Origin of the sequence: Mariniradius sediminis (genome assembly GCF_021491425.1) — a bacterium.
In the GTDB taxonomy this organism is placed as follows: Bacteria; Bacteroidota; Bacteroidia; order Cytophagales; family Cyclobacteriaceae; genus Mariniradius; species Mariniradius saccharolyticus.
In genome coordinates this window covers 115,343-173,013 of record NZ_JAKEVZ010000005.1, presented here as the reverse complement: position 1 = coordinate 173,013, position 57,671 = coordinate 115,343, and the positions used below count along the sequence as shown (strand labels likewise).

54 protein-coding genes and 1 tRNA gene (2 of these 55 running past the window's edge) are annotated in these 57,671 nt (G+C 46.4%); 15 read left to right on the top strand and 40 right to left on the bottom strand.

The genetic code is table 11. The features are described from left to right. Positions 1–1,217, bottom strand: the 5' portion of a protein-coding gene (locus L0U89_RS08185) for a hypothetical protein (RefSeq protein ID WP_234861084.1). Its footprint begins 358 nt before the window's first position; 1,217 of the gene's 1,575 nt are visible here — the first part of the coding sequence; it begins with the start codon at positions 1,215–1,217; its stop codon lies off the left edge, out of view. Between the two features lie 199 nt (positions 1,218–1,416). On the opposite strand from L0U89_RS08185, the gene L0U89_RS08180 reads away from it, so the two are divergent. Continuing rightward, positions 1,417–4,176 carry a M14 family zinc carboxypeptidase gene (locus L0U89_RS08180; RefSeq protein ID WP_234861083.1) on the top strand — a complete coding sequence of 920 codons (2,760 nt, stop codon included), beginning with the start codon at positions 1,417–1,419 and terminating at the stop codon, positions 4,174–4,176. Positions 4,177–4,350: 174 nt separating this feature from the next. Continuing rightward, positions 4,351–5,559 carry a GAF domain-containing sensor histidine kinase gene (locus tag L0U89_RS08175; protein ID WP_234861082.1) on the top strand — a complete coding sequence of 403 codons (1,209 nt, stop codon included), beginning with the start codon at positions 4,351–4,353 and terminating at the stop codon, positions 5,557–5,559. Between the two features lie 115 nt (positions 5,560–5,674). On the opposite strand, the gene L0U89_RS08170 is transcribed toward L0U89_RS08175, so the two are convergent. From L0U89_RS08170 to trhA, 3 genes are all read right to left on the bottom strand, one after another. Next, positions 5,675–6,826: a lysophospholipid acyltransferase family protein gene (locus tag L0U89_RS08170; protein ID WP_234861081.1), complete on the bottom strand. Its 1,152-nt coding sequence runs from the start codon at positions 6,824–6,826 to the stop codon at positions 5,675–5,677. Between the two features lie 104 nt (positions 6,827–6,930). After that, a tRNA-Gln gene (locus tag L0U89_RS08165) sits at positions 6,931–7,001 on the bottom strand. 226 nt (positions 7,002–7,227) lie between these two features. Next, positions 7,228–7,866 (bottom strand): PAQR family membrane homeostasis protein TrhA, encoded by a 639-nt coding sequence (trhA, locus tag L0U89_RS08160; protein WP_234861080.1) that lies wholly within the window; start codon positions 7,864–7,866, stop codon positions 7,228–7,230. Between the two features lie 189 nt (positions 7,867–8,055). On the opposite strand from trhA, the gene L0U89_RS08155 reads away from it, so the two are divergent. Continuing rightward, entirely contained in the window at positions 8,056–8,304 is a 249-nt protein-coding gene (locus L0U89_RS08155; protein ID WP_008625800.1) for a hypothetical protein, read from the top strand. A 58-nt stretch (positions 8,305–8,362) separates the two neighbouring features. Here the strand turns inward: L0U89_RS08155 and rplI are convergent, their stop codons facing one another. The 4 genes from rplI to L0U89_RS08135 form a co-directional block, all read right to left on the bottom strand. Continuing rightward, the gene (gene rplI / locus L0U89_RS08150; RefSeq protein WP_008625797.1) at positions 8,363–8,806 is read right to left on the bottom strand and encodes a 50S ribosomal protein L9; all 444 of its coding nucleotides are present in this window, start codon (positions 8,804–8,806) and stop codon (positions 8,363–8,365) included. Positions 8,807–8,836: 30 nt separating this feature from the next. Next, positions 8,837–9,088 (bottom strand): 30S ribosomal protein S18, encoded by a 252-nt coding sequence (rpsR, locus tag L0U89_RS08145; RefSeq protein ID WP_008625795.1) that lies wholly within the window; start codon positions 9,086–9,088, stop codon positions 8,837–8,839. Next, positions 9,085–9,456 (bottom strand): 30S ribosomal protein S6, encoded by a 372-nt coding sequence (gene rpsF / locus L0U89_RS08140; RefSeq protein ID WP_008625794.1) that lies wholly within the window; start codon positions 9,454–9,456, stop codon positions 9,085–9,087. Before rpsF ends, rpsR begins: the two co-directional genes overlap by 4 nt. Before the next feature lie 90 nt (positions 9,457–9,546). Beyond that, on the bottom strand, positions 9,547–10,461 hold the full coding sequence (locus L0U89_RS08135) for a DUF8428 domain-containing protein (RefSeq protein ID WP_008625793.1): 915 nt from the start codon (positions 10,459–10,461) through the stop codon (positions 9,547–9,549). A 43-nt stretch (positions 10,462–10,504) separates the two neighbouring features. Here L0U89_RS08135 and L0U89_RS08130 point away from each other — a divergent pair, with 43 nt between their 5' ends. Then, the gene (locus tag L0U89_RS08130) at positions 10,505–11,092 is read left to right on the top strand and encodes a class I SAM-dependent methyltransferase (protein WP_234861190.1); all 588 of its coding nucleotides are present in this window, start codon (positions 10,505–10,507) and stop codon (positions 11,090–11,092) included. 66 nt (positions 11,093–11,158) lie between these two features. Here the strand turns inward: L0U89_RS08130 and L0U89_RS08125 are convergent, their stop codons facing one another. Both L0U89_RS08125 and apaG read right to left on the bottom strand, forming a co-directional pair. Continuing rightward, the gene (locus L0U89_RS08125) at positions 11,159–11,938 is read right to left on the bottom strand and encodes an O-methyltransferase (protein ID WP_234861079.1); all 780 of its coding nucleotides are present in this window, start codon (positions 11,936–11,938) and stop codon (positions 11,159–11,161) included. A 1-nt stretch (position 11,939) separates the two neighbouring features. Next, positions 11,940–12,326 carry a Co2+/Mg2+ efflux facilitator ApaG/CorD gene (apaG, locus tag L0U89_RS08120; RefSeq protein ID WP_008625790.1) on the bottom strand — a complete coding sequence of 129 codons (387 nt, stop codon included), beginning with the start codon at positions 12,324–12,326 and terminating at the stop codon, positions 11,940–11,942. Between the two features lie 75 nt (positions 12,327–12,401). Here apaG and ung point away from each other — a divergent pair, with 75 nt between their 5' ends. The 3 genes from ung to L0U89_RS08105 all read left to right on the top strand — a co-directional run bounded on the left by ung (position 12,402) and on the right by L0U89_RS08105 (position 15,432). Beyond that, complete coding sequence (ung, locus tag L0U89_RS08115; RefSeq protein ID WP_234861078.1) at positions 12,402–13,064, top strand: uracil-DNA glycosylase; 663 nt, start codon at positions 12,402–12,404, stop codon at positions 13,062–13,064. 211 nt (positions 13,065–13,275) lie between these two features. After that, positions 13,276–14,394 (top strand): Gfo/Idh/MocA family protein, encoded by a 1,119-nt coding sequence (locus L0U89_RS08110; RefSeq protein WP_234861077.1) that lies wholly within the window; start codon positions 13,276–13,278, stop codon positions 14,392–14,394. A gap of 9 nt (positions 14,395–14,403) precedes the next feature. Beyond that, positions 14,404–15,432 (top strand): hypothetical protein, encoded by a 1,029-nt coding sequence (locus tag L0U89_RS08105; RefSeq protein WP_234861076.1) that lies wholly within the window; start codon positions 14,404–14,406, stop codon positions 15,430–15,432. Positions 15,433–15,500: 68 nt separating this feature from the next. Here the strand turns inward: L0U89_RS08105 and L0U89_RS08100 are convergent, their stop codons facing one another. From L0U89_RS08100 to L0U89_RS08085, 4 genes are all read right to left on the bottom strand, one after another. Further along, positions 15,501–15,872 (bottom strand): VOC family protein, encoded by a 372-nt coding sequence (locus L0U89_RS08100; RefSeq protein ID WP_234861075.1) that lies wholly within the window; start codon positions 15,870–15,872, stop codon positions 15,501–15,503. Positions 15,873–16,004: 132 nt separating this feature from the next. Further along, a complete protein-coding gene (locus tag L0U89_RS08095) occupies positions 16,005–16,604 on the bottom strand; it encodes a YdeI/OmpD-associated family protein (RefSeq protein WP_234861074.1) in 600 nt (199 codons plus the stop codon). A gap of 44 nt (positions 16,605–16,648) precedes the next feature. Beyond that, positions 16,649–17,836 (bottom strand): retropepsin-like aspartic protease, encoded by a 1,188-nt coding sequence (locus tag L0U89_RS08090; protein ID WP_234861073.1) that lies wholly within the window; start codon positions 17,834–17,836, stop codon positions 16,649–16,651. A gap of 3 nt (positions 17,837–17,839) precedes the next feature. Further along, positions 17,840–18,874, bottom strand: a complete 1,035-nt coding sequence (locus L0U89_RS08085; RefSeq protein WP_234861072.1) for an alpha/beta hydrolase — start codon at positions 18,872–18,874, stop codon at positions 17,840–17,842. A 206-nt stretch (positions 18,875–19,080) separates the two neighbouring features. On the opposite strand from L0U89_RS08085, the gene L0U89_RS08080 reads away from it, so the two are divergent. Next, positions 19,081–20,724, top strand: a complete 1,644-nt coding sequence (locus L0U89_RS08080) for a M28 family metallopeptidase (protein ID WP_234861071.1) — start codon at positions 19,081–19,083, stop codon at positions 20,722–20,724. A 57-nt stretch (positions 20,725–20,781) separates the two neighbouring features. On the opposite strand, the gene L0U89_RS08075 is transcribed toward L0U89_RS08080, so the two are convergent. The 9 genes from L0U89_RS08075 to L0U89_RS08035 all read right to left on the bottom strand — a co-directional run bounded on the left by L0U89_RS08075 (position 20,782) and on the right by L0U89_RS08035 (position 29,910). Further along, entirely contained in the window at positions 20,782–22,344 is a 1,563-nt protein-coding gene (locus L0U89_RS08075; protein WP_234861070.1) for a glycoside hydrolase family 99-like domain-containing protein, read from the bottom strand. Between the two features lie 128 nt (positions 22,345–22,472). Next, positions 22,473–22,721 (bottom strand): ribbon-helix-helix protein, CopG family, encoded by a 249-nt coding sequence (locus tag L0U89_RS08070; RefSeq protein WP_234861069.1) that lies wholly within the window; start codon positions 22,719–22,721, stop codon positions 22,473–22,475. Between the two features lie 140 nt (positions 22,722–22,861). Further along, the gene (locus L0U89_RS08065; RefSeq protein WP_234861068.1) at positions 22,862–23,830 is read right to left on the bottom strand and encodes a transketolase family protein; all 969 of its coding nucleotides are present in this window, start codon (positions 23,828–23,830) and stop codon (positions 22,862–22,864) included. A 1-nt stretch (position 23,831) separates the two neighbouring features. Then, positions 23,832–24,683, bottom strand: a complete 852-nt coding sequence (locus L0U89_RS08060) for a transketolase (protein ID WP_008625746.1) — start codon at positions 24,681–24,683, stop codon at positions 23,832–23,834. A gap of 10 nt (positions 24,684–24,693) precedes the next feature. Then, positions 24,694–25,143: a thioredoxin-dependent thiol peroxidase gene (bcp, locus tag L0U89_RS08055; RefSeq protein ID WP_234861067.1), complete on the bottom strand. Its 450-nt coding sequence runs from the start codon at positions 25,141–25,143 to the stop codon at positions 24,694–24,696. A 25-nt stretch (positions 25,144–25,168) separates the two neighbouring features. Beyond that, positions 25,169–27,031: a M23 family metallopeptidase gene (locus L0U89_RS08050; RefSeq protein WP_234861066.1), complete on the bottom strand. Its 1,863-nt coding sequence runs from the start codon at positions 27,029–27,031 to the stop codon at positions 25,169–25,171. Beyond that, the gene (locus L0U89_RS08045; protein ID WP_234861065.1) at positions 27,018–27,629 is read right to left on the bottom strand and encodes a fumarylacetoacetate hydrolase family protein; all 612 of its coding nucleotides are present in this window, start codon (positions 27,627–27,629) and stop codon (positions 27,018–27,020) included. The genes L0U89_RS08050 and L0U89_RS08045 overlap by 14 nt, the downstream gene beginning before the upstream one ends. A 140-nt stretch (positions 27,630–27,769) precedes the next feature. Then, complete coding sequence (locus L0U89_RS08040) at positions 27,770–28,450, bottom strand: response regulator transcription factor (protein WP_234861064.1); 681 nt, start codon at positions 28,448–28,450, stop codon at positions 27,770–27,772. Continuing rightward, positions 28,447–29,910, bottom strand: coding sequence for a sensor histidine kinase (locus L0U89_RS08035; protein ID WP_234861063.1), 1,464 nt, complete (start codon positions 29,908–29,910; stop codon positions 28,447–28,449). The genes L0U89_RS08040 and L0U89_RS08035 overlap by 4 nt, the downstream gene beginning before the upstream one ends. A gap of 129 nt (positions 29,911–30,039) precedes the next feature. Here L0U89_RS08035 and L0U89_RS08030 point away from each other — a divergent pair, with 129 nt between their 5' ends. From L0U89_RS08030 to L0U89_RS08020, 3 genes are all read left to right on the top strand, one after another. Next, positions 30,040–30,807, top strand: a complete 768-nt coding sequence (locus tag L0U89_RS08030) for a GLPGLI family protein (protein WP_234861062.1) — start codon at positions 30,040–30,042, stop codon at positions 30,805–30,807. 403 nt (positions 30,808–31,210) lie between these two features. Then, positions 31,211–34,015, top strand: a complete 2,805-nt coding sequence (locus L0U89_RS08025) for an outer membrane beta-barrel family protein (RefSeq protein ID WP_234861061.1) — start codon at positions 31,211–31,213, stop codon at positions 34,013–34,015. Between the two features lie 177 nt (positions 34,016–34,192). After that, positions 34,193–35,899 (top strand): amidohydrolase, encoded by a 1,707-nt coding sequence (locus tag L0U89_RS08020; protein WP_234861060.1) that lies wholly within the window; start codon positions 34,193–34,195, stop codon positions 35,897–35,899. A 103-nt stretch (positions 35,900–36,002) separates the two neighbouring features. Here L0U89_RS08020 and L0U89_RS08015 read toward each other — a convergent pair whose 3' ends face one another. Together L0U89_RS08015 and L0U89_RS08010 are read right to left on the bottom strand one after the other, a co-directional pair. After that, the gene (locus L0U89_RS08015) at positions 36,003–36,329 is read right to left on the bottom strand and encodes a hypothetical protein (protein ID WP_234861059.1); all 327 of its coding nucleotides are present in this window, start codon (positions 36,327–36,329) and stop codon (positions 36,003–36,005) included. Positions 36,330–36,362: 33 nt separating this feature from the next. After that, positions 36,363–37,196 carry a sulfurtransferase gene (locus L0U89_RS08010; RefSeq protein ID WP_234861058.1) on the bottom strand — a complete coding sequence of 278 codons (834 nt, stop codon included), beginning with the start codon at positions 37,194–37,196 and terminating at the stop codon, positions 36,363–36,365. Positions 37,197–37,451: 255 nt separating this feature from the next. Between L0U89_RS08010 and L0U89_RS08005 the strand changes: the two genes are divergently transcribed. After that, on the top strand, positions 37,452–38,318 hold the full coding sequence (locus tag L0U89_RS08005; protein WP_234861057.1) for an alpha/beta hydrolase: 867 nt from the start codon (positions 37,452–37,454) through the stop codon (positions 38,316–38,318). A gap of 246 nt (positions 38,319–38,564) precedes the next feature. Then, positions 38,565–41,318 (top strand): outer membrane beta-barrel protein, encoded by a 2,754-nt coding sequence (locus L0U89_RS08000; RefSeq protein ID WP_234861056.1) that lies wholly within the window; start codon positions 38,565–38,567, stop codon positions 41,316–41,318. Between the two features lie 96 nt (positions 41,319–41,414). Here L0U89_RS08000 and pfkA read toward each other — a convergent pair whose 3' ends face one another. Then, a complete protein-coding gene (gene pfkA, locus L0U89_RS07995) occupies positions 41,415–42,401 on the bottom strand; it encodes a 6-phosphofructokinase (protein ID WP_234861055.1) in 987 nt (328 codons plus the stop codon). Further along, positions 42,401–42,775: a methylglyoxal synthase gene (locus L0U89_RS07990; RefSeq protein ID WP_008629939.1), complete on the bottom strand. Its 375-nt coding sequence runs from the start codon at positions 42,773–42,775 to the stop codon at positions 42,401–42,403. The genes pfkA and L0U89_RS07990 overlap by 1 nt, the downstream gene beginning before the upstream one ends. A 224-nt stretch (positions 42,776–42,999) precedes the next feature. Between L0U89_RS07990 and mscL the strand changes: the two genes are divergently transcribed. Beyond that, positions 43,000–43,398: a large-conductance mechanosensitive channel protein MscL gene (gene mscL / locus L0U89_RS07985; RefSeq protein WP_234861054.1), complete on the top strand. Its 399-nt coding sequence runs from the start codon at positions 43,000–43,002 to the stop codon at positions 43,396–43,398. Positions 43,399–43,448: 50 nt separating this feature from the next. Here mscL and L0U89_RS07980 read toward each other — a convergent pair whose 3' ends face one another. The 8 genes from L0U89_RS07980 to L0U89_RS07945 form a co-directional block, all read right to left on the bottom strand. Continuing rightward, positions 43,449–43,913, bottom strand: coding sequence for a Spy/CpxP family protein refolding chaperone (locus L0U89_RS07980; RefSeq protein ID WP_234861053.1), 465 nt, complete (start codon positions 43,911–43,913; stop codon positions 43,449–43,451). A 10-nt stretch (positions 43,914–43,923) separates the two neighbouring features. Continuing rightward, the gene (locus tag L0U89_RS07975) at positions 43,924–44,295 is read right to left on the bottom strand and encodes a hypothetical protein (RefSeq protein ID WP_234861052.1); all 372 of its coding nucleotides are present in this window, start codon (positions 44,293–44,295) and stop codon (positions 43,924–43,926) included. 36 nt (positions 44,296–44,331) lie between these two features. Beyond that, positions 44,332–44,877: an RNA polymerase sigma factor gene (locus tag L0U89_RS07970; protein WP_234861051.1), complete on the bottom strand. Its 546-nt coding sequence runs from the start codon at positions 44,875–44,877 to the stop codon at positions 44,332–44,334. Between the two features lie 121 nt (positions 44,878–44,998). Then, a complete protein-coding gene (locus L0U89_RS07965) occupies positions 44,999–45,922 on the bottom strand; it encodes a universal stress protein (protein ID WP_234861189.1) in 924 nt (307 codons plus the stop codon). 528 nt (positions 45,923–46,450) lie between these two features. After that, positions 46,451–47,929 carry a lipopolysaccharide biosynthesis protein gene (locus L0U89_RS07960; protein ID WP_234861050.1) on the bottom strand — a complete coding sequence of 493 codons (1,479 nt, stop codon included), beginning with the start codon at positions 47,927–47,929 and terminating at the stop codon, positions 46,451–46,453. Then, positions 47,930–48,958 (bottom strand): glycosyltransferase family 4 protein, encoded by a 1,029-nt coding sequence (locus L0U89_RS07955; RefSeq protein ID WP_234861049.1) that lies wholly within the window; start codon positions 48,956–48,958, stop codon positions 47,930–47,932. It lies immediately after the preceding gene. A gap of 25 nt (positions 48,959–48,983) precedes the next feature. Then, complete coding sequence (locus tag L0U89_RS07950; protein ID WP_234861048.1) at positions 48,984–49,697, bottom strand: class I SAM-dependent methyltransferase; 714 nt, start codon at positions 49,695–49,697, stop codon at positions 48,984–48,986. Then, the gene (locus L0U89_RS07945) at positions 49,694–52,120 is read right to left on the bottom strand and encodes a YfhO family protein (protein ID WP_234861047.1); all 2,427 of its coding nucleotides are present in this window, start codon (positions 52,118–52,120) and stop codon (positions 49,694–49,696) included. Before L0U89_RS07945 ends, L0U89_RS07950 begins: the two co-directional genes overlap by 4 nt. Positions 52,121–52,331: 211 nt before the next feature. Here L0U89_RS07945 and ffh point away from each other — a divergent pair, with 211 nt between their 5' ends. Then, the gene (gene ffh, locus L0U89_RS07940; RefSeq protein WP_008629885.1) at positions 52,332–53,669 is read left to right on the top strand and encodes a signal recognition particle protein; all 1,338 of its coding nucleotides are present in this window, start codon (positions 52,332–52,334) and stop codon (positions 53,667–53,669) included. 60 nt (positions 53,670–53,729) lie between these two features. Here the strand turns inward: ffh and dprA are convergent, their stop codons facing one another. The 5 genes from dprA to L0U89_RS07915 all read right to left on the bottom strand — a co-directional run. Continuing rightward, positions 53,730–54,851: a DNA-processing protein DprA gene (gene dprA / locus L0U89_RS07935; protein WP_234861046.1), complete on the bottom strand. Its 1,122-nt coding sequence runs from the start codon at positions 54,849–54,851 to the stop codon at positions 53,730–53,732. Then, a complete protein-coding gene (locus tag L0U89_RS07930) occupies positions 54,832–55,185 on the bottom strand; it encodes a MerR family transcriptional regulator (protein WP_234861045.1) in 354 nt (117 codons plus the stop codon). The genes dprA and L0U89_RS07930 overlap by 20 nt, the downstream gene beginning before the upstream one ends. Positions 55,186–55,232: 47 nt before the next feature. Further along, positions 55,233–55,565 carry an L-rhamnose mutarotase gene (locus L0U89_RS07925; RefSeq protein WP_234861044.1) on the bottom strand — a complete coding sequence of 111 codons (333 nt, stop codon included), beginning with the start codon at positions 55,563–55,565 and terminating at the stop codon, positions 55,233–55,235. Between the two features lie 93 nt (positions 55,566–55,658). Beyond that, entirely contained in the window at positions 55,659–57,170 is a 1,512-nt protein-coding gene (locus L0U89_RS07920; RefSeq protein ID WP_008629881.1) for a flotillin family protein, read from the bottom strand. Positions 57,171–57,185: 15 nt separating this feature from the next. After that, positions 57,186–57,671 carry the 3' portion of a serine protease gene (locus L0U89_RS07915; RefSeq protein ID WP_234861043.1) on the bottom strand. The gene runs 81 nt beyond the window's last position, so the window shows 486 of its 567 coding nt (coding positions 82–567); its start codon lies beyond the right edge, outside the window; its stop codon occupies positions 57,186–57,188.

Genomic DNA, 57,671 nt, shown 5'->3' with positions numbered 1-57,671 from the left:
AATAATTGAAGTTGAGGATGAGTCTCTGCCAATTCAGCCAAGTCAAATGGTAAGGAATCACTGCGATAGAAGATTGACAACCACCTTAGTCTTTCTAGATTGCTGATATCTGAAACAATTAATGAATTATCGGTAGGGTCTGCTACCGCTAGATTTAGATTTAACAGCTTGGGATGCCTGAGATTAAAATTGTATCGAGGGAAAAAGCTCTGATCGGCTATCGTAAGTTTGGTAAGATTGCTTAGTGAATGAATTTCCGTTCCCACAGAATACAATCCAAGAAGTTTTTCCATTTGTTTATTTTGGGAATAAAAATCAAAATTCAACTTAAGGAAATCGTTTTGCGCCATCACCATCATTGATTTCACTTGTGGCATGGGAGGAAGTATTCGTTCTTGAATTGGAATTGGCATTTCCGTAAAACTGAGGAATTCCATGGATTGCATTGATTGGAGAATCCGAAAGTCAAGAGAATCAGGGCCATTTTCGATGCCAAGGTACCTGGGCTGAAAATTAACCGAAATCCATCTTAGGTCTTCGTTGAATACCCCGATACTGTCAAGATTTTTGATTTGAAAATCAATTTGTGGATTGTTGTCGCTGAGCGTTTTTAGAAAATCTTTCTCGCTGGAGTCCAAAGGAAGAACGAGGGTGACTGTCTTAAGATGCTGTAGATCAATATTTTTTGAATAAAATGAAAAATCTTCTCGAAATTTTAACGCGGACAAGTCAATCCCCCAAACCTTGTCATTGACCAGAAGAAGCGAATCTTCAAATTTGATTCGAAGATGGTCAGGAAAATCCTTTCCGACTATTAGATGAAATGATTCAAGTTTTTCTTCCCAACCCTTAATCTTTTCATCAACTGAATTGTAGGATTCTTTTTCAGCATTTGCAAATTCCGGTACAAATTTGACAGTATCATCCTTATAAATTTCGAAAGATCCTAGTGCTCCTACTTGAATCGTGAAATTGGATAATTCACGAATAATGATCAAGTCGCCATTTTGGACAGGAAGGTGTGTGGATCGGAAATTTTTGTCTAAAGAGATTACGTTAAACTCGGGATTGATAATCTCAAACTTTCTATGGTCCGTTGCCTCAAAGAAAATGAGTCGTATGGGCTCTTCTTCCATGGCAGTAATACTGGAAAGCAGTGCAAACAGCAAGGAAATTACCCCAAACAGTGTTGCGAATAAACCCTTCTGTGTCAGCATTTGATTCCTTATTTAGCTTAATGTAAGCTATTAAAAAAACGCCGATTTTTCAATAAAATTCCTCTTTTTACACATGGTTATAGACTTCATGGACGAGTCTTTATTCCGCTCATAATACTGTTGTGGATAGCTATCAAAGCCAGTTTCAATATCAGCTTGAAATTTGTACCTTTTTGACATCAAACACCATCCACCCTACATGAAAACCAGATACTTTACTTTGGCATTGGCTTTATCACTTGTTTGGATTTCCGCGAAATCCCAGCAAATCGACCAATCTTATAACCAGAAGATCAAGGAATTTACGACAGATACCAGGTTTTTGCCAAAGTTGGTATTGGATCTTCCCGACCATCCAACCGTACCATCCCCGCTGAAGCATTTTGGCCATATCATCGGTGCCGAAGGCCAGCTGCACCGCACCGAGCAGATATATGGCTACTACAAGAAATTAGCCGAGACCTCGCCCTCTGTCCATATCCAAAAAATGGGTCAGTCTGAAGAGGGGAGGCCATTTTTTCTGGTCGTGATCGCTGATCCGAATAGCATTGAAAAACTGGACCACTATAAGGCCCAAACTGCGCGCCTGGCGGATCCCCGAAAGACAAGTCCTGAACAAGCAGATGCGATATTGGCAGATGCCAAGCCGATCTACTACGTGTCGGGCGGGATGCATGCCACGGAAATGGGTTCACCGGAAATGCTGATGGAATTGGCCTATAGATTGGCGGTGTCCAACGCACCTGAGATCAAGCAAATCCGCGAAAATGTCATCACCGTCATCAACCCGGTCATGGAACCTGACGGTTGGGATAGGCAAGTGGATTGGTATTACCGGTATACCAAAGGAAGGCCGATTTTTGATGATGGTTTCCCAAGGTCAGCACCCTATTGGGCCAAGTACGTGTTTCATGACAACAATCGCGACGGCCTTCAGATTTCGCAGGAAATCACCAAGTCGATCTTCAAGGGCTTTTTTGAGTTCCATCCGACTGTTATGTTGGACTTGCATGAGTCGGTCCCCTTGCTGTATATCTCCACTGGAACCGGACCTTACAATCATTTTGTGGACCCGATCACACAGAGTGAATGGCAGATTATGGCCAACCACGATATCGCCGAAGTAGCTGCACAGGGTTTGCCGGGAGCGTTCACGTGGGCCTTCTATGATGGTTGGTGGCCAGGCTACGGCATTTGGGTCGCCAATAACCACAATTCAAACGGACGGTTTTACGAAACCTATGGCAACGCAGGCGCGGACACCTACCTCCGCGACTATTCAAATGCCCGATTTGCTGGGGACTTGGCTTCATCCAAGGAATGGTACAGGCCGGACCCCGCCACGCCCTTGGTGAATTGGTCTTTCAGAAACAACATCAATTATACCCAAACCGGGGTGATAGCATCTCTTTCCTATGCTGCCAACAACGGTGCCATGCTGCTGCGCAATTTTTATAAGAAAGGATTCAATAGCCTGGAGAAGGGCAGGGCAGAAGGTCCAAAAGCCTTCACCATTGCCAAGCAACAACGCGACCCAGCGATGGCGGCTTACCTCGCGGGCCAGCTCATGGCGCAGGGAATTGAGGTGCATGAAAATGACGATCATTTTGTGGTGCTGACCGAGCAGCCTTACCGGAACTTGGCGGTTTCATTATTGACACCACAAAGTTATCCCAAGGATGCGAAGTTTCCCCCTTATGATGCCATTGCATGGACCTTGCCTAACCTATATGGCGTCGAAGTGGCTTCAAAGGATAGTTTGGAGTTGGATGTCAACAGCCTGAGGTTGCTCCAAAACGCTCCCGTTTACCAAGGCAAAACCCTTGGACAAGGAAACCAATGGGTGTTGAAATACAATGCCCAAAACAGTGTCCTTTCGGCGCTTTTTGCCTTGAAGGCTAGCAACAAGAATGCGGAGATTTGGGTATTGCCTAGCCAGACTGTTGCGGGACAGGATACATTGACAGCTGGAACATTGGTGTTGAGAAAAACAAATGCAGACCAAGTAAGCGCGGTCGCAAAGGAGTTCGGTTTGGATTTTGAATCCAGCAACCACAACTTCCAAGCCTCAGAATTACAGTCCGTGAAGCTTCCGAGAGTTGCAATCTACCACACTTGGTTCAACACACAGGATGAGGGCTGGTCGCGGTTCACTTTTGACACCAGAAAAATTCCCTATACTTCGATCGACAAGGACGATCTAAAGGCAGGAAATCTCAGAGGCAAGTTTGATGTCATTTTGATCCCTCGTGTCAATGGTAATGCCAAGCGCTTCATTCACGGAGTCGACAAAAAGTATGGCCCAATGCCTTACAGCGAAACTGACCAGTTTCCATCCCATGGCTTTCCTGACAGCACGCCTGATATGACCGGTGGTCCCGGATTTATTGGTATAGATAATTTGCGGAAGTTTGTCGAAGAAGGTGGACTTCTGATTACCCTCGAAAACAGCTCTACGATCTTGGCCGAAGCAGGTCTGATTCCTGAATTGACGCCCGTGGCAACACCAACGCTGTTTCACCCCGGATCAATCGTCCGGGCGAAGGCGCGGAAATTGGATCATCCGGTATTGTTTGGCTTCCCCGAGCATTTTGATCTTTTCCGAGGAAATGGACCACTGCTGCAGACGGACAAATACAATCGCAACTTGATGCTGGTGCAGTACGGAGATAAGCCCCTGAAGGACGAAATTCCCTATGATGGCAAGATCATGGGCATGCCCGAACCCGCAAAGAAAAAAGAGGAAGCCAAGAAGGAGGAAAAATCCCAACCTTATGTGGTCGCAGGAATGGTCCGCAACGAGCAGGAAATCATTGGGCATGGGTCAGTATTCCATGTTCCCGTCGGGAATGGTTCGGTGTTGGCATTCACCTTTGATCCCCTGCACCGTTTTCTCAATCAGCACGAAGCCCCGATGGTTTGGAATGCACTGATGCATTGGGACCGCTTGAAGCGATGAGACTATGATTTCCAGGATCCTTTGGGGAGACAAACTTCAGCAAAGTATTCACTGTGCCGTTTCATTTCCCCAGGTTCTATGAGACGGAAGCCTATGGAAGGATATTTCCTACATCGACTTCCGACCTTCGTTCAAGATTTGTAAATTGGGCTTTGCAATTGGAATTATTCTCGGATGGAAGCAACACAAAAAGAACAGCGCGAGGAATTTGAAAGGTTGCTGCATTTGAGTGGCTACGACCTTGACTATCCGAGTTTGGAGCCCCAATTCAGTAACCTCGCGAAAATTGCCGCGAAAATTGCCGATACTGAAATTTCTCTTGTAAACATCATCGATCTGCATACACAATGGAGTGTCGGAACCTACGGTTTTCCTGCGATTCAAATTCCTAAACAGGATTCAATTTGTCAATACACCATTCTCGGAGATGCGCCATACGAGGTCAAAGACATGAGTAGCGACGTGCTATTTCGGGAAAGATTTTATGTGTTGGGCGATCCGTTCTTGAAGTACTATTGGGGAATTCCACTTCGGGACAAAGAGGGCGTCAATGTCGGTTCGTTGTGTGTGATGGATAAGAACATCAAGACTTTAAGCGACGAAAAGGTCGAGCTTCTCCGTCTAGTAGCAAACGAAGTCGTCCTTAAGATGGAGGCTTTGAAAATGCACGGACTTTTGGAGCAATTCCGCCAAAACATGGAGAGCGTATTTCGAAAGACTGCCCATGACGTAAGAAGTCCGATAGGCGGTATCGTTTCTGCGGCGGATATGCTGCTCGAGCAATGGGGACAAATCGAACGCGATCGCATCCTAGAGTATCTAACGCTTATCCAACAGACCGGGACTTCGGTGTTGGAACTCGCAGAAGAGATTCTTGAAGCGGGAAATTGCAATTCCACCTCCGCCTTTGCCCTGGGCGGCGAGACATTTACGACCCAAGTATTGAAGGAGAAAGTCCTCGCGATGTGCCAAATTCAGGCCCTTGCCAAGGATATTGAAATAAGAATAAATGCCCTCGACGATACCAATGGCGATTCATTTCCCAAGTACAAACTACTGCAAATCGTCGGCAACTTGGTTTCCAATGCAATCAAGTTTACACCATCGTTTGGACAAATCGATATCGTGCTTCATCTTCAGATCGATGGAAGCAGCAAGAAACTCGTCATCAAGATTGTTGATTCTGGCGTCGGAATGACCCGTCAAAAACTCGAGCAGGTGCGCAAAGGAAACGCGGTTTCTCACCACGGCACCAAAGGGGAGAGGGGTTTTGCCTTTGGCTTGGCGTTGGTCCGGGAAATGGTCAAGAGTTTGGGTGGGAGTTTTTCCATTACCTCCCAACCCCTAGAAGGCACAACCGTCTTGGTGGAAATACACTATTAAAAATTTTTACTCAATCGAGAATTTCAGGCAAGCCAGCCAAGGCTATTTTTTCAAAAAAATCGAGGGCCTAGTTGAATTGGCGTATTTTTCATCTGATCTACCAGGTTCCTAATCTTTACTGCTGGGTGTTTACTTCCTTCAAAATCCTCTCTTTGTTAAACACCGGATTTGCGTACATAGCCAGGAAGCTTTCCTTTGCCAATGGATTTTCCTGATCCACGATTTTTTCAAACCTGCGCATAAATTTCTCTTTTTGTTCGAAAGAGTAGTAATGCCCATGGGTTTCCTCACCTGTTAGCAAATCGGCTGCAATATATTTCGTAGGCCAAAGCTCGTATCCAAGGATGATTTGTCGGTCGATGAGATCTGCCAAAGCCTGCATTTGTTTCACGGAGCCCGAGTGCGTTTCCCCAATATTCGTGATTGCCGGATTCAGCGGATCCCCAATATGGATGTGGATGTTGCCTTTTTGCCCCATAATCCCGTTGAGCAACGTGTGGAAATCTTCATTTTCTCCTTTGACATAGGTTTCCTGCCTTGCTTTGGCAAGCAGTTCAGGCATTTTCAGCACATCTGTGGGATCGTATTCATAAGAAATGCTGACGGGCACGACGTTGAGTCTTTTGAAATAATCCAAAAAATGTTCACCAGAATCCCCTGCCATTGATATCATCTTCAATACACCCTTGTGGGTGACATCGTTTCCGTCTTTTGTTCGACCTTCCCTTTGTGCAATCCAAACGGACCGGTTTTCACGCAATAGGGAATACCTGATATATGCAGAAACAGTCTTGGAACTTTCCAACAATTCCCTGGCAGGCAGTCCTCGCTTGATCGTGAAATTACGGGTCAGACGCGAAAGATGGCGCAGAAAGGGTTTTCTCACCAAATTGTCCCCGATTGCGGAGGTAGTCATTTTCAGGCCATGTTCATACAGGGCAGCATTGAGCAAGGAAGTATCCAGAATGATGTCCCTGTGATTGGAAATGAAAAGATAGGCAGTGTTTTTCTCCAGCTTTTCAAATCCAGAAGTCGACAGTCCACTTGAACTGATTTCGAGGACCTTCTTGATGCCGGGGTAAATGAAATTGATCTGAAAATCCCGAATCGAATGGCAATGTACCATCAAGTCCATCCAATATTCATCCGGCTTGTCAGGAAACGTGTAATTCATCATCGCCTTGAGCATCGGATGGTGAATTATTTCCTTTATTGCCTGATCCACTTCTGTATCGTAATAAGGCCTTATTTCTTCAAATTCAGACATGTGCCGGGTCAATTGATTCCGTAAATTAAGGTATTTTTAGTGATAAAAGCCGTTATGGATACTGGTAAACAAAAAAAGCAGCTTTGTGGGCTGCTTGCTTTTTGTTGACCGACTAGGATTCGAACCTAGACAAAGAGAACCAAAATCTCTTGTGCTGCCGTTACACCATCGGTCAGTACCTTGCCTTGTTTGAAAGGTGGCACAAATGTAGGGTTACTATCTTTTTTATGCAAGTATGGAATTCAAGTTTTTCGAATACTGCTGCTAAGGCCCTAAATCTCAATTGATAAAAAATGAAGATTTGCGAAAATCCAGCAGAGATGGCTTGGAAGCCTACGTCAAACAGTGCTTCAATCAGATTCAGGTTGTTTTGATCGGAATCTTTTAATTGTTCTTTTTGATCACTGAGCCAATATCATATCCATGATGGCCACAAAATGGAGAATAGTCCCGGCGAGTACAAATAAGTGCCAGATCGTATGCGCAAACCGCATGTTTGGGCGGGTATAGAAAATTGTCCCCAGCGTATAACTGATGCCACCCGCAGCCACGAGCGTTAGTGCTTGGGTGCTAAGGTTTTCCAGCATCGGTTTTACCAGTAAGATCCCCATCCAACCCATTCCCAAGTAGAGGATGAGAGATGCCCTTTTGAACCTGTGTGTATAAAAAATCTTGAATACAATCCCAAACAAGGCGAGACCCCAGACGATTCCGAAGAATATCCAACCAAGTGTACCCTTTACAGCCATCATCAGAAAAGGTGTATAGGTACCTGCAATCAGAAAATAGATGCCGATGTGGTCAAATGTTCGCAACCAAGCTTTGATTCTCGGCTCTTGGGTCGCATGGTAAAGCGTCGAAAAGGTATAGAGTAGGAGGATAGACCCACCAAAAATGCTACAACTTACAATATCCAGGGTGTTTCCGTTGATCACAGACAGGGTGACAAGCAGCGAAATGGCAATGATGCTGAATAATATCCCAAAGCCATGGCTGATGCTGTTGGCGAATTCTTCTTCAAGGCTCTGTTTTCTCTCCATTTTTAATCGGGATTTTTGACAATAGGCTTCGGATGAAGATAATTCAATTTAAGTTTTCTTTCGAAATCGATTGTATTTTAATTTTCAGTTAATAATCACCTGATTTCTTTGTGATTACGAAAAAATATCCATTGTTTTGCCTCAAATTTTAAAACGAAAAACAAAATTTTAAACCAAAATCATACAATTATGTCAGTAAAGATTTCTGAAAAAACGATTGTTTCTACATTGGAAAAATTGGAAAAGTTGAACTTGGATGAGAAGCTTCATGCCGAACTTTCTTGGTGCTGGAACAGCTACAAGTACGACAGCAATCCTGTAGGTGTAATCGAAAAGAGCAAAGCTGCTTTGGAATTGTTCAAAGCTAAGAGAGAAGAGAACAGCAAGGCAATTGCCAAGAAACTGATCGAGGATCTTGAAAAATTTGCTTCAAACTAAGAGCAACAAAAAAGGCTTCCAAACGGAAGCCTTTTTTCTTTATTGATTTGTTGTCCGATTATTCGCCTACAACCAAGAATTTCACAGTGCTTTTCACCTCTCTGTGAAGATCGACCTCTGCCTCAAATTCACCCGCACCTTGAACGGGCACGTTGATAGAGATTTTCTTACGGTCGATTTCGATTCCGTTTGCAGCAAGTGCATCAGAAATCTGAAGCGTAGTGACCTTTCCAAAGATTTTGCCGGATTCACCGATCTTGGCTTTGATTTCAAGCGTGATGTTGGAAAGCTTCTCAGCCAATTCCAATGCCGCGGTTTTGATTTTTTCAGCTTTGTGAGCAGCCTGCTTTATATTTTCAGCAAGGACTTTCTTGTTGGAGCCGGTAGCCAAAACAGCGAAACCCTGTGGGATAAGGTAGTTTCTACCATAACCGGGCTTCACGGTTACCAAGTCATTTTTGTAGCCAAGTCCTTTGATATCTGTTTTTAGAATAACTTCCATTGTCTTACAATTTAATGATGATTGAACAGATTATTTCAAACCGTCGGTTACGAATGGCATGAGCGCAAGGTGTCTTGCCTTCTTGATGGCATTGGATACTTTCCTTTGAAATTTCGCAGAGTTGCCGGTAAGTCTTCTAGGAAGGATTTTGCCTTGTTCGTTGACAAACTTCAATAGGAAGTTAGGGTCTTTGTAATCAATGTACTTGATTCCGTTTTTTTTGAAACGGCAGTACTTCTTCCTGTTTTCGTTTCTGTTGATTGGTTCGTTCTTCAGTGTCATGCTGCTTGCTCCTCCTTAGCTTCTGATTTTTTGTTGAATTCGCCTTTTCTCCTTTTCTCTCCATATGCTACTGCATGTTTGTCGAGAACAGTCGTCAAGAAACGCATCACTTTTTCGTCTCTGCGGTATTCGATTTCCAACTTTTTGATCAAAGTAGGATCAGCAGTGAATTCTACCAATACGTAGAAACCTGTGGTCTTTTTCTCAATTGGATAGGCAAGCTTCTTGAGCCCCCAATTTTCCACATTGATAATGTTTGCTCCCTCATCTTTTAACAAGTTTACGAACTTGTCCACGGTATCCTTCATCTGAGTTTCAGACAAAACGGGAGTTAGGATGAATACCGTCTCATAATTTTTCTGGGACATAATCGTTTGATTTGGTATGTTTTTTATAAACAGACCGCAAAAGTAGGGATTTGCGCCTTCTAATCCAAATAGAAGGCGCAAATTATAAGTCTATTTCACCTCAAAAGTCTTGGCACCGATTTGATAGCCATCGGCATAAATCCTTACTTCGTAAACTCCCGGGGCATATTTGGTCCCTTTTTCATAGAAGTAGGTCAACACTTGCTTTGAGTTGTCAAATATGATGTCTTGGTGTACTGTGTAGAATTCCTCCCGGCCGTCGATGGTAAAGGTGCCTGAACCCTTTGCAACGTCAAAAATTGGTTGGTTGTTGGGGGCCATCACCTGTACATATATATCCCTGGGACCGGGTGTGGCGACTTTGTTGTCGGCGAGGTTGAAGCTTACTTTGAGTTTTTCGATCTGCCTGTTTTTGAATCCGTCCTCGCGTTCTTTACCTCTTGCATTGACAGCGGCCACTTGGATATTTTCCGCCCGCAACTTGGAAGCAATATTGACTTTCTCCTGAAGCTCGTTTCTTTTGACATTGAGTTCGGCAACTTCCTCCTGCATTTGGGCTTGAGTAGACTTCAAGTCCGTATTTTCGGAATATAGCTGCTCGTTGATTTCCCGAAGACGGATGATTTCTTGGTCCTTTTCCTCAATTGTCTTGGCATAGCTTGCGATGCGCTTGTTGAGGGAGGCAATTTCGTCTGCAGAGCGTTTTCTATCGAGGTTTCTTTCTTGGATCAACTGGTTTTTGATTTCTTCCAAGGCAGCGACGTCACCGCCAAGCTTATTGATTTCTTGGATTCTGAGGTCGAGCTGGTAGGTCATCGAATCGATGCGCCTGTTGAGTTCAGTGTTCTCCTCCGAAAGGATGAGGATTTCCTCGGATTTTCTGGTCTTGTCCAAATGGTCCGTGTACAACTTAATTCCGCTGAGCACGACCAGGATCAAAAGGACAATGATGAGAATATTCTTTCCATTGCCACTTTTTGCTGTAGATTGTGGATTGTTCTCCATAGTAAGTAAGAAAGTAGATTTGCTTTAAATTTAAGAAATTATGATGAGTAAACTAAATGCCGAATTTTGGTCTGAAAGATACCTCAAATCTGAAACAGGTTGGGATGTAGGTGAAGCAACATTGCCGATTAAGCAATATCTAGACCAAATTGAAAATAAGGAAGTAAAAATCCTCATTCCCGGCGCAGGAAACGCCTACGAGGCTGTTTATGCCTATCGGAATGGCTTTTTCAATACGCATATTTTGGATTTTTCACCAGTTCCTATCAAAACCTTTCAAAACCGCTATTCTTTTTTTCCAATGAAACAGATTCATTTGGCGGATTTTTTCGACCATGAGGGGAAGTATGACCTGATTTTGGAACAAACCTTCTTTTGTGCGTTGGACCCAAGCCTGCGACCTGCGTATGTGAAGAAAATGAAGTCCCTATTGACTTCAAATGGAAAACTCGTTGGCGTCATGTTCGACAAGGTATTTGAAAAGCAGGGTCCTCCGTTTGGCGGAAGCAGGGAAGAATATCTGGACCTTTTTTCTCCCCATTTCGAAATCCTGAAGCTTGAGTCCTGCTACAATTCGATAGCTCCACGAATGGGTGCGGAAGTATTTACGATATTTCGGAATAGAATGTAAATCGGATCAAAATCTGAATTTCAGTGAAATGATTTGTTTAACTATAATTTTTGACTCCGGTAAATCTTAAAACTTAAGCACATAACCGGCCTTCGGCAACTTGGGATTCAGGAAAACAATTCCACACTCATAGAAATCAATGCTCACGCTGACCCGGGGATGGTATTTGATTTTTCGCCAGGCGTTTTCCATTTCCCGTGACCAGTGGATGTCCGCAATGGCAATGATGCTTTTGGCACCTGATTTCTTGACTATGGCTTCAAAATATTGAATCGTGGCCTCGTAAGTATGTGTCGCATCGATCAAGGCAAAATCAACGTGATGAACCGAGTCCAGAACTTCCGGTAGCGTTTGGCTGATTTCCCCTAAAATATATTCGGTATTGGCAGGGGAGGCTACCTCTTGCGCTTTGTTCAACAATTCTGGGGATCCTTCAAAAGTAAACAACTTTCCCTTGGTCACCTCGGCCAGGAATCTGGTGTTGATTCCAACACATGTACCAAGCTCCAAAACAACCTGAGCGGGTGTCTGCAGGCAAAAAAACTGGTACAACATGGAGAACTTCGGCGAGCTTGTGCTGTATTTGGTTACATCTTTGACTTTCCGGAGCTTTCCGGTGACATGCTTTGACCCAGCGCCAAAATCCTCCACCGTCAAAACTTCTGTGTCTCTCAACAGGTCGTCGCGTATTTTTAGGATATCGTTGAACTGGTCTTTGTTTTCTTGAATATAGCCGATCAAGCCATTGTATATTTCGAAAACAAAAGGTGATTGGATGGAGAATTGGTCTTCCTGAAGCAGCCAAAACTTAAAATAAGACCAAGCTGGGAAGTAACGTTGTTTCAAACTAATTGGCGAAAATGTCGGCGATCAACTGGAATTCAGGAATTTTAACTTCAAATGGTTTCCCATCTATAAGCTTTTCCATATAGTAGGCCCCCCGCATTTTTCCTAGACCAGACCTTAAATTACATCCAGACACATATTCGTGGCTTTGACCGGGTTCCAAAATCGGCTGTTGTCCTACCACGCCTTCACCTGCAACAATCTTGGTTGCATCGCCCGCGTCAAAAATCTCCCATTTCCTTTGTAACAATTGAACAGTATGGGTACTGTTGTTCTTTATATTTACTTTGTAAGTAAAAACATAATGGTGTTGCTGAGGGCTGGAAAACTCAGCTTGATAGGTGGCTTCGACGGTGACTTTGATGCCTTCTGTGATCGCTGTGACCATGTGGGGTGGGGTTGGGGTTCCAAAAATTCTAAATATCACGCGTATTTCCAAACAATCTTCGTAAATAGTCTAAAAATGGATGTCAAGATAGAGAACAGTTGGAAAGGTCTTTTAAATGAGGAGTTTAGCAAGCCCTATTTCAAGCAATTGGTGAATTTTGTAAAACAGGAGTACCAAAGTCAAACCGTGTTCCCAAAAGGTCCTGAAATCTTCAATGCTTTTTGGCATTGTCCCGTCGACCAGGTCAAAGTTGTCATCCTAGGCCAAGACCCGTACCATGGACCAGGTCAAGCGCATGGACTATCATTTTCCGTCCGGGAAGGGGTCCCTTTTCCTCCGAGTTTGCTCAATATTTTCAAAGAGATAAATAGAGATATTGGAAAGCCGATGCCTTCCAACGGCGACTTGACCCCTTGGGCGGATCAGGGTGTTTTGCTGTTGAATGCTACACTTACAGTTCGTGCCCATCAGGCGGGGTCTCACCAACAAAAAGGATGGGAGGAGTTCACCGATTCCGTAATCCATAGGTTGGCTCTGGAACGTGAAAATATTGTTTTTATGCTCTGGGGATCGTATGCCCAAAAAAAAGGTGCTTTTATTTCCGATGAAAAACACCTCAAACTGCTTGCGCCGCACCCGAGTCCGCTGTCTGCCCACAGGGGTTTTTTGGGCTGTGGGCATTTTTCAAAGGCAAACGCTTATTTGAAGTCCAAAGGGATTGAGGAAATCAAGTGGTAAAGAGAAAGTAAAGGGGGATTTTTTTGGTTTTCGGATTCAAATTGAAACACGTGCTACCGATCGCATATTGATATTTGGGATTTGAAATACAGGGTTTCGATCCTTTGGATAAAACCGCTAAATTGTGGTATTGCAGTCTGTTTGAAACGCAGGCAATATGATTTGTATTCTACCAATTAATCTTTGTTGTATGTCGGAAAAAAACAATGAAATGAAATCGAGGCGTGAATTTTTGCAAAAACTCACGATTGGCGCAGGAGTGATTCCATTTGCTCTTCAGTATCAGCCCGCTTTTGGTCGCGAAAAAGAACATACCGTAGCCGATGGACCTGTACTTCGGGTTGCCTTGATGGGTCTTGGTAGCTACGCCAATCGGGTTGCAGAAGCGATGCAATCCTGCAAGCGGGCCAAGATTACAGGTGTCATTAGCGGGACGCCCTCCAAAATCACTGATTGGCAGAAGAAATATAACATTCCTGCCAAAAATTGCTACAACTATGAAAACTTCGATGCCATAAAGAACAACCCGGACATCGATGCAGTCTATATCATCACGCCCAATAGCCTCCACCATCCTCAGTGTCTTCGCGTTGCGGCTGCAGGCAAGCATGTGATTTGTGAAAAACCGATGGCCATCAACGCCAAACAAGGCAAGGAAATGGTCGAAGCCTGCGAAAAAGCGGGCGTCAAACTGTTGATTGGTTATCGCATGCACTTCGAAGCTAATACGCTTGAAGTTGTCCGGTTGAGAAAGGCTGGTGAGTTTGGGAAGATCAAGTTTTTTCAGGGCCTCAGCGGATTCAAAATCGGTGACCCGACCCAATGGCGCCTCAATCGCGAGCTGGCTGGGGGCGGAGCGATGATGGATATTGGTATCTACGCCATAAACGGCTCGAGGTATATGATTGGCGAAGAGCCGGTTTGGGTAACGGCACAAGAGACCAAAACTGACCCAGTCAAATTCAAGGAAGGGGTAGATGAAACCATCACGTTTCAATTGGGATTCCCTAGTGGTGCGACTGCGTCCTGTTTATCGACCTATGCGGTGAGCTACCTCGATAAGTTTTTCTTGGTCGGAGAGGGTGGATTTGCCGAAATGCAACCATCCACAGGATATGGCCCAATCAAAAGCTGGACGCACAAAGGCAGGCTGGATTTGCCACACGTCACACATCAGACCACCCAGATGGATGAAATGGCGGCGATCATACTCGATGGCAAGCAGCCCATCATTCCAGTGGATGGCAAAGAAGGCTGGAAGGACATGGTCATTATCGATGCGATTTTTGCCGCGGCGAAAAGTGGCAAAAAGGTTGAAATCAAATATTGACAATTTTATATGAAGGCAGCCAATTCATGGCCGATTATGGCAATGGCTTTGGTGCTGTTGGGGTTTGTCCTGTCTATCTATTCGATCAATCGACAGATAAAGCCACCTGCTGCCACACATGCTAAATTCCAGTTGGAGATCGATACCAATCTCCAGCTGGCAAGTTTTTACCAACTACCTGATACGACCCAGTCGATCACTGCCATCAAACCGGTCGTTCAAATGGATTCAGAGCTGCTAGCCTACAATCTCAACCCCAAGTTAATGGTTTGGGCTTTGGTTTTTTCGATTCTGTTTGGTTTGGCTTTGGGTTCGGTGCCACTATCCATTGGAAGGTCGGCGTATCTGATCAGGATTTTTGGTATTTCCTGGAAAGCTGTGTTTGGGAGTATTGCCGGAATTTTAGTGTTTTTTGTCTTGGTATTGTATGTAAGTTCAGGCGAAGGATCCGGAAAACTGCTGTCGGCAGTTCAGTTGATGATGGACTTCAAAATACTATTTTTTGATCCCAAAGCTATTGAAGTGATGATTACCATTGTGGTGTTGACGGGTTCTTTTGCTGCCTATGGGATCCTGTTGATCAATTTTTGTGCGCCTAGGGTTCTTTTGGGTGAGGATCAGTCCGCGATGCAAAGGTTTTCAAAACTCAAACTATTGGATGACAACCTTAACGTACTACTTGGCGTGATTTCGATCCTGATCATGTTGTCCGTGGTGGCGCTTTCCGTGCTACATCAGGCGATTCAAGGTCAATTTACAGTTGTAAACGCGAATATTTTCCCTTCTGAATTCATTTACGCATACGGCTTGGTATTCACAATTTTCCTCGCAATCATCTATTTGCCTACCCATTTTCACTTGAATCAGATTCTGCTAGAGATGAAGCAAACAGCGGATGATATGGGCCTGCAATCTGAAGAACATTCTAAAATGGTGCTTGGAGGCACATTGAGCAAGAATTTTCAGGTGCTTTTTGCCATCATTGCACCCCTTATCGGAAGTGCTCTTACCGAGATGTTGCAGCAGGTGGCATTTTGATTCTACGCAGCGTCTAGCGTGAACAAGAGGTTCCGCGTGTCATTTCAAAAATATTCGGAGTTGTCAACCTACCGGTGCTGGTCTATTAGGATATCATTGCCATCAGGATCTGTCAGCGTGATGTAGCCAGGTCCGGTGCTGTTCTCGTCAGCTTCGCCCGTCAATGATATGCCGGCGTTTTTTAGGTGTTTTTGGATGGTTCGTATATCGTCAAAGGGGTCGACGTTTTGGGCGTTTTGATCCCATCCTGGATTGAAGGTGATGATGTTTTTTTCAAACATGCCTTCAAAAAGTCCGATAACCGCTTCGCCGTTTTTTAAAACAAGCCATTTCTGCTGGATATCTCCACCCAACTTGGTGAAGCCCAACTTCTCGTAAAATTGCTGGGAGGCCGCGATGTTTTTTACGGCAAGACTGATCGAAAATGCGCCAAGTTTCATGGTGTTGTGGTTTTGATGTTAGATTTTTTTATCACTGGTAATCAATGATTTAATAAAAATAGCTGAAAATTACTTTAAGTGTGCCAATATAAGGTTTGAAATCAGAAAACTGATTTCAGCAGGTTGGAAAGCTCAGGAATTTGTCTTGGGAATATATTGGTTTGCTTTGTTGTTTTCGCCTGCTAATCTCACAGTTTCCTCGATTCTTTGGTTTCTGGTTTCAGGTCTTTTGGCGTTGAGAATCCACTCCAAGATACCGCGCCTAGAAGACTTAGAAAACCGTTCCCAAAAAGACAGCGCTTGGGGGTTCTTGTCGAATTCCGCCGCGAGGTCTGCTGGAAGGATGAATTGGTCTACCTCTTCCAATGCGGACCAAGTCCCGCTTTTTTTGGCTAGTTCCACCATGTCAATTCCCGCCGGTTGCATCTTTCCCTCTCGGGTAAGGCGTTCGACTTTATCTTTGTTGATCTTGGACCAATTGCTTTTCGGATTTCTTTTTGAGAAAAACTGATAATAGCTTACTTCATCCCGTTTGTTGGGCTTGCTGTCAATCCAACCAAAGCAAAGTGCTTCATCCACCGCTTCTGGATAGTAAACAGAGGGTATGCCGCTTTCCTTTCGGTAAATGATCAACCAAATGGATTTTTCCTTGAGGTGGTTTTCATGAAGCCATTTTCTCCATTCTTCCTGGTTGCTGGCTCGAAAAGTGGGTACTCCGTTATAACGCTCCATCTTGTTTGCAAAGTGAATTTGATATTCAGGGAAGGTTTAACTCCTTATTTCAATGGTGTCTTTTCGAAAAACAACTCCGTTCCATCCATTTTTTTGACCTTGATTTCAGCGGAACCTAATTGACTTAGCCATGAAATAAATGAGCAAAAATCCCCAAAATCAGACGCTTGCTTTCCGTTCAACTCAAGGATTTCCTCGCCCAATTCCAACATCGCGTCTTGTGGAACCCTTCCCAAGGGTTTGCCCGCTACGACGATCTTTCCGTCCTGAAAATTGAAATTCATGTGGGTAGGATTTTCAAAAGCGACCTTTTGCGGACGCGACGCAAGGTGAAATATGCCATCGCTGTTGTTAAGAATCGTACGTGAACTCAGTGTCGAAAAGAACTTGATGCCGATTTTCTCTGTGGTGTTTTCTTCAAAGTCAGCCGGAATACCATAAACCATTTGCTCCCCAACCTGCAGACTGTCCAAGATGATGGCATAGGTCAGGTTGGTTGCCATGCTAAGCGCACCCATGGAAAAGCCCATGTAGGGATTAATTTTTTGGTCCGATTCCTTTTGCTCAATAAAATCCGACTTTTCATCAAAATCCATCGGGAAGTTGAGTATTTGGGTGTAGCCAAAGTCGACCAATACTTTTTCAAATTCGTTGCCTGAAAACGACAACTTCGCATGGGGCCTATTTCCGATAAACTCGACTGGGAAAGTCAAGCCATTTTCTGTCAGGGAAAAAGGGGATTTTGACACTCTGACCTGCATTTTGTCGAAATCTATTTCCCAATTAAGCTGTCGAATGACATCCGCCCCAAGAAGATAATAGTCCATGCAGGACAAGAATGGCATATCCACGACGAGGCTCTTGATGTCCTCAAACTCAAATCCTCCTATCTTGAAACGCTTTGATTTGGCCATTTTGACTTTTTGGACCTTATTGTTGGAATCGCGCATTTTGATCTTGCCCGCGTTTCCGGAAAATCTGCCATCCGCCTTAAAACCTTCACCGGCCAATCCCATTCCAGCCCCGGTATCAAAAGCAAATTGGGTCGGTACGCCATTGATCTCGCCTTCGAAAACCATCAGTTTGTTGTCCATGTGAAACGGAAAAGTATAAACAGTATCTCCTGTAAGATTTACGTCTGTCCGATCAATGCCACCAAATCCCGGCAATGGAAACAGCATCGTGACCGAGATCAAAAAGAAAATTGTATTTCTCAACCTTTTTAAACTCATATATCAATCTTGTTGGTTTTCAATAACTTCGGTTTTCATTGGAACCGGTATACCTGCCACTTCCTCCAAGAATCTGATGGTTTCGTCCCTGACGGATTGCCAATCCTTGGAGGTAATTTGGGAAGCGATCACATGGTCTCCGGTCTCGGGAAATGCTACCTTCCGTTTCAGCTCGGTTGGGGTCGATACTTGATCAAACATTTCCAACATTTTCGGTACGGAAACCACATCATCCTGCTCCTGCTCATTTTTGTAGTAATAGCCAAGAAAAAGCGGCTGTCCGACCTTGTTGAAGGTGGCCGCGTTCATTTTGCTTTTGATGAGGACGGCAAGGCTACGGTAGGCGTTCATATGATATTGTTCTGACCAGTATTTTGCTTTTTCTCCCTCTCTTTTATTGACCAACGTGCCATTTTCATATTGGAAATTTTCAGCCAAATAGCCCATCCATGGCTGGAAAAACACTTCCAGTGTCTTGCTTTTCGCTTCAATGGCGGGTGAATAAAGTACCAGTGCCTTCATATCCGGCCTTTCCGAAGCCAATACTAAACTCAGAGCACCCCCCATTGAGGTACCAATTACTATTACTGAATCACCCAGGCTCTTTCCAACCATATAGGCCTGCCTGACTTCATCAACCAGCTTTTGGGCGGTCAAGTGCCTGAAACCATCTTCCCGATCAATGCCGTGTTCGGGAAGTCTTACCAAATACAAGTTCGCACCAAAATGCTTGGCTACCTCGCGGTGCACTGGAAACCCCTCCATTTGACTGGCTCCGAAGCCGTGCACATAGACAATCGAATAGCGTGTCTTGCTTCTGTCCAAGCTATCCGCCCAAATGATTTCAGCCTTGTTGCCTGGTTTAAGACCCTTGACGGTGTCTTCTTTTTGAGCGACAAATGCCTCGATTTCCCCCAATCGCGTCGGAACGCTGGGGTACTCCCCTCCAAGTTCCTCAAGTTTGGATTTTGGTCCGAGCATGTACACGATTGCCAATACAATCGCGAGAGCTAGCAGGATACGAAGCGCTGTTTTCATGTGATGGATTTTTTACCGAAGTTAAATAAATCGCACCACATCTTCATCCGAGAGCGTGATAGGTACCGGATTAGATCGGTTAGCCGACAAATACCGGTGGTGAATAAGTGACTCAGCGGACAGAGATGCGAGGCTATCCTTCCGGCGAAATACGCTGTGTGCTTTGGTGAAAAAATTCCTAAGTTTGGACAAAATCAACATTGAATATGAAACTCAAATACACATCACATTTCCTTGCTCTCGGCACTCTGCTGACCCTTGCCTGCGGAACGGATACTGAAAAAAAGCAGCAGTTTCAAGTCGCGGACTTCGAACCGCACGTCATTGCGCTATCGGCGGACGAAATGATGGGGCGCATGCCATTTACGGAAGGCGAAACAAAAACCGTCCAATACATCGAATCCGAATTCAAAAAACTAGGCTTGAAGCCGGGAAACGGGGATTCCTATTTTCAGGATGTGCCCTTGGTATCCATCAAGACAACGCCCGCACCTACCATGTCGATAAAGTCACAAGGCGGTAACTACACCTTGGAAGGCCTTAAGGACTATGTCCTTTGGACACAGCGGACTGATTCATTGGTCGCTTTTGAGGATGCCGAAATCGTCTTTGCAGGCTATGGCATCGTGGCGCCCGAATACGGCTGGAACGACTATGAAAACCTGGACGTCAAGGGAAAAATCGTGATGGTCATCGTCAATGATCCGGGATTTGGCAGTACGTCAACAGATTTGTTCAAGGGAAACACCATGACCTACTACGGGCGCTGGACCTATAAATTGGAGGAAGCGGCTCGGCAGGGTGCACTCGGCACGCTGATTATCCACGATACCGAACCGGCCGGTTACGGATTCAATGTGGTCCAAAATAGCTGGAACGGCAGTAAACTTTACCTCGACAATCGGGGAAAAGACATCTACAAAGCTACTTTTGAGGGATGGGTCACGCTGCCTACAGCCAAGCAGATTTTTGAATGGGCAGGGATGAACGGGGATGAAATGCTTGCACAGGCCAAGGTCAAAGGCTTCAAACCGGTTTCGTTGGGATTGAAGGCGAGTAGTTCGATGACCGTCACTGCAAGTTATGCGGTTTCCAAAAATGTGATTGCGATGGTCGAAGGCACTAAAAAACCCAATGAATACCTGGTTTATACAGCGCATTGGGACCATTTGGGAATCGGCAAGCCTGATGCGTCCGGTGACAGCATCTACAACGGCGCCTTGGACAATGCCAGCGGTATCGCTGCATTGATGGCTTTGGGAAAGGCATTCAATGAAAACAAACCTGAGCGCTCGGTCGTGATGCTTGCGGTGACGGCCGAGGAACAAGGGTTGTTGGGTTCTGCCTATTATGCCCAAAATCCTATTTTCCCCAAAGAGCGAACCATTGCCAACATCAATATCGACGGCGTCAACCACATCGGAAAAATGAAGGATGTGTCGCTTATTGGACCTGGACAGTCTGACTTGGAGGATCTGCTGGAAGACGAACTTCAGAAAAGGGGAAGGTATAGCGCCCCTGAGCCGACACCTTCAGCTGGCTATTATTACCGGTCCGACCACTTCAATTTCGCCAAAGTTGGGGTACCGGCTTTGTACTTCGGGACAGGCATTGACCATGCCGAAAAAGGGAAAGAATTTGGCTTGAAAGCCCAACAGGACTACATCACCAATCACTACCACAAGCCTTCTGATGGCTACAAGCCGGGCGATTGGGATTTGGAGGCAGCTTTGGAGGAAATTGACCTGTACTTCCACGTGGGCCAGAGGCTCGTCAACTCGGAAGTATGGCCCCAGTGGAAAGAGGGTTCAGAGTTTAAGGGAATCCGCGACGCCTACATGAAAAAGTAGGTGTTCCAGTTCATGCTGAAGTTTTTTTGAAAATGAGTTTCCGGCATCACTGGAAACTCATTTTTTTGCGAACACCTCTTGAATCGCCTCCAGGTAATCAAAACCATGTCCTTCTGTTGGCTCGATGTAATTCCCCTCGAGGTACTCATTCCAGCAACAAATCATGATCGTATTGCCATTGGTTGCCCGGTATTTGGCGGAATGTTTTTGGGCATCGAGTAATTTGGCCTTGAAGGTGGCCTTGGTGCTGTGGACGCGGTCTTTGTCAGGCTCGCTGGGAAATCCGGTAGGCTGTGGCCATGTACCACCCATCGGCCGCATATCCCAACCCATGGCGACAGGAACTTGGTATTCGAAATTCGGGTCATCTTTGTAGAGTTCAGACCATTTTTCCCAATGCAGGCGGTAGGTTTCGCGCATGTCTGCATAGCTCCGGTTATGCTGCTTTTCAAACATGTGGTAGACATAGGTAGTGTTTCCTTCAAACCCCATCGCTTTGAGCCTTGGATTGTAATCCTGCAGCAATAGCTTGTCGGTATACTCGCCACCTCTCCAAGGCTCCCGGGGATTGGTCGGACGCCATTTGGTAGGCAATGCATACAGCATCTCATGCTGCATCATCGGGCCTGCAGTGACGGCAATGAATTTGATCCCACCGTACCCTGCCGACTTCGCCATATTCTGTGAGCGGGTGAGGAGCTCCTTCATTGTAATCCCATAATAGGCTGCCCTAGATTCCAGATCCTGCGGGAAATACAGATAGACAATTGGACGGCCGTCAGGATCGCGGAGGTAATCTTTTCTTTTGAAATACTTGTCCATCCAGAGTTGCGTGATCTTGTCGTGAACTTGGAGGAAAAGCTGCTTTGTAGGCGCCTCACCACGGTAATTTCTGCCGGCGGAGATGCTTGCAGGGCTTCCCACATCCAGCCAAAGCATCCACTTTTCATGGCTGTCGTCGCACCAGTTGATGGCCCACTTCATTTGCTTGGACTCGGGCAGCTTGGCGTTTTCGGCCAATAGCACATCCAATTGCTCGATCCATTCCTCTACGCCTGGTACAGCCACGCGGCCGCTTTTGGTAGGATCGGTGCGCCAGTTTTTGGGATAGTAGATATTGGATTGAGGGCCAAAGTTCAAATGGTAATAGTAATGCCTTCCAAAAAACCAGTCATAGGCAAAGAAATCGATGCCATAGGATTTCATGTATTCCAACTGCTTGCGCGCGACCTTTGGGTCATTGCGTTTGTAAAAGCCACCAAGTTCCTTGATGGGCTTGCGCTCGAGAAATGGGCCCTCATAGGGATATTGTGCGTTGAAGATCCTGCCTTTTGGTCCCCACATGCCTGTATTGTGGGTGTGGCCGCAGTTGTCGTTGTTGATCAGGCAAGACCAAAAGCTATCAATATCGACGTTGGGGTCAGGGGAGAGGTTCCAGGATGGCATGAAGAATACGCCGACCTTGTTTTCCTTTTGTGCTTGGTCCGGAACTGGATTTTCCTGGAGATTGGTGGTCCGATTTGCCGAACCAAACAACCTTTTGAAAAAGTTATCGGAGCTGCTTCCCCAAACCATCACAAAGGCGAGGAGAAAGTAGGAAAATGTCAGTTGGATTTTCATCGATCGATAAAGGTTTGATAACTGATTTCAGGAAGCTATTTGATATAACTGCCCTAAAAATAGCTGATAAATTGACAAGGTGGAAAATTTAGGCTAGATGCTGCACATTTGAAACGATCATGTAATCGTCATTGGTTGTGTTTTTTGCTAAGACGCACCTTGACGTTTTCTTTGACCTTAACTGACAAATCTGTTTTTGCAATCTCCCCAATCTCAAACAGGTCTCTGCCGAGTTCGTAGGCGGATAGCTTTTTTCTCTCAGTTTTGATGTAAAACGCGAGTGCATCCGACACAACATCGAGCGTAGAGATTCCCTTTCGTTTCGCAAGGAAATCCAATTCTTTTGCCATCTCTTGTTCAATTTTGATTGTCAGCATCGGATGTCATTTTTTTGTGAAAAGATAGCGGCGTTTTCACTGTCTATCAAGTGGATAAGGGAAATTTTATCGAATTGAAGGCAGTAAAAAAACCCTGAAGCATAATCCTTCAGGGTTTTGAAAATCTGCTTTCGGTAATGTTATTTTCTTGAAATTGCCTGCTTCGCAGCCTTAACGATATTGGCAGCGTTCAGGCCGTATTTTTCCAATAATTGGGTAGGGGTGCCGGACTCGCCAAAGGAATCATTGACGCCGACATATTCCAATGGTGCGGGATGATTCCTTACCAAAACTTGCGCTATGCTATCTCCAAGGCCACCGTTGATTTGGTGTTCCTCGGCTGATACCGCGCAGCCGGTTTTGGCCACAGAAGCCAGGATAGCTTCTTCATCCAAAGGCTTGATGGTATGGATATTGATCACCTCGGCTGAGATTCCTTCCTCGCGCAGCATGGCCTCTGCGACTACAGCCTCCCACACCAAGTGTCCCGTAGCAAAGATGGTGACGTCTTTGCCCTCGATCATCTTCCAGGCTTTCCCGATCTCAAATTTCTGGTTGGCGGGCGTAAAGATCGGCCATACAGGGCGTCCAAACCGCAAATACGCCGGACCGACATGGTCCACGAGAGCCAAAGTTGCAGCCTTGGTTTGGTTGTAATCGCAAGGGACGATGACCGTCATATGCGGCAACATCTTCATCATGCCGACATCCTCGAGGATTTGGTGCGTGGCACCGTCCTCGCCAAGGGTAAGTCCGGCATGCGAAGCGCAAATCTTCACGTTTTTGTCCGAATAGGCCACGGATTGACGGATTTGGTCATAGACGCGTCCGGTGGAGAAGTTGGCGAAAGTTCCCGTAAAGGGGATTTTCCCTCCAATCGTCATCCCTGCCGCGAGACCAATCATATTGGCTTCGGCGATTCCCACTTGGAAAAACCGATCGGGAAATTCCTTTTGGAAGGCACCCATTTTCAGTGAACCGATGAGATCGGCACAAAGACCAACCACGTTGGGGTTTTTGCGGCCTGCTTCGAGCAATCCGTCCCCGAATCCGGATCGGGTATCTTTCTTTTCGGTATAGGTAAATTTCAGATCCAAAGTCTTTTCCATCTCAGTAGTCGCCTAAAGTTTCTTCCAATTGTGACAAAGCATTTTCCAGTTCGGCATCGCTTGGGGCCACGCCATGCCATTTGTGGGTGCCGACCATAAAGTCAACGCCGTAGCCCATTTCGGTATGCAGGAGTATCAGGACTGGCTTGCCTTTTCCAGTCATGGATTTGGCCTTTGCCAAACCTTCCAACACGGCGGCCATATCGTTTCCTTTTTCGATGCTGATCACTTCCCATCCAAATGCTTCCCACTTGGCCTTGAGGTCCTTGAGGTCCATGACTTTTTTGGTTGGACCGTCGATTTGCTGACCGTTGTAATCGATCGCCGCGATGATGTTGTCGACATGGTGGTGCGCCGCATACATTGCCGCCTCCCAAATCTGACCTTCCTGCTGCTCGCCATCACCCATGACCACATAGACAAGCTTGTCGTCCTGGTTGAGTTTCTTCACTTGCGCAGCGCCGATGGCCACGGAAAGTCCCTGTCCCAGGGAACCTGAGGCAATTCGTACCCCCGGCAAGCCTTCGTGGGTTGCTGGGTGGCCCTGAAGCCTTGAGTTGATCTTGCGGAAGGTTCCGAGTTCCTCGGTAGAAAAATACCCGTTTCGGGCAAGGACGCTGTACCAAAGGGCCGACACGTGGCCATTGGACAGGAAGAAGAGGTCTTCGCCTTTTCCATCCATGTCGAATTGGTTGTTGTGCTGCATTTCCTTGAAAAACAGCGCCACGAAGTACTCTGTCAGGCCGAGTGCTGCGCCGGGGTGCCCGGATTGGACGGCATGTACCATCCGAAGGCAGTCCCTTCTGACTTGGGAAGAGATTTTTTGGAGTTGATCGATTGAAACTTGTTGCATTGGGCTGGGATTATTTGAGGATTTGGCTGGTATGGTTTTTAGTATCTACTTTTTCGATGATTTCTTCCAAAATGCCCGCCTCATTGATCACAAAGGTCGTCCGTGCGGTACCCATATACTTGCGTCCGTACATGGATTTTTCGACCCAAGTGCCATAGGCATCGTGGACCTTGAGGTCTTCGTCCGCGAGCAAGGAGAAGGGGAGGTTTTCTTTGGCGATGAATTTCTGGTGTGATTTTGCTGAGTCGGAACTCACGCCTAGGACCACATAGCCTGCTTTGATCAGGGCATCATAATTGTCGCGCAGGTTGCAGGCCTGGACGGTGCAGCCGGGCGTGCTGTCTTTTGGATAGAAGTAAAGGATGACTTTTTTTCCCTTGAGATCAGAAAGCTTGATGGTGTTGCCGTTTTGGTCTTTGGCTTCAAAAGCTGGGGCTGGACTTCCTACTGTAAGTAACATGATGTTGAAAATTTGAGGTTTAGGATTATTGGATTTTGGTACGGTAGACGGCCTCGTTGCCGGCTTGGTCCCGCACTTTCAATAGAACTTCTCCCTTGAAAGGTTGTTTATCCAATTTTTCGGACCAAATGACATTTTGCTTGTGTTCGTACCGCATCAGCACCCATTTCCCATCGACACGCGCCTCAAAATCCTTTATTCCCGATTTGTCGTCCTTGATGATGAATCTCATTTCGGAAGCATTTACCCGCACGGGAGAAATGCTCGGTTTGGTCCGGTCAAAATCGAGCACAAAAGTACCAAAATTTCTGGTTTTGAACCGAATATTGTCGGATTCCCATTCGCCGCCCACGAAGGTTTTTCGGCCATTGTCGGCCAGATGGTACACATGGGTGGTGGTTTTGTCTCCCGAAAAACCAGTATCGCGCATCAGTACCTCGATCGGATTGCGGAGGTATTCGGAAGAGCTGTTGATCTTCAAAGTGGGGCCATTTCCATTGCTGCCGTGGTCCACCCTTAGAAAAAGATCATCCAAGAGCGCATTTTCGGCAAAATTGATTTCCACATCCCTGTTGGCGAAGGAATATTCCTCACCAAAAGGTATCCGCACGATTGCCTGCGGCTTGATGATTTCGGTACAAAGGTCAATCGAATCCGGAACCCCAAAGTACATATCCCAAAGATAGGTCCTGCGCCCATCGGCGGTGTAGGCGGGAGGAATTTCCATTTCCTGGCTCCGTACAAAGACCTTGGCCAAGGTACCTGCTTCCGAACTCCCCGTTTCGATGACCATGGTCTCCCGCTCGTAGGAGACCTTGGTGGTTTTGTTGGGGCTTGGTGCCGTAGAACCGATGATTTCAGGTGCTTTTTCACCTACCACTTGTAGTTTCAATGTCCGTGAATTGCCAAAGTAATCCTGTAGCAGCACGCTGATATCCTTCCTTTCCCCGATGCGGGCCTCGATGGCGCCGGCATAAGTCGTATCGGGGCTGTAGATTGCCAGTTGGTTGTTGGGATAGCGGTAGAGACGGATAAACCTGTTTTGGTGCATGTGGGTCAGGAAAAACCGTCCTTTGTTGAAGTCGAGGTGGTCCAAGTGCACGCGGAAATGTTTGTTGCCATTCACACTCATTTCAAAAGTCGGTACCCCAAAGACGTTGGATACCATGTCCATCTTGTCGATGGCATGCACTTCCAAGCCCACGCGTCCGCTGATTTTCACGGGTGATTTCAGGATGTACCTTCCGCCTTCCAAAACGGGCGTAAATTCCATCCTTTGGAACTTTCCATTGACCCGCGCTTGGGCATCCAGCGGTTTCAAAGCCACTTTGTAGAGCACGGGAGCGGTCTTGTCGGAATACTCCTTGAAATTGAATGAAAAGGGATCGATTGCCCGGTCGAGGCTGTCACGGATCTCGAAGTGCAGGTGTGGGCCACCCGAGCTGCCCGTATTTCCCCCGTTTCCGATCACTTCCCCACGCTTGACAGGCAAGAAGGAGGGATCGGGGAAAACTTCCAACTCGTTCTTTTCCGCCACATACAGCTCCTGCCGCATGAATTCCTGGATCTTGGGCGAAAAGTTGCGCAAATGGGCATACACCGAGGATTGCCCGTTGGGATGCTTGATATAGACGATGTTGCCGTAGCCGAGCGTAGAAAGTTTGATGCGGTACACGTAGCCATCTTCGATCGCGAGTATGGGTTCTCCGTCGACGCCACCGATCTTCACGTCAATGCCCGAGTGGAAATGGTTGGGACGGATTTCGGAGAAATTCCCTGAGAGGAGATTGGTCTGCCCCGGCTTGACAGGAAACAGATAGTTGCTTTGGGCCTGAAGCCAAAAGGGAACCGCGAGCAGGATGATAAAGAGAAAGCTACTTGACTTCAAAATCCAACAGTTTTTCGTCTTCAATAAACGCTTCCAAGCGATCTCCAATCTGCACTTTGGATACACCCGCGGGCGTTCCGGTGAAGATCAGGTCGCCCTTTTTCAGGGTAAAAAACTTGGACACATATTCGATGATCGTGCCAAAATCAAACAGCATCATGGCCGTATTGCCCTTTTGCCGGACTTGGCCGTTGATCTTGAGGTGAAAATTGATATCGTCAAACTTCGCAAAACGGCTTACGGGAAGAAATTCCCCCACGGGCGCCGAGCCGTTGAATGCCTTGGCGATTTCCCAAGGAAGGCCTTTTGCCTTGCAGGTATCCTGCAGGTCACGAGCCGTAAAGTCGATGCCGATACCGATCTCGTCGAAGTACCGATGGGCAAACTGCCTTTGGATATTCTTGCCTTCTTTGGAGACCTTGAGCACGAGTTCGACCTCATGGTGGATGTTTTGTGAAAAGTCGGGATGGAAGAAAGCCGCGTTGTTTTTGAGCAGAGCCGTATCAGGCTTCAGGAAGACCACCGGGGCCGATGGGCGCTCGTTTTTCAGTTCCTCGATATGCTCCGCGTAGTTGCGGCCAATGGCAATGATTTTCATAATTGGCTATAAAAATTTCAGTGGCAAAGAAAGGGAATTTTGGCGAATAGGAGGGGACGCGCCGGATGGTTTTTGATCAGTGGATGGGTGAAATTTAAGGAGCGCCTTAGTGCGAATTCGGGTGTTTTGCAAAACTTAACTTAGAACGAAAAATAATACCCAATCCCCTTGATCGTGATGATTTGGACTTGGGGGTCGGATTTGAGGTAGTCGCGGAGCTTGGTGATGTAGACGTCGAGGTTTCGTGAATTGAAAAAACTGTCGTCTCCCCAAAGCTTCAATAGGATTTCCTTTCTCTCGATCGTTTGGTTGGCATTTTCGAGCAACAGCATCAGGATGCCGGCTTCCTTGTAGGATAGCCGCTTGATATCGCCCTTGCCGTTGCGGAGTTCAAATTTGGCTGGGTTGAAGACATAGCTCCCAAAAACGATTTCCTGCTTGTTTTCGGACTTTTGACCCTTGGTCAAAGCAAGCAGGTTTTCGATCCGTACGATCAGTTCCTCGAGGCTGAAGGGCTTTTTGAGATAATCATTTCCACCCGTTTGGAAACCCTTCACTACATCCTCGACCTGGCTTTTGGCGGTCAGGAAGATGATCGGCATGTGCGGGGCTGTCTTGCGGATTTCGGCGGCAAGCGTGTAGCCATCCATCTTTGGCAGCATGATATCCAGGACGCAGATATCGACTTTTTCCTGGGAAAAAAGCCTTAATCCCGCCAATCCATCCTCGGCCATGGCCACTTGGTAATTTCTGCTTTGCAGGCTTTCTTTCACGATCTTGCCCAAGGCGGGCTCATCTTCCACATAGAGGATTTTGGTCATGATTTTGGCAGTTTGATGGTGAAAACGGAACCTTGGCCGATTTGGCTTTCCAGAGAAATCTTGCCACCGTGGGCTTTGACGACCTCGGCGACTTGCGCCAAGCCGAGGCCATAGCCCTTAACATCATGGATGTCCTTTTGGGGCACACGTATAAATTTCCCGAAAATCTCCTTTTGGTAGCCCTCAGGAATTCCTATGCCTTTGTCCTCGACACTGAGCGAGACAAAATTTCCCTGTTCACTGAGGGTGACCTTGATCTTCTTGGTCTCCTTGCTGTATTTGATGGCATTGTCCAGCAGGTTGAAGATGACCATCGAGAGCTGTTCAGCTTGACCCTGCACGACAAAAGCAACCCCTTTTTGGTCCAATTCAAAATCAAATCCCTCGGATTCAAGGATTGGTTTCAGGGTATTGACGTTTTCCTTGACCAGCTTCTCCAAATCTACCGGTTCCATGTGCGCGCCACTTCTTTGTCCGTGAACGGTGGAGTTCAGGATCTTTTCGGTCATCGAAGTCAGCCTTTTGAGTTCGTTTTTTGCGATTTGGAGGTATTCTTTCCTGGTCTCAGGCTGGTCCTTGGCACTAAAGTTCTCCAGCGACTCCAACACCAGCGAAACGGTCGCGACGGGGGTCTTGAGTTCGTGGGTGATGTTGCTGATGATGTCGTTTTTGAGCAGGTTGAGCTGCTGCTGCTTGATCATGTTTCGATACATAATGAGTAGCGAGCCGCCGATAAAACCCAAGACCAGCAAGGAGAAAACCAAGTGTGGAAGCAGGTTTCTCCAAAAGAAACCCTCGACATCCTCGAAATAAGCTTGGATTCTGCTACCTGGAGGCACGGGGACGTCCTCGAGGATAATCGTTTTCTCAGGCAATTCTTCGAATTGCTCGTGTCTTCTGGCCTTTCTGATTTTCGCTGTAGTTGGCAATGCGTTGTTTCTCAGGACCTCATTGAAAGCCGCTTGCACCACGTCCGCATTTACAGTTTCTTCATTCAGGCGGAAGATGAATGAATTTACCGACTTCAGGGTATCGACTCCCTGCACCAGCGGTCTAAGGTTGATCTTTAATGAATCCTTGGAATCCACGCGCGGTCCTGCGATGATCTTGATCCGCTGGATGCTTTCGGGATCAATGTCCTTGGTGTCTTTCGCTTTAGTCGAATCTCCGATAAAATCAATGTGGATAATGCGGGAGGTATCGCTCCAAACCACTCCACCCATCAAACTGTCCGGTTTGTCGACGGCCGGAAGTGGCGGAAAACCCGAGGGTCTCAGACCTTTTAGAAAAAGGGAATCCATCAGGGCCGTCACGGTGCTCTTGAGCAATAGCGAGGTTTCCTGCCTAAACGCTGCTTTTTGGCCACGGTTGACCGATCGCAGCCAAGCTGCCTGGAGGAGCAGCAAAATCACGATGCTGCTGATCATCAAGCCCAAATAGATCCGATTTCTTTCCTGCATGGGACAAAGATATTGGCTTTTGGAAGCAATGCGCCGCTCCATTAACCTTAATTAACCTTGTATTCAGGTTGATTAACCTAGTTGGAATTTTCGCCCTCATATCTTTGAGCCATCCAAAATTCGAAAGCCATGAAAAAGTACCTATTAGCCGTTTTTGCCTGTTTGTCGCTAGGCTTCATCACCGAGGAAGTTAAGCAAGGTGTAATCACGTACACCACCAAGATCAACATGCACAAGCGCATCCCACCTGACCAGGAGGAAATGAAAAAAATGATCCCGGAATTCAACTCGGTGCAAAACCAACTTTTGTTCAATGAGATGGAAAGCCTTTTCAAGCCCCTGCCAGCGGACGAGAATCCATTTGACAACGGCGGGGGAGGTTCTTGGACCGGAACGGCGCCTAGCGGCGGTATGAGAACAATCCGCATGGTACTCCAAAATGAAACCTACCTCAACCGGGATGCGGACCTGATGACGCAATTGCGGGATTTTATGGGCAAAAAGTACATCATTAAAAAGGAGCCAAAGCGGATTCCTTGGAAGCTTGGTTCCGAGACCAAACAATTGCTCGGCTATGCCTGCAAGGATGCGAGCTTCACGGACGAAAACCAGCGCAAAGTCCGGGCATGGTATACCGAGGACCTGAGAATTCCGATAGGTCCTGAAGGTTTCCATGGATTGCCGGGATTGATTTTGGAGGTAGATGTCAACGAAGGGGAAATGCTGATCACGGCTGACAAGCTAGATTTGCGGGCTTTGAAGAAAAACGAACTGAAGGAGCCAAAAGGCGGAGAGGAACTCACCGAAGAAGCCTATCAAGCGATGGTCAAGGAGCAAATGGAAAAAATGGGTGCGCAAAGCGGACCTGGGGGAATGAGGATGATTATTAGGAATTAGCGGAGATGGGAGATTTGAGATATGAGACTCAAGACTCAAGACGCAAGAATGAAGAAGCTAGAGACGAGAAGCGAGATGGGTACCAAGTACCAAGTACGATGTACCAAGTATTGCTAGTCCGAATCGGGTTTTGATGTTCGATTACGGCGGCCATGGACTATGGACTATTTGGGTACCAAGTACGAAGTACAAAGAACCAAGTATAGGGAATACGAATCGAGTATTGATTTTCGATTGCGACGGCCATGGACTATGGTCTATCGACTATGGACTATCGACTATCTCTCCTCAGTAACCAGTAACTCAATAATCCAATAACCAAACACAAGTATTGATTTTCGATTACGGCGGCCATGGACTATCGACTATGGACTATGGACTATCGACTATTTCCTAAACCACTATGAAAACCACTACCACTTTTCTTTTTTTCTTTTTCATGTCGGTCAATATCCTGGCGCAGACGCAGCGCTGGGCGATCCAGGGTGTGATTCAGGATACGCAGGCCAAGGGTTTGCCTTCCGCGACGATTACGCTGCTCGATCCCAAGGATTCTACTTTGGTGACCTTTGGCGTCAGCAATCCGCAGGGAGGATTCGAGGTGAAAAACCTGCGCGAGGATGAGCTTTTGGTACAAATCAGTTTTGTTGGCTACAGGACTTTTTCCCAATTGGTCAAAAAGCCCACTGATTCGCCCATTTCACAATTGGGAACGATCAAGTTGGAGGAAAGCACGGAGGAATTAGAAGGCGTGACTGTCGAGGCAATAGCACCGGTCACGATCAAGAAAGACACCATAGAATACAACGCGGCGGCCTTCAAAACCCAGCCGAATGCCAATGTGGAAGACCTGCTGAAGCGGCTACCGGGCGTGGAAGTGGACAGTGAGGGGAATATCAAGGCCCAAGGGGAAACGGTCCGCAGGATCATGGTGGACGGCAAGGAATTCTTTGCCAATGATCCAAAATTGGCTTCCAAAAACCTTTTGGCGGAAGCGATTGACAAAATCCAGATCTATGACCGCAAGTCGGACCAGTCTCAATTTACCGGAATCGACGACGGCCAAAGGGAAAAAACCATCAACCTCCAACTCAAGGACAGCCACAAGCGGGGATACTTTGGAAATGTCACTGCCGGGTATGGAACCGACAACCGCTATGCGCTCAAAGGCAACGTCAACAAGTTTACCGAGAAAAGCCAACTATCGCTCTTAGGCCTTTCCAACAACACCAACGAGCAGGGATTCTCGATCGAGGATTACATCAATTTCAACGGCGGTATCCAGAGCTTTTCTTCCGGTGGAATGGTGCGCGTAGTCGTAGGCGGTCCGGGTGCCACCAGCAGCATTCCCTTGAATACCGGTCAAAGGATGAACGGAATCATGAATTCCCATGCATTTGGTGCCAACCTGAACAATGAATTCAGCAAGAAAACCAAGATGACAGGGAGCTATTTTTTCAATTACCTCGACCATTACATCCAACAAAACTCCGATCGGATCAATTTTTTTCCGCAGGGAAACCTGAATTTCAATGAGCAAAGCCGTCAGGACAATATGAATGCGAACCATCGCGCCAACTTGATTGTGGACCACCAGATTGACAGTTTGAATTCATTCCGATCGACCACGAACTTGACCTATACCCAATCTGATCGCGCTACCAACAGCATCACACGTAACTCGGATTCCCAAGACAATACGCTCAATTCCGGCGAGCGCACCAACCTGAATACAGGGGACAATTTCCAATTCAATACCGATTTCCTCCTCCGGCATCGGTTCAAAAAGCCGGGAAGGACCGTTTCCGCCAATTTTAACTTGGGTGCAAATCAAAGTGACTACGAAGGCAGCCTGTATGCCGAGAACCAGTTTTTTACCGGCACCCCAAGTACGGAGATTATCCGCCAACAAAATTTCCAAGATCGGGATGCCTTGAACTATGGGACCAACCTTTCCTACACACAGCCTATCGGTGGACGGAAATACCTGGAGTTGGTGTACAATTTTAGGCAAAACCACAACCGTGTAAATCAGGAAGTGTACGATTGGGAGGAAGAAAATCTTGTATTGAACACCGATTTGAGCAATAAATTCAACAGCATTTATACCTATCACAGGCCAGGAGCGAATCTGAGTTGGAATCGACAAAACTATAATTTAGTGACTGGGGTGGCTTGGCAGGCCACCAGACTGAAAGGTGATCTTTTGCTCGTGGACGAGCGTATCCAAAACAGATTCGAGAATTTTCTTCCCAGCCTGCGCTTCAATTACAACTTCAGCAATACCAAAAACCTGGGCTTCAACTATGGCACTTCGGTCACGGAACCGACCATCGAGCAGCTACAGCCCGTGGTCAACAATGCCGATCCCTTGAATCTCTATGTGGGTAATCCAGAACTCAAACCCGCTTACCTGCACAATGTGCGGCTGAATTACAACAGCTTCGATATGGGCAAATTCATCAGTTTCTTTGCCAACGCGAATGTCAACTATACCAAAAACGCGATCGTCAATTCCCAGACCATCGATGAAAACCTCGTCCGCACCGTCATGCCGGTGAACGTGAAAGACCAATGGACCGCCAACGGCAACGTGAATTTTGGATTTCCGATCAAGCCGCTCAACAGCCGCTTTAGCATCGGTCCCAATGGCGTTTACCAGCGTGGACTCAATCTGATCAACGGCCAGGAAGACGAAATCAAGATTTCCAATTTTGGTGGAAACATACGCTATGACTACAATTGGGAGGAATACCTCATGATCGGCTTGAGTGCCAACCTCAGCCGTCAGCGCACGGGTTATTCCTTCAATCCCCAGCAAAACCAACTCTTTTTCAACCAAAGCTACAATGCGGAGGCCACGGTCAATTTTTTGAAAAAATATACGATCGGAGGCAATTTCAACTACCTCGTTTACCGCAGCGAGACGACCGATTTCAGCGAGACAATTCCTTTGCTCAACCTTTCGGTATCGCGGTTTATCCTGAAAAACAACAAGGGCGAAATTAAGCTATCCGGCCAAAACCTGCTCAACCAAAACGTGGGTGTGTCCCAAAGGGCGGATGTCAACTACGTAGAACAGACCGTCACCAACAATCTCGGCAGATTTGTGCTCCTGAGTTTCACCTACAAGCTTGGCAGCAACCCAATGAACAATATACCTAGACCGGGAGGGGGCGGGATGAGGATGATCAGGATGGGGAATTGATGGAGAAGCAATGTTTTCGATTTCCATTTTGTCAAGGTACCTCCTCAAGTTCGCTGTTTATTGCCAAGTGACCGAAGTAATAAAGTTTCCACTCAAATCCATCCCGTGCCCAAATTCAACATTGGTTTTGGTTCTTCTGTTTCTATCGCATAGCTTCGAGGAGAGACTTAGCGATCTATGAAAAACACCTACTTCTTCGGGCTACTTTGGTTGATCCTTTTTGCCTGTAACCCCGGACCGAAAAATCCTGCCGATCAAGTGTATGTCAACGGTGTCATCTACACTGGGGACGAATCCAATCCAAAGACCGAAGCCGTGGCCGTCAAGGACGGGATGATCGTCGCGGTCGGCAGTCGGCAGGAAATCGAGTCGCTGATCGGCAAAGACACAGAGACGATAGATCTGCAGGGAAAAACCATGACGCCGGGCTTTATCGAATCCCATGGGCACCTGATGGGCATCGGTTACAACAAACTCGACATCGACCTGATGTATGTGCAGACCTATGATGAACTGATCGAAAAAGTCGCAGAAGCTGCCGCCAAGGCCGAACCAGGGGAATGGATTACAGGTAGAGGCTGGCATCAGGACAAATGGCTGAAAATGCCTGATAACACGGTCCAAGGTTTTCAGACCCATGAGGCCCTGAGCGCCGTCACGCCCGATAATCCCGTTTATCTCGCCCATGCATCGGGACACGCTTCCTTCGTGAACAAAAAAGCCATGGAAATGGCTGGCATCAATCCCCTCAGGAGTGAAAACCCCCAACAGGAAGTAGAGGGCGGAGAAGTTGTCAGGGACGAGTTGGGGAATCCGACAGGGATTTTGGTAGAAAGGGCATCTGGATTGGTATCCAAGCTTATTCCGAAAGATACACCCGAGCGCATGGAAAAAGCCCTGGAACTTGCACTGAAGGAACTTGCGGAAAAAGGCATCACCTCCTTTCACGATGCAGGGAGCGGGCAGGACTTTATCGATTTGGTGGAGAAATTCAAGTCTGAAGGTAAGTTGACGTCAAGGATGTACATCATGTTGACCGGACGTCAGCCCGAGCTTTTGGAGGAATGGTACAAGAAAGGCCCCCTGATTGATCCCGCGCACATGGTCACGGTCCGCTCGATCAAGCTAAACTGCGATGGTGCCTTGGGCCCTTGGGGCGCGTGGTTGTTGGAAGACTACAGCGACAAACCCGGGCAACGGGGCCACGAAACCCTACCGATGTCCATCGTCACGCAGGTTTCGGAAAAAGCACTGGCGACGGGTTTCCAAGTTTGTGCCCACGCCATCGGTGACCGTGCCAATCGTGAGGTGCTGGATCGCTATGAGGCTGTTTTCGCCAAATTCCCCGACATCAAAGATCACCGCTTTCGCGTGGAGCACGCCCAGCATTTGCATGTGGATGATATTTCCAGGTTTGGGGAAATGGGCGTCATCGCAGCGATACAAGCCATCCATTTGAGTTCTGACCGTCCTTGGGCCATCGGCAGGCTGGGCCCGAAGCGTATCAAGGATGGGGCATATGTCTGGCAGAAATTGCTGGGATCGGGAGCCGTAATTTCGAATGGGACCGATGCACCAGTGGAGCCTTTGGATCCGATACCCTCTTTCTATGCATCCGTGTCGAGAAAGACGCTCAAAATGCTACCCGAGGGAGGCTATGAACCAGACCAGAAATTGACCAGGGAACAAGCCTTGCATTCCTACACCTTGGCGGGCGCCTATGCGGAGTTTGAGGAGGATTTCAAAGGATCGATTGAGGTCGGAAAAGCGGCTGATTTTACCGTTTTTGACAAGAATATCATGGAAATTCCCGAGAATGAGATTTTGGGCACCAAAGTGAAAATGACCGTGGTAGGAGGGAAGATCGTCTATCAGGCGGATTGATAAAATTGATTAGGCTTCTCTTGCCAACCGATTGCTGAACACCAACATCAGGTGTTCAGCAATCGGTTATTCAGAGTATGAAAGACTTTTTCCGCGACTGACCTTAATTCCACCTCCCGGCTCCAAAAATGAGGATGAAAATGGCAAAGATCAGGTATGCCAACACGAGCCCCAAAGGAATAAAAACCAGCCACTTGAATACTGCATGTAGGTTTGGGTGTCGGTAGGCATACCACCCGATTCCAGCGAAAAGCCCAAACCCAAGTGTCAAAACCAGGTAGATAGTGTTGGTTACGTCACCAAAATATTCATCCTGATGCCCCAAGTTTTTGTTGGCAAAATGGACAAAAAGTGTGATTGAGAGCAGGTAGGCGGTGTATAGGAATGACACCAAGTATAAAATGGTCGTAACAAGCAGAGCGGTTTTCATATGATTGGATGGACGAATTTTGTTTTGATTTTTTTACATCTCCTTAAGTATAGGTTTGTCATTTCTGGACCATTCGCTCCAAGAGCCCACATATAACTTGGGAATGTCCATCTCAGCTTGTGCAAAAGCCAATAAGGTATGGCAAGCCGTCACTCCAGAACCACAGTGGACGATAATGTTTTCGGCTTTTTTACCTCCGACCAATTCAGCGTATTTTGTTTTTAGCTGTTCAGCGGGAAGATAAAATCCCTTTTCATCCAGGTTGGAAAAATAGGGGACGTTGACCGAACCAGGGATGTGCCCAGCTACCAAGTCGATCGGCTCGCTTTCACCGCGGTAGCGAAAATTCTCTCTGACATCGATCACGAGATAATCCGGGTTTTGTGACACGCGCTCGACTTCCTCAAGATTGGACAGGGGGAGGTTCCAGTATTTGGCTGGATAGGTCGTGGACTTTGGGGCTGGTCCGATTCCCGCTTCCAGCGGAAAACCTGCCGCTTCGGCAGCAGCCAATCCTCCATCCAGTACCTGTACCTTCTGATGACCTATGGCCCGCATCATCCACCAAAATCGAGCGGCGGCATTGGCTCCATTTTTGTCATCGTAGACAAACACATGGTCTTCAGGTTCGATTCCAAGCTTGGAAAGCAGGCTACAAAAGGCATCAGGGCTTGGCAGCGGATGCCTGCCGCCATTTGCAGCATTTTCCTTGATATCCGAGAGGTCAGCATTGAGGTCGACGTGCAGTGCCCCCTTAAGGTGCTTCTTTTCGAAGTTGGCCTTGCCGAAACTGGCGTCAATGAGTACATAGCTGCCCGAATTGATGGTCAGCAGATCATTGGCTGAAATGATTGGGGTAATGTCCATGATGTCAAAAGAAAGTAGGGTAAAAATAGTAAGAGAGGCCTAAAGTCCGGACTTGCAGTCCCAATTCTTTTTCATTGACGGAAACTTTTGTCCCACATTTTGGATGCACTTACATTTTCTGAATCCTTTCTCCCCGATTTTGAACCGTATTTTTCCAATGTTCGCCATTTGTCGGGTTATGCATGGTGTTTTTTGGCTTTTTGGGATAGTTTGAACTTTGATTTCAAATCTTTTGCCCAAAAAGTCCACACGATCATGAAGCACAAATTAACCTTAGCCCTAGTTGCCTTTTTAATCGGATTTTCTGCCTTTGCGCAGGAGAGCAAGGTATTTGATAACCTCAGCCTGCCCAGCAAAATCCTTAGCATGGATCGCAAATTTGCGATTTATCTGCCGCCAGGCTATGAAAGTTCCCAGCGTAGCTATCCTGTTCTATACTTATTGCATGGGGGAGGAGATGACCAAACGGGCTGGGTGCAGTTTGGAGAGGTGCAGCACATTGCGGACAAAGCAATCCGCGAGGGAATAGCTACTCCTATGATCATTGTCATGCCGGATGCCAATACGGGCAGGCGCGGATACTTTAACGACGTCAACAATGAATGGCGGTATGAGGACTTTTTCTTTGAGGAATTTATTCCGGAAATCGAAAAACGCTACCGCATCAAGGCCGAGAAGCGGTTTCGGGCTATTGCAGGACTTTCGATGGGAGGGGGCGGCACCTTTTTCTATGCCATGCACCATCCGGAGATGTTTTCTGCGGCCTGCCCTTTGAGTGCCGCCCTTCGGAATATTTCATTTGAGGACTATAAAAAGGGTCTAGCGGAAAACAAAGTCGAAGTCAAAAACCCATCTACATTGGAAGCATATTACCAAAGGCACAATGCCCTCCAACAAATCGCAGCCAACGACCCAAAGGATATGAAGTCAGTGCGTTGGTTTTTCGATTGTGGGGATGATGACTTTTTGTATGAGGGTAACAGTTTGGTACATATTGAGCTCCGAAAAAAGGAAATTCCCCATGAGTTCCGAATCCGAGATGGGGGCCACACTTGGGGCTATTGGAGAACATCGCTTCCTGATGTCCTGTCTTTCGTTTCGGAGGGATTCCATCAGCGTTAACAAGCTGATAAACAGTTATAACTAATTCAAAACCACTAAAACCAATAGGAAATTCGGCAGGACATCGAAGTGGTTTGGGGATGATTCCTTTGCTTCCCCAAAACGGGCGGTTCCTCTACAAATAGCACCATTCAGCAAAAATCGACTCAGTCTCCTTTGCCATAAGGTTTTCTTTGTGTTTATAATCATGACGGTGCGTCCATCTGAATGGCAGCCTTGAATGATTAAGAAAATTAAACCAAATCAATGAAGTATCTTTTAATCTTTTTGTTGTTTGTAGGGTCGGTTTCAAAAGCTTTTTCCCAGGAATATTCGGTCAGGGGTACCGTGTTAGAGGCGGGTACCCAGTCGGCGATGCCTTTTGTCAATATACTCGTTTTGTCGGTTTCGGATTCTGCACAGGTAGCAGGAATGGTATCTGACATGGATGGCCGATTTGAGTTCACCCGGATCAGCGAAGGGGATTATATCTTGAAAGTGCAATACCTTGGCTATCAGAATTTTTTCCAGGCCGTATCAGTAAAGTCCAATCTAAATTTGGGAAATATTTTCCTCAAGGAGGACGCCCAAGCACTCAACGAAGTGATCGTAGAGGCACGCCGTTCAACTGGCAGCCAAAAAAGCGATACGACCATGTTTAATGCCGATGCTTTCAAAACGATGAAAGATGCAAGCGCGCAGGCTTTGATCGAAAAACTGCCGGGCGTGCAGACCCAGGATGGGATCATACAGGCGCAAGGGGAAAATATTGCCCAAATACTCGTGGATGGAAAGCCGTTCTTTGGAACGGATGTAAAGACAGCACTTCAAAATCTTCCAGCAGAGGTGATCGATAGGATAGAGATATTTGACCAAAAAAGCGAAAAGGCCCAACTCAGTGGATTCGATGATGGAGAAAGGTTGAAGACAATCAATATCATTACAAAGAAAAACCGCAGGAAGGGCCAATTTGGCAGAGGAACTGCTGGCTATGGGACCGACGACAGGTATCTTGCTGGTCTTAGTTTGAATGTCTTTGACGAAGACCAGCGGATTACCCTGACGGGACTTAGCAACAACATCAACATCCTGAATTACTCCAGCGACCCCAACGCACAGGACAATTCAAATCCACAGCAAGGTATCATCACTACCAATATCCTTGGTTTGAATTACTCTGACAACTGGGGTGAGAAGATTAAGGTAACGGGGAGTTACGTCTATTCCAACAGGGAAAATGTCGGCATCGTAAATCGATTCAGGGACTTTGTCACAGCGGATGAATCGGACAAATTCTACTCAGAAACTGCCCGTGACGTACGTGTCAACAAGCAGCACCAAGCCGATATGAGGTTGGAATGGAATCCAAATGAAAAGAATCGGATCCTCTACATTCCCAGATTTTCCGCTCGGTACGAAACAGAAAACTCGGGCTTCTACGGTGAGACTGAAGACGGTCAGGAAATTATCAATTCGGTTGAAAACATCAGGACCGGCTACTATCAGGACTACGATTTCGCCAATCGCCTGATATATGGACATAAGTTCGGCAAACCCGGTAGAAGCATCACATTTCGTGGAATTTCCACTTTGGGGTGGAATATCGACGATGCCCAACGACTGGCTAGGAATACTTTCTTTGAAGATGGAACTGAGAGGGAGGAGGTACTGGATCAAAAAATTACCCGCGAGCGAAACGGGAATTCTTGGCAGGCGAGGGTGTCTTACACGGAACCAATCGGGAAGCGGGGCCAGACAGAGGTGGAATACCAAGTTGGAAATCGCAAAAATGACTCCGACAAGCTTACCTTCAATGTGGAAGATAGGGACGTAAACGGTGGCCGCATGGTAATTGATACGGCATTGAGTAATGTTTTTAACAGTAATTATCTTTTCCACGAAGTGGAGTTGGGTTATCAGTTTACGACCGAAAAGGCCAAACTTCAAGCAGAGGTTGAATTTCAGGACGCCACGCTTAAGAATATTCAAGAGTTCCCAAGTGCTACAACTTTGGAGCGAAATTTTGTGAACTTCTTGCCAACCGTGAGGTATGAGTACAAATTTTCCCCAAATGTCAACATCCAATTGGATTATGACACTTACACCAACGAGCCCCAAATCAATCAACTCCAAGAGGTCATCGACAACACGAACCCATTGCAGTTGCGTACCGGAAATCCAAATTTGGACCAAGCCTACACCAATCAATTTCGCTTGCGGTTTAGGGGTAACAATCCAGATACTGACAAGAACTGGTTCGTTTTTGCCCAGTCACGACTTACCAACAATTTCATAGCTAACAGCACCTTCATCGCCAGCGAACCTACTGAGATCCAGGATGGGATCATTTTGGAGCGGGGGTCGCAGCTGAACAAACCGGTGAATTTGGATGGTTTTATGGATTTTCGCTCTTGGTTCAGCTATGGAATGCCATTGGGATTTATCAAGTCGAATTTCAACCTCAATGCGGGCCTCGGATTTACCCAACGCCCCGGTCAAGTGAATGACGCGCTTGGCTTCAACAATTCGACGCGTCTCAGCACCGGCTTCTCGATCAACAGTAGCATCAGCGATCAGATTGACTTTAATATCTGGTCACGATCATCCTTCAATGAGGTCCGCAACACGCTGAATCCAAACTTGAACAATGAGTTTTTCCAACAGCGATTTAGGGTAAATTTCAACTGGATCATTTGGGAAGGTATCATTTACCGACTTGATCTCAACCACCAGATCAATACTGGTCTCTCGGAGGGATTTAATGCCAACTTCTCTCTAATCAATATGAGTCTCGGTAAAAAAATCTTCGCCAATCAAAGAGGAGAGATCAGTTTGATGGTTTATGATCTTTTGGGACAAAACGCCAACGTTAACCGAAACATTACTGAAACCTTTATCGAAGACATTCAGACCAATGTGCTTCAAAGGTATTTCATGCTCAGTTTTTCATACAACCTGAGAAGGTTTAGCAAAGGAATGGATGAAAAAACATACGAGGAGATGTACCAATCGAATCAATAAATCCGAAAACATAAATCTCAATAAGGACAAAAAAGAAAGCTGTTTTTCGGAATCGAAAAACAGCTTTTTAATGCTGATATACAGTGGTTTGGATATCTACGTTGAAAGTATTTTTGCAACTCTGAAATCGTCCTCGTCCACGTCTTTATGTCCTACAATCGCTTTAGCAATTGGTGTGTAGACGATTTTGTTGTTGATAATTCCAGCCATAACGTCATACTTCCCCTGGATCAATCCCTCGACCGCCGCAACCCCGAGTTTACTGGCCAAAACCCGATCCAAAGCGCTTGGCGCGCCGCCGCGTTGAAGGTGTCCGAGGATAGTCACTTTGATGTCGTAGTAGGGGAGTTGTTTTTTGATTTTATCGGCGATTTCTACAGCACCGCCACTTTTACCGCCTTCTGCGACGATCACAATATTGGATTGCTTCATTTGGGCTGTTCTCGCCTTGAGCCGTTCGACAAGTCGTTCGATGGGCATTTTTTTCTCAGGGATCAATGTCGCCGCGGCCGCACTACCTATTCCCGCGTTGATCGCAATGAATCCCGCATCCCTTCCCATCACTTCCACGAAGAACAATCGGTCGTGGGAGGTCGCTGTGTCCCTGATTTTGTCAATAGCCTGAATTGCCGTATTGCAGGCAGTATCAAAGCCGATAGTCAAATCGGTTCCTGCCAGGTCATTATCAATTGTTCCAGGGATTCCGATTGACGGGATCCCGTATTCATTGTAAAAAAGATGGGCACCCGTCAACGAACCATCACCACCGATAATCACGAGGGCATCAATACCGTGTTTGGTAAGGTTTTCGTATGCTTTTTTCCTTCCCTCTGCGGTTCTGAATTCCTCACTTCGAGCTGACTTCAGAAACGTCCCGCCTCGTTCCAGGACGTGGTAGATATGTTTGGTTTCGAGTTTCTTTATCTCATTACCGATCATACCCTCATAGCCGCGGTAGATGCCGTACATTTCCAGGTTGTAGTAAAACCCTGCACGTACAGTGGCCCTAATGGCTGCATTCATCCCCGGCGCATCTCCGCCTGATGTCAATACGCCTATTCTTTTGATAGTCTTTGGTTCCATTAAATTTTTGCAATTAATTGTTTGATCATGAGCTCCGCAGACGCTGGATTGGTGGCCAAGGGAATGTTGTGGACATCGCAAAGCCTCATCAGCATCTGCACGTCTGGCTCGTGTGGGTGTTTGTCTAAAGGATCACGGAAAAATATAACCATGGATAACTCTTTTTGGGCAACCATGGCCGCAATCTGGGCATCACCACCCAATGGTCCCGATAGCAATTTTTTGACAGGAATTCCCGATTTTTCGATATGCGATCCCGTGGTTCCTGTCGCATACAGCTCAACGTCAGTGGAGATCAACCTTTTTCTAAATCCACTGAGGAAATGTACCATATCGGCCTTCTTTCCATCATGGGCAATCAATGCGATTTTCATCAAAAGGGTGTTTAATAGGTTTTCAGCGCTAAATTTAGAAATTTTTGTAGGTTTCACCCTTTCAGATTGATATTTAATATTGTCTCAATATCGTGGGTATTAAATTGTCTTCGAGAATCATGCGATAGAGGCGAAATCAGAAAAATCTTCAGGAACCTGTAAGTGTTTCCTTTTTTGACTATTTTAATTGCATCAAACATTCTAACAATCAAAACTATCAACTTATGAGTCTGTTAAAGGAATTTAAGGAGTTTGCCCTCAAAGGCAACGTAGTCGACCTAGCTGTTGCGGTCATCATCGGTGGCGCGTTCGGAAAGATCGTGTCATCATTGGTCAATGATGTGATCATGCCTCCAATCGGTGTGCTTTTGGGTGGCGTGGACTTCAAAGACCTGAGCATCACAATCAAGGCAGCTGAGGGAGATTTGCCTGCAGTCGTGCTCAGCTACGGAAATTTCATCCAAAATGTGGTCGATTTTGTGATTATCGCCTTCGTGATCTTCATGGCCATCAAAGCGATGAACTCATTCAAGAAGAAGGAGGCTGCCGCTCCCGCCGCCCCACCCGCACCAACGCCTTCGGAGAAACTTTTGGAGGAAATTCGCGATTTGCTGAAGAAATAACAGAAACCCATCCAAAAATAAAAAGGAGGCCATGTTTGGGCCTCCTTTTTTTATTTCTCCGTTGATTGCCCTCCGCTGTGCCTTCGACCTTGGTTCATGCGATATACCTGTCTTGTAAATTCCCGATTGACCCCGCCGAGTTTGACAGCCTGAACTGGCGTGATGACTTTCATGACTTCGTCCATAAATAGCTTTTCCCTATCCAGCATTTTTTGCTGCAGCACAAATCGTTGTTGTACAAGCTCTTTGGCCTTGGCGTCGCTGGTTTCATTCATAGAACTTCGGTTAAGCGACGACAATTGTTCCATCATTTGGCTGCGTTCGTCATTGTACTTGTTGAAGAGCGGCCAGAATTTTTCCGCTTGTTCCGGCTTAAGGTCAAGCCTGTTTGTTATGAATGCAACCCTGGCTGATTCAAGTTTTTCCTTGTCGTAGGTAGCATCAGGTCTTTGCGCCAAGGCCCATCCTGGCGCCAACCACAATGTCATGAAAGCTATGATGAGTATTTTCTTCATATTCTTTGGGTCAAAACCAACCATCTTCTTGTTCTTCTTCGGGTGATTCGCCTGCACCCCATTCGGTAAGGATTATTTCCTCCAGCAGTTCATCGGGGTTGTCTGCAAAAGAAAGGATGTCCTCAGCTTGCCAATGGCCCGAATTGATGTACATTTCGATTTCAGGTTGCAGGTTTGCTTCAAGGTCTACCTGTTCATCAGGAGATTTTTGCAGGAAAATCGACAGCATAATCGCGAAAATCAATGCCGCAGCTACCGCACCGTACCAATAGATTTGCTTTGCTGAATGCAGTTTTTTATGCGATTTCGCCAATATTTCCTCCGGCAGCCTTTCGAAATAGCCTTCTGGAGTGTGGAATATATTTCTCTTGGGTGGTGTCATCTCGTTGGAATTTAGACAATTTATGTTTGAAATGGTTTACTCTGACTGGACATCGACTTCTATTTTTTTCACCGCGTGGTGGTAACTCGCTTTAAGTGCTCCGACCGAAGTCCCGGTAATTTTGCTAATTTCTTCATAAGGCAAATCCTCAAAATACCGCATGTTAAATACCAACCGCTGTTTGTCGGGGAGTTTGAGCAATGCTTTTTGAAGTTTAATTTCAATATAGTCTCCGCTCACAAGGTGACTCGAAGACAGGTAGTTTTCCATCGCTTCATAATGGTCCTCGATCGGAAGGAAAAACCGCCGTTTCTTTTTTTCGAGGAAGTTCAGGCTTTCGTTTATGGCAATACGATACAGCCAAGTAAAAAGGCTGGAGTTACTCTGGAACTTTTGGATATTTCGAAACGCCTTGATGAAGGTATTCTGCGTGACATCGTCGGCATCCTCATGGATAATGACCATCTTTCGGATTATGCCATAGATTCTTTTCTGGTATGAAAGGACGAGTGCCCTGTACCCGGTTTCTCGTGTACTGGGATTGCCGATCAGTTCCAAAATTTTTTGATCTGAATATGTCATGTTGATGCCTTTGGACTCGCTAAGGCTACCAAAAGTTTAACCGATCCTTTTTAAATTCCTGAAAATAAAAATTCCGATCCTTCAGGAGGACCGGAACGAATTGGGTTTTCCTATCTGCACGTTATATCTCCAGTATATAATCCAAGATGCCTGCATTTTTTCCTTTTGGTCTGGTTACTAACAGTGGGAATGTGTCATTTAACTGAATGAGTCGCTCCGCCATGCTTCCTATGAAGAGTGCTGTGGCTGCTGTACGGCCTTTGGCACCAATGATGATTGCATCGGCTTTGATATCCTTGGCTTTGGCGATGATTTCCTCTACAGGGTCATCATCGTCATCTTGAGTGTAAACGGGCGTGATTTTGACTTTCTTTACATCAATCTTTCGGATAAACTTCTTGTAATTGATCTCTGCGTGCATAAGCATGATCGAAGTGAACTCCTCGTAGCTTTTTCCGGTGAAATGGTAGCCAGATGGAATTGTAAATACGTTTTGAACCACGATCTCTGCTTTTCCACCGTATTTTTCAACGATCATAATGGCTTCCTCAAGCGCGTCTTTTGAGTAATCCGAAAAATCTGAGGGTACCAATAGCGTTTTGATATTCGGGACGGAGTTCTCCGGGATGATGAGCAGGGAACAACTTGCCCTTCTCGCCAATCTTTGGGACACGACACCCGTCCCCGGCAAAGTCACCTTCCGTCCGACGATGATCATGTCCACCGACTTTTCATGGGCAAGCTTAAGTATCTTCTTGCTCAATTGCCCTTCCTTGACCACAAAGGCAAACTCCACGTCGTCATTTTTGCCAAAACTACGCTTTACCACTTCCTGCATCTGGGCTTTTCTTTCCTCAACCATATTGTCAATCAGATTGGGGAATTCTTCCAATACTTCCTTTGGAATCTGCAGGTTGCGGATGACGTTGGTAAAATATATCTTCTTCGTTTGGTTGACGGCAGCGATAAATGAAGCAAACCTGACGAGGGTATCGTCCAGGTCACTTTGGTCCAGGCAAACGATTAATTTTTTTATTTGGTACATCATTTCTTACCTTTTCGAGGAGCAAAATTAAAACAAACGGCTCAAAATAATAAATAATTTGAAATTTTATACTGAGTATTCAGTTTTTTGATCGCTATTTCAGATTTAAATTTGGCAGCAAGTCTCAATAATCCGTTCATGCCCGATACTTAATTCCCGAAAGTAGCAGTATCTTGATAAATAAATTGAATTATCAATAAAAATACAACTACATAAAGCCTTTGCCAAAGTTTTATGCTTGAATTGAAACCGCTTGTCACAAAACAAGATTGAATTAATTATGTGAAAGTGGTTTTTTGGCAAACCTGTAATGGGGTAATTCGTATATTCGCAGCATAGGCTCAGGTCGCTGACATGTTCCGACTTCACAATTAAAAAACAATACCGAGTGAAGCCCTTTCCAAAAACAGGCCTCATCCCGTTCCGATCCTCTCGGCGGGACCTCGTATCCAAGGATGCAGGTTAACAGTGGACGTTTGCGGACTTCAGGCAGCTCAAAACTTGTCTATGAAGAGGTTTGGTAACACTCTAAGACCTGAGCTTTTTTATTTTTTTGATCAGTTGCTTTTGACTTTGGAAGGCTATCTTGAGCCCATACACGCCCGCCAGGTAAAAAACGGTGATAAATGAGGACCGTACCAGAATATCCCAAATTCCTTTTTCAAGTTCCCCAAAAAGGTAAAATTGCGCGAAATAGACTGCAAAGCCCAAGCCCAGCAGTTTGGTGATGTCCCAAGAAAAGGGATCAAAACCCATCCTGATCTTGATGTGCAAATACTTGATGACGTTGTACAGCAGCATGGCCAAAAAGGAGGCAAATGCAGCTCCTTCGATTCCATATTGGGGTATGAGCAGCAGATTGAAGCCAATGACCGCTATGCTCATGATAAATGTCGCCGTGATGTTGAAAATATAGTACTTTGAAAAAACGATGATCTCACTGTTGATGGAGAAGAGAATGTCGACCAGCTTTGAAAGTCCGATCCAAAGCACGACCCATTTTCCTGCTTCATAGATATCCTTATTCGGTACGAAATGATACAAGCTGTCAATGTTGGACCAGATACCAAGAAACAATAGCAGGCAAATCAAGAATTGGTGGATTGCGATCTCTTTGTACAACTTCTGGATCGCAGGAAGGTCATTGTTGGCAAAATGGTCCGCAACGAGCGGCATAGCTACTTGGGAGATGGCGCGCTTGGGCAGCTCGATGACGATGGCGATCGAAAAAGCGATGGTGTAGATCGCATTCGCATCAAGCCCAATCATGGAACTCACCATGAGGCTGTCGATTTTCATGATCAGCATCGAGCCTGTGGTACCCAAGAGGGTGATCAAACTGTACTTGAGAAAATCGGTTTTGATCGGCTGTGGAATCCGTCCAAAGTTCCAGTCCAACTGGAATAAACCGAGCCGCTTGACATACACGGTGATGCCGACAAGTGAGATCAGGTATACGAGGGACATGCCTCCGATCATTTGCTCAAAATCGATCCAGCCGAAGAAATAAACGCCCACCAAAATACTGGCAAGGAGTCTATTGACCACTTCCCTGAAAAAAGACGGCACTGCTACCTTCACAAAAGACCTACAAACCGCATCCAAAATCGAATTGAGTACGGAGAAAAGGAGGATAAACACCACAACCCATAAAAAACCGATTACCTCCGGCGCGTTGGTTGCAAAAGCGCCAATGATGGATTGCTTGAAAAGCCAAAACACCAACGAGACAATTGCAAATCCCAAGAATGACACCGCCAAACTGAAGGTCAAAAAAGAATCCCTACTTTCAGAGGCCAAGGGAAAGAACCGCGTGATTCCATTTCCAAGGCCAAGCTGGGCGACCGGGACGAGTAGCAATGCCATATCTTGAATCGTTCGGTACAAACCGATTTGCCCGGGGTCCAATACATAGGGAAGCAGCCAAAGTACATTGAAATAACCAATCACCACGCCGAGGTACGAGGAGAGTGTGGTGAGGAGGGATTGGCGGGCGATTTTCTCCATTTAGGCGTTTTTTACAGCTTGGATCAATTCAGACTGTCTTTTGGAATAGGGATAATCGTTGACAATTTTTTGTCTCGCTCGCTTTCGATACCCCTCAAAATCCATTGAGAGTGCCCGGTCAATAAGCGCAATCAACTTGGTAGAATCCTTTTGCGGGAGCACCAACGACTCATCACCGATGATGGCCGGCACGTCGCCAACTTCCGAACCAATCGGTATACAACCACAGAGCATCGCTTCGGCCAAGGCATTGGGAAAGCCCTCAGACATGGAAAGTTGCAGGTAATAGCGATGTTCGTTCAGTATCTGGCGAAGTCCAGTCAAATCCATCGATCCCAAAACAGCAACATTAGCTGATTTTGCCTGATAACCAATATCTCCGACCAAAGTAAACTTGCATTCGGGCAGGAGCGGAGCAATCTGCTCGATCAAATCGATTCCTTTCACGGTCGCCCGACTGGTTTTTGAAATTCCTTTTGCGACTGTAATGAAGGTTTTCGGTGCCCTTGGTGTGTTGAAATCAATCCAAAATTTTGAATCGAAACCATTGTGGATCACTTTGATCGGCGTCCGCAGGTCAGGGATCAAATTCAACAGGCCTTGTTTCTCGGGCACATCGGGTGCAAATCTATATTCATTTTTGACCAATGAATCAGCAACCGGGAGAATCAAACTGCAGTTTTTGAAACTGAAATTGGTGGCCTTTTTGAGCCAAATTTTCCGATAGTTTCCGTATTGAATGCTGGGCATGTTTACCGCATCAGTGCCACCGCAAAGGATGACACATTTTTTTCCGGTAATCCTTGAGAAAAAACTTGGGATGACGGTATGATATCCGCCGAAAAAACAAACCCAATGTGTGGTCCATGGCATCAAGAAGATGATTTGGAGGAATTGGATGAGAAAAAAAGGCAAAAGTAACCATGCATTTTGGGTAAAGACCAGAGGCCTGACCTTAAACCCGGATTTAAGCATCTCTATATCCCTGTCTGTAAATGCGGTCCTAACGGGATAGATATAGATTACCATAAGAGAGATTGCTATTCTTGGGGAATTAAATGAGGCCGTTTCTTACCCGGATCAGCAATCGCTCGATGAAGACCGGCCATTTCTTCCTAAGGGTGCTTTTGTTGATCTTCGTATTCCTTTTTAGGATAAAATACTGGTAATCCTTTTCCTCGTAGAATACAGGATAGGTTTCCATTTTCTCTAAGTAGAAGCCATTATCCCGCCAAGACGCCAATAAGTTTGCCGTGTCCAAAGGCTGGTCGATGATCTGAAGCTTGTCTGGTTCCTGTCGGATATTGTATTCCAGAAACCTTGGCGCGGGAATATGGATAAAGACAACCGAATCCGCATGCGCGTGCCTGTTGATTTTTTCAAAAAGAGCGGCATGTTGCTCCACAGGGATATGTTCCAAGACATCGGGAAACACAAAGAAATCAAAAGTCTGTCCAGGCTTGTTGAAATCACTCATATCCGAAACCTCAAATGCCAGATTGGATAGACCTTTCCAAAGATTCCGTGCCTTCTCGATGCTCTTTTCACTGATGTCTACAGCCAAAACATTTCCGTTCGGGGTTTTCCGCGCGATCAATTGACTCACCGTCCCGATGCCACAGCCCACTTCCAAAACACGGTGATCGGACTTCAAGCCAGCCTTTAACAACTTGTCAATGATGCTCAAATGCCGGGAATTGATGCCTATCTTTTCCTGTTTGCCGACGTAATGGTCGTAAAACTCCTTTACCTCCTTGGTATCACTCATGATTTGCTTGGTTTGAAGTAAAGAACGAGTCCACCAATCAGCACCAACACGACCAAATACTGAAACAACACCGTCCACAGCTTGGTCTTGTAGAAACTGTCAGGTTCGAAGCGCAGTTGAATAGTATGCTTGCCTTGGGGGACCTCGATGGCGCGAAGCAGGTAATTGGCACGCATAATGGCCGTTTCCTGCCCGTCAATCGACGCTTTCCAGCCAACGGGGTAGAAAATCTCTGAAAACACCAACATTCCTGCTTGGTCCGCCTGGACTTCGTAGGTCAGTTGGGAAGGGTTTTCTGCTTTGACCGATAAAACCTGTCCGCTTCCAGCTTTTGGATTTCCAAATTCACTTGAATTCACCACAGCAACATCAGCGGAAGGCAAGGTTTTGATCGCCTCCATCTCCTCGTCATTGGATGTGACGGTCTTGATAGCGGTTGGAAACCAAGCGGCGCCATAGCTGGCTGGGTTTTGGAATACCGCATTTTCCGCCGATCCGGCGACAATGTACTTCGTGTTGAGCATGTTCAAAATCGGAATCTCATTCCACGCAAAATCTCCCGCTTGTGCTTTTTGGATAAAGTTTTGGATCTCTTGGCCCAAGGCATTTTCGACCAACTCTTGGTACCGTTTCATCTTGGCGCCGTGATATCCCCCGACACTGTTGAAATAGTAGCTTGTCCGAGCTTTGTTGAAAGGATCATCGAGGTTCAAAACCCGAAAATGTCCTGTGTCCTTCTGGATGGCTTTGTCAGCGGGCGTTGCCGCAAAATACTGTTCGGAGGGATTGAATTGTAGGGACTCTTCGTTGACATAGCGTTTGTTGATGATCCAGAGATCCAAGCCAATCAGCAAGGCTATTCCAATCCCGGCCAACTGGGCTGATACTTTTTCCTTGAAAGCAGCAAATACCAATCCCGCCGCCAACCCGATGAATATCAAACTTTGCAAAGCGCTGCTCCGCAAAATGGCTTTACGGTCATTCTGAAGCGGTTCGACCAACCAATCGGGCAGGTTCGCATCCACACTTCCCCTAAATCCAAACATGCCCGCCAATATCCAAATCACAAGTGCAAGCCCGCCAGTGCTCAAAAATGCAATTCCCAGTTTCTGAAGTAGTTTCGGATCTTTGGAATTCCTGAATGCATGCTCCAATCCCAAGCTGCCCAATACGGGAATCGCAAACAAGGTCATCGAAAAGGCCATGGTTACGGCCCTGAACTTGTTGTATCCGGGAAGAAAGTCGAAAAGTGCATAATTGAACCAAGCGAGGTTTTTACCCCAAGCCAATAAGATGGACAATAACGCAATGCAGACAAAAATGTACACGTCCTTCTTGGGTGCAAAAATAATTCCCAGCACCAGCAGAAACAACATCACCACACCGCCATAAATCGGTCCGCCTGTACCCGGCTGCTCGCCCCAATAGGTCGGCGCTTGATTGATAAATCCATTCAACTGGGCATTGTCCACACCGTTGGCACGGAGCGCCTGCTCGGTTTGGGAGTTTTCCGGAAGCGGTTCGGTACTCGCGCCGCCGTAGATGTAGGGCACGAGCAGTGTGAGTGTTTCCAATTTCCCTTGGGACCAATTGAAGGCATAGTCTTTGTCCAAGCCACCTTGCCTTTCGGCGGATTGGCCGATATTGGATGCACCTCTTGTTGAATACTTCCCATATTCCAACACCGTCATGAACCTCGTAAGATTGGCACCTACTGCAAGCACGGCCCCAATGACAAGTATCCCAATGGCCTTTGCGAAATGAGGTGCTGCTTTTTCCCTGATTGCCCATACCAGTTCACCCAACCCATAAATCAGGACGATCACGACGGTGTAATAGGTGATCTGCAAGTGGTTGAACTTAAGCTGCAGCATCAATCCCAAGGCAAACAAGGCCAGACCTAAAAGTCTTTTTCCTTGGAACGTCAGGTGAATCCCCGCCAAAATCAAGGGAATCAGGCAAATCGCCCAGATTTTGGCGTTGTGGCCAGCTTCGAGGCTGATGAGGTGAAAGGTATTGAACGCAAAGGCGATCGCTCCTGCAATGGAAAACTCAGGCCTCACCTTGTAACCCAACAGCAGGATATACATGCTGACCATGCCAAAAAACAGCGAATTGATCGGGTGGGGGAGTCCCAGCGTGATGACTTTGATCAGTGTGTTGGTGATATCTCCCGGGATTTCCAGACTGACAAGGTAAGCAGGCATGCCGCCAAACATTCTATTGGACCAAAGTCCTTCCTCACCCGTCGCTTTCCGGTAGTCCAAAAGCTCCTTGGCTGCTCCTTCCCACTGAAGGATATCGTATTGGAACAGGATCTTTCCGTCAAACACGATGGGGGAAAAATAGAACAGCACGAACAGGTAAAATATCAGAATCCCCAAAGCATGGGGCATAATGTCTTTCTTGAAATTCAGTGGCATGAAATATCGCTGTGTGAATGAAGCTGCAAATTAAAAAAATAAACGAACCCGAGGCATCCCTGAGCGAGATAGAAACTTACCGACCTCTTCGAATAGCCACAAATTACGATTCGGCACCTATCTGCTACTGGAAATCTTGGTCAAATGCCTCATGATTCCCAGTCCCCATTTCCCAAATTAATTCCTATTTTTGCAGCAAATCGATCAAAGTATGTTTGATAATCTCAGTTCCAAGTTAGACAGGGCCTTCAAGACACTGAAAGGTACCGGAAAAATCACCGAAATCAACGTCGCCACCACCGTCAAGGAAATCAGACGGGCCTTGATAGACGCCGACGTCAACTATAAAGTAGCCAAAGAAGTCACAGATACCATCAAGGAACAGGCGCTCGGAAGGGACGTGTTGATCGCCGTTTCTCCTGGCCAATTGTTGGTAAAGATCACCCAAGAGGAGCTCACCAAATTGATGGGTGGATCCAAAGTAGACATCAATATCAAAGGTGACCCGGCAGTGATTCTGATTTCCGGTTTGCAGGGTTCTGGTAAGACGACATTTACAGGAAAATTGGCCAGCTTGCTCAAAAAGCAAGGTAGGCAGGTGTTGTTGGCGGCTTGTGATATTTATCGACCAGCTGCGATCGACCAGTTAAAAGTATTGGGCGAGCAAGTCGGCGTGGAAGTCTATGCCGAGCCTGAAAACAAGAATGCACTTCAGATTGCCAGCCGGGCGATCGAGCACGCGAAGAAAACCGGTAAGAAAATCGTCATCGTCGATACTGCGGGCCGCTTGGCTGTGGACGAACAGATGATGCAAGAAATCGAGGCTTTGAAGAAAGCTTTGAATCCTTCCGAAACCCTTTTCGTGGTCGATTCCATGACTGGTCAGGATGCCGTAAACACTGCCAAGACCTTTGACGAAAGGCTGAATTTTGACGGTGTGGTGCTCACAAAGCTCGACGGGGATACGCGCGGTGGTGCGGCAATTTCGATCCGCCACGTAGTGAATAAGCCGATCAAGTTCATTTCTACCGGTGAAAAGATGGAAAACATCGACGTTTTCCACCCTGATAGGATGGCCCAAAGGATTTTGGGAATGGGCGACGTGATCTCTTTGGTAGAGCGTGCACAGCAATCTTTCGACGAAGAAGAAGCCAAACGCATCAACGCCAAAATCCGCAAGAACCAATTCAATTTTGATGACTTCTTGTCGCAATTGGAACAAGTCAAAAAAATGGGAAATATCAAGGACCTCATGGGCATGATTCCCGGTATGAACAAGATGATGAAAGGATTGGACATTGACGACGATTCGTTCAAACCCATTGAGGCAATCATCCGCAGTATGACACCGAAGGAGCGTGAAAATCCTGACATCATTGACGGAAGTAGGCGGAAGAGGCTTGCGGCGGGTTCAGGCCGAAATATCACCGAGGTCAACAACCTGATGAAGCAGTTCGACGATATGCGGAAGCTGATGAAGCAGATGAACAAAATGGGCGGTGCCCAAAAGGCCCTCGGAGGCATGATGCCGAAGATGGGAAGAAGATAAAACCTGGTTGATCCAAAGTCAAATCCTGCCCGAATCGTGTTTTGGGCAGGATTTTTTTGTTCAGCAAAGCCGATACTTCTTCCCTGGTAGTGATTTTATAACTCCATCAAATTCAAGATTTAATAGTATCATGGCTAAAGTAGATATCGAAATATCTGATAGAAACGCCAGTTGGTCGATTTCCAGTTCGGTTTTTTCGATCAAAAATCCCAGAACCTTCTTTTCGTCTCCCTGATACTTTGAAAGATCAAGGGATTTTGATGTGGGTTTGTTTTCGGCAAAATTGTCTTTCGACCAAGATAAGGACTCTTCCAGGACTTTCGGTCCCGTATAGATGCCGGCCTTCAGCGTTTGGATGAGGTTGTTGCAGCCTTCGCTGTAGGGAGACATCAGATTACCGGGAACTGCAAATACCTCCCTGTTGTAGCTGTATGCGATTTCGGCGGTTATCAAAGCACCGCCTTTTTGAGCAGCCTCGACGACGATGATGGCATCGGAAAGCCCTGCTATAATTCTGTTTCTTTTCGGGAAATTCGTAGGATGCATTTCGGAACCCGGCGAGAATTCGCTTAAGATCCCGCCATTTTCCAACATGGCCTGCGCTGTGGCTTTATGCGCAGCGGGATAAATCTGATCGATCGCCGAACCCATGATTCCAAGTGTCGGGATTCCGGCACCTAGCGACGCACGGTGGGCCTCGATGTCAATTCCATAGGCAAGTCCGCTGATAATTGTCGGTTGGTAAACTGCAAGGTCTTCGATGATTTTGCGGGTGATGCTGCGTCCATACTCGGTGGCTTTTCTGGTACCGACTATCGCGACCGTTCGCAGCGGATGCAGATCGAAGTTTCCCTTCGCGTACAGCACCATAGGGGCATCCTCCATCAATTTCAACCTGCCAGGGAATTCAGGCCTCGCCAAAGTCAGGATCCTAATCCCCTTTTTATCGGTGGATTGGATGATTTCGTCTGCCTTTCTGAGGTACGTGTCTTTGTTTTGTATTGCTTCCCAAAGGGATTTGGTCACGCGGGTAATTTTGCTTGCCTTGCCAAACTTCCAGGCAAAAAACTCCTCTACCGATCCTGCATGGGCAAGGATACCTCTATAAATCGAAGGGCCGATTTTAGGTATTAAACTGAGCGCAAGTTCATGTCTGAGGGACTCAATGCTTGGTGCTTGCATGCATATTGTCCCTGATTTCGATCAAAAAACGGCGGATTTGATGCAGTCTATCCACCATGGCCGCTTTGTCAAAAACTTTTTGCTGGTCATTTTTGATGACTTCCTGAGCACCCTGCAAAGTGTATCCCTTGATCTTCACCAATTGGTAGATGAAGCGGATTTTCTCAATGTCTTCTTTGGTGAAACGTCTGTTTCCCTTCTTGTCTTTTTTGGGCCTGATGATGTCAAATTCCCCCTCCCAATACCTTATCAGCGAAGGTGCTACTTTAAACATGCTGGCTACTTCCCCAATGGAGTAGTATTTTTTTTCGATTTCTTTTTCTTTGTAGGGCACGGTGTTTAAGCTTTACTTTAACCAAAAATAGTAAAAATAATGGTTTGTCAAGTGCTGAAGATTTTTTTCATCAAAACCCATTTTTCTCCCAAAGGTACGTTTGGCAGTGGTTTTTGATAAGTGGACATGAGTTTTTCCCATTCCCGGATCACTGGATTTGATTCGTCGATTTGCTTTTTCCGTTCGAAGGAGAAGGAATCATCCACCTCAAAAATCATCACAAGTCTTGTTTCCCAGCGGTAAAGCTCCAATTTCAAGATGCCCGCATCGATAAAACTCTGCCTCACATCAGGCCAAATATCTTCGTGGTACTTTTCATACTCAGCGATCCGAGCGGGATCATCGACCAAATCCAAGGTGAAACAAAATCGTCGATTCATGCTGGGTACAGGCAAACAGGTTTTCGAAAAGGAATACTCGGAAAAGCCGGGATAAGTCAATTTTTCCGAATATTCCTTATTGGTGAAGACGGATTACTTTTTATCGGTTGGTTTGTTTTCTTCCGTCGGATCAGGATCGTTTCCTTTTAGGTAGGAAGGAAGGTTAAGTCCAGCCATATTGAATAAGTCATTGAGTGGCGGAACAGTCTTCATCAGGCCGGAGACAAAATTGGCAGTGGATCCTTGGCCATTTTCTCCATTATTCGCACCGGAGTCCCAAACAGTAATCTTATCAATCTTGATGTTTTTGACTGCTTCCACTTGTGTTCTGACCAAGTCAGGGAGCTTCTCGATGAGCAACAGTTGGAAGGCTTTGTTTGGATCACCGCCTGCCGCTGCTACGACATCCCTGTAGCCTTCGGCCTGCTTGGTAAGGATTTCGTAAAGACCGCGAGCCTCGGCATCCATTTTTGCAAAAATCGCATCAGCTTCGCCTTTCGCCTGTACCCGGATTCGTTCCGCCTCTGCTTCCGCCTCTATAATCGCTTTTTGTTTTGCGATTTCAGTAGGCACTACGACGTTGGCGATTTGGGTGGATCTTTCCCTCTCAGAACGGGCAGTTTCCGCTTTCTGCTCTGCCAGGTAGGATTCCTCAAGTGCTTTTGCCTGCTGGACTTTCTCTGCAGCCAAGGCAATCCTCAGGGCCTCTGCCTCCTTTTCGCGCCGGATGGCGTCGGATTGGGCGATGGAAATCTTGGCCTCATTTTCCCCTTTTACCGCAATGGCATTGGCCTCCGACGTCTTGACGCGGGTATCCCTTTCCGCTTCGGCCTTACCGATTGACTCGTCTTTTGCAGCTTCAGCGATACTGATTTCCCTGTCTTTGTTGGTGATGGCGATCTTCACATCCCGGTCTCGGTGTGTTTCGGCAATCTGCACGTCTCGTTCCCGATCTGCCAAAGCCTTACCTGTCTCGCCGATCTTTTCCTGTTCAGCCACGGAGATCTTGGCTTCATTGATCGCCTTCGCAGCCGCCTCTTTTCCCAATGCTTCGATGTAACCAGACTCATCCTTTATGTCGGTGACATTGACGTTGATCAGTTTTAAACCGATTTTTTTCAATTCGGTGTCGACGTTTTTGGAGATGTTGTCCAAAAATTTATCCCTATCCGAGTTGATCTCTTCGATCGTCATTGTCGCGATCACAAGCCTCAACTGACCAAAAAGAATATCCTTGGAAAGCTCTTGGATTTGGTCGGGCGAAAGGCCTAAAAGCCTTTCCGCGGCATTGCCCATGCTGTCCACATCAGTGGAAATGGCAATCGTGAATCGACAAGGCACATCCACACGGATATTTTGCCGGCTAAGCGCATTTGTCAAGTTGGCCTCAATTGAAATCGGTTTGAGATCCAAATAGGCATAATCTTGAATAACAGGCCAAATAAAGGCACCACCGCCATGAATACACTTTGCTGAAGTTCCTCCTGTACGACCGTAGATAACAAGAATCTTGTCGGACGGACACCTTTTGTACCGAGAGACCAAGGCGGTCATCGTGACGAAAACAACAACTACTGCTGCAATAATTAAATAAATGGGCTCCATATAAGACTAGAAAGTTTAGATTTTTTCGACGACCAAAATGTTTTCTGAATCGATAGATTTCACTTTAACCAAGGCACCTGTGGGGATTGATTCGAAATCGGTCACGGCTGCCATTTCCTTAAACGTACCTTTGACGCTGATTTGGATCTTTCCGGTTCCGGACCGCTTGGCAGGTACGGTCAAATACACCTCTGCTGTCTTCCCCAGAGCTTCCTGCACTTTGAAAGTATTATCCTCAGCAAGGCGCTGCAGTTGCTTAATGATCACGAAAAATATCAGCACAAAGCCCAGTCCTACAAGGAAGGCCAAGGCAACCAATAGAAACTCGCTTTCGATCAACTGATAAAATGCAATCCCAGCCCAGCCAAAACCCATCAAAAAGTTGATGAGATTTCTGAAGGAGAAAAACTGAAAAGGTCCACCAGCATCGTCCAAATTACCGTCAAAGTCAGCTTCCAGACCTTCCCCTGCATCCACGCCGATAAATGTCATCACCATTTG

Excerpts from the sequence above, each read along its gene's own strand:
- L0U89_RS08180 (WP_234861083.1), top strand. The coding sequence starts at position 1,417 with ATGAAAACCAGATACTTTACTTTGGCATTGGCTTTATCACTTGTTTGG.
- L0U89_RS08175 (WP_234861082.1), top strand. The coding sequence starts at position 4,351 with ATGGAAGCAACACAAAAAGAACAGCGCGAGGAATTTGAAAGGTTGCTG.
- L0U89_RS08170 (WP_234861081.1), bottom strand. The coding sequence starts at position 6,826 with ATGTCTGAATTTGAAGAAATAAGGCCTTATTACGATACAGAAGTGGAT.
- trhA (WP_234861080.1), bottom strand. The coding sequence starts at position 7,866 with ATGGAGAGAAAACAGAGCCTTGAAGAAGAATTCGCCAACAGCATCAGC.
- L0U89_RS08155 (WP_008625800.1), top strand. The coding sequence starts at position 8,056 with ATGTCAGTAAAGATTTCTGAAAAAACGATTGTTTCTACATTGGAAAAA.
- rplI (WP_008625797.1), bottom strand. The coding sequence starts at position 8,806 with ATGGAAGTTATTCTAAAAACAGATATCAAAGGACTTGGCTACAAAAAT.
- rpsR (WP_008625795.1), bottom strand. The coding sequence starts at position 9,088 with ATGACACTGAAGAACGAACCAATCAACAGAAACGAAAACAGGAAGAAG.
- rpsF (WP_008625794.1), bottom strand. The coding sequence starts at position 9,456 with ATGTCCCAGAAAAATTATGAGACGGTATTCATCCTAACTCCCGTTTTG.
- L0U89_RS08135 (WP_008625793.1), bottom strand. The coding sequence starts at position 10,461 with ATGGAGAACAATCCACAATCTACAGCAAAAAGTGGCAATGGAAAGAAT.
- L0U89_RS08130 (WP_234861190.1), top strand. The coding sequence starts at position 10,505 with ATGAGTAAACTAAATGCCGAATTTTGGTCTGAAAGATACCTCAAATCT.
- apaG (WP_008625790.1), bottom strand. The coding sequence starts at position 12,326 with ATGGTCACAGCGATCACAGAAGGCATCAAAGTCACCGTCGAAGCCACC.
- ung (WP_234861078.1), top strand. The coding sequence starts at position 12,402 with ATGGATGTCAAGATAGAGAACAGTTGGAAAGGTCTTTTAAATGAGGAG.
- L0U89_RS08110 (WP_234861077.1), top strand. The coding sequence starts at position 13,276 with ATGAAATCGAGGCGTGAATTTTTGCAAAAACTCACGATTGGCGCAGGA.
- L0U89_RS08105 (WP_234861076.1), top strand. The coding sequence starts at position 14,404 with ATGAAGGCAGCCAATTCATGGCCGATTATGGCAATGGCTTTGGTGCTG.
- L0U89_RS08100 (WP_234861075.1), bottom strand. The coding sequence starts at position 15,872 with ATGAAACTTGGCGCATTTTCGATCAGTCTTGCCGTAAAAAACATCGCG.
- L0U89_RS08095 (WP_234861074.1), bottom strand. The coding sequence starts at position 16,604 with ATGGAGCGTTATAACGGAGTACCCACTTTTCGAGCCAGCAACCAGGAA.
- L0U89_RS08090 (WP_234861073.1), bottom strand. The coding sequence starts at position 17,836 with ATGAGTTTAAAAAGGTTGAGAAATACAATTTTCTTTTTGATCTCGGTC.
- L0U89_RS08085 (WP_234861072.1), bottom strand. The coding sequence starts at position 18,874 with ATGAAAACAGCGCTTCGTATCCTGCTAGCTCTCGCGATTGTATTGGCA.
- L0U89_RS08080 (WP_234861071.1), top strand. The coding sequence starts at position 19,081 with ATGAAACTCAAATACACATCACATTTCCTTGCTCTCGGCACTCTGCTG.
- L0U89_RS08075 (WP_234861070.1), bottom strand. The coding sequence starts at position 22,344 with ATGAAAATCCAACTGACATTTTCCTACTTTCTCCTCGCCTTTGTGATG.
- L0U89_RS08070 (WP_234861069.1), bottom strand. The coding sequence starts at position 22,721 with ATGCTGACAATCAAAATTGAACAAGAGATGGCAAAAGAATTGGATTTC.
- L0U89_RS08065 (WP_234861068.1), bottom strand. The coding sequence starts at position 23,830 with ATGGAAAAGACTTTGGATCTGAAATTTACCTATACCGAAAAGAAAGAT.
- L0U89_RS08060 (WP_008625746.1), bottom strand. The coding sequence starts at position 24,683 with ATGCAACAAGTTTCAATCGATCAACTCCAAAAAATCTCTTCCCAAGTC.
- bcp (WP_234861067.1), bottom strand. The coding sequence starts at position 25,143 with ATGTTACTTACAGTAGGAAGTCCAGCCCCAGCTTTTGAAGCCAAAGAC.
- L0U89_RS08045 (WP_234861065.1), bottom strand. The coding sequence starts at position 27,629 with ATGAAAATCATTGCCATTGGCCGCAACTACGCGGAGCATATCGAGGAA.
- L0U89_RS08040 (WP_234861064.1), bottom strand. The coding sequence starts at position 28,450 with ATGACCAAAATCCTCTATGTGGAAGATGAGCCCGCCTTGGGCAAGATC.
- L0U89_RS08035 (WP_234861063.1), bottom strand. The coding sequence starts at position 29,910 with ATGCAGGAAAGAAATCGGATCTATTTGGGCTTGATGATCAGCAGCATC.
- L0U89_RS08030 (WP_234861062.1), top strand. The coding sequence starts at position 30,040 with ATGAAAAAGTACCTATTAGCCGTTTTTGCCTGTTTGTCGCTAGGCTTC.
- L0U89_RS08025 (WP_234861061.1), top strand. The coding sequence starts at position 31,211 with ATGAAAACCACTACCACTTTTCTTTTTTTCTTTTTCATGTCGGTCAAT.
- L0U89_RS08020 (WP_234861060.1), top strand. The coding sequence starts at position 34,193 with ATGAAAAACACCTACTTCTTCGGGCTACTTTGGTTGATCCTTTTTGCC.
- L0U89_RS08015 (WP_234861059.1), bottom strand. The coding sequence starts at position 36,329 with ATGAAAACCGCTCTGCTTGTTACGACCATTTTATACTTGGTGTCATTC.
- L0U89_RS08010 (WP_234861058.1), bottom strand. The coding sequence starts at position 37,196 with ATGGACATTACCCCAATCATTTCAGCCAATGATCTGCTGACCATCAAT.
- L0U89_RS08005 (WP_234861057.1), top strand. The coding sequence starts at position 37,452 with ATGAAGCACAAATTAACCTTAGCCCTAGTTGCCTTTTTAATCGGATTT.
- L0U89_RS08000 (WP_234861056.1), top strand. The coding sequence starts at position 38,565 with ATGAAGTATCTTTTAATCTTTTTGTTGTTTGTAGGGTCGGTTTCAAAA.
- pfkA (WP_234861055.1), bottom strand. The coding sequence starts at position 42,401 with ATGGAACCAAAGACTATCAAAAGAATAGGCGTATTGACATCAGGCGGA.
- L0U89_RS07990 (WP_008629939.1), bottom strand. The coding sequence starts at position 42,775 with ATGAAAATCGCATTGATTGCCCATGATGGAAAGAAGGCCGATATGGTA.
- mscL (WP_234861054.1), top strand. The coding sequence starts at position 43,000 with ATGAGTCTGTTAAAGGAATTTAAGGAGTTTGCCCTCAAAGGCAACGTA.
- L0U89_RS07980 (WP_234861053.1), bottom strand. The coding sequence starts at position 43,913 with ATGAAGAAAATACTCATCATAGCTTTCATGACATTGTGGTTGGCGCCA.
- L0U89_RS07975 (WP_234861052.1), bottom strand. The coding sequence starts at position 44,295 with ATGACACCACCCAAGAGAAATATATTCCACACTCCAGAAGGCTATTTC.
- L0U89_RS07970 (WP_234861051.1), bottom strand. The coding sequence starts at position 44,877 with ATGACATATTCAGATCAAAAAATTTTGGAACTGATCGGCAATCCCAGT.
- L0U89_RS07965 (WP_234861189.1), bottom strand. The coding sequence starts at position 45,922 with ATGTACCAAATAAAAAAATTAATCGTTTGCCTGGACCAAAGTGACCTG.
- L0U89_RS07960 (WP_234861050.1), bottom strand. The coding sequence starts at position 47,929 with ATGGAGAAAATCGCCCGCCAATCCCTCCTCACCACACTCTCCTCGTAC.
- L0U89_RS07955 (WP_234861049.1), bottom strand. The coding sequence starts at position 48,958 with ATGGTAATCTATATCTATCCCGTTAGGACCGCATTTACAGACAGGGAT.
- L0U89_RS07950 (WP_234861048.1), bottom strand. The coding sequence starts at position 49,697 with ATGAGTGATACCAAGGAGGTAAAGGAGTTTTACGACCATTACGTCGGC.
- L0U89_RS07945 (WP_234861047.1), bottom strand. The coding sequence starts at position 52,120 with ATGCCACTGAATTTCAAGAAAGACATTATGCCCCATGCTTTGGGGATT.
- ffh (WP_008629885.1), top strand. The coding sequence starts at position 52,332 with ATGTTTGATAATCTCAGTTCCAAGTTAGACAGGGCCTTCAAGACACTG.
- dprA (WP_234861046.1), bottom strand. The coding sequence starts at position 54,851 with ATGCAAGCACCAAGCATTGAGTCCCTCAGACATGAACTTGCGCTCAGT.
- L0U89_RS07925 (WP_234861044.1), bottom strand. The coding sequence starts at position 55,565 with ATGAATCGACGATTTTGTTTCACCTTGGATTTGGTCGATGATCCCGCT.
- L0U89_RS07920 (WP_008629881.1), bottom strand. The coding sequence starts at position 57,170 with ATGGAGCCCATTTATTTAATTATTGCAGCAGTAGTTGTTGTTTTCGTC.